This window comes from Arenimonas sp., assembly GCF_035721105.1.
Lineage (GTDB): Bacteria > Pseudomonadota > Gammaproteobacteria > Xanthomonadales > Xanthomonadaceae > Arenimonas.
Genome location: NZ_DASTNG010000062.1, coordinates 1 through 42,355, shown reverse-complemented (window position 1 = coordinate 42,355; position 42,355 = coordinate 1). Strand labels below are relative to the sequence as shown.

Sequence of the window (42,355 nt, the reverse complement as noted above, 5' to 3'; positions counted from 1 at the left end):
GACGACGGCGACGCCGCCAACGAGCCGGCCGCGGGATGAACCCCGCTTCCTTCCCTTCCACCCAGACCCTGCGGGATCCATGGACCAGGCGCTGATCAACCGGATCGTCGAGGCCGCCCTGCTGGCGGCCAACCAGCCGCTGCCGCTGGCGCAGCTGCACGGGCTGTTCCCCGAGGACGAGCCGGCCCCGCCCGGCAGCGTCGAGGCGGCGCTGGAGCAGCTGCGCGAGGCCTGCGCCGAGCGCGGGGTGGAGCTGGTCGAGGTCGCCTCCGGCTTCCGCTACCAGGTCAAGGCCGACGTCCACCCCTGGGTGGCGCGGCTGTGGACCGAGCGCAAGACCAAGTACACCCGCGCCACCCTGGAAACGCTGGCCCTGATCGCCTATCGCCAGCCGATCACCCGCGGCGAGATCGAGCAGATCCGAGGCGTCAGCGTCAACGCCAACATGATCAAGATGCTCGAGGAGCGCGAGTGGATCCGCTCGGTCGGCCATCGCGACGTGCCGGGCCGGCCCGAGCTGTTCGGCACCACCAAGGCCTTCCTCGACTACTTCGGCCTCAAGAGCCTGGACGAGCTGCCGCCGCTGGCCGAACTCAAGGACATCCCCGAACTCGAGCCGCAGCTGCCCTTCGACATGGCGCCCGCGGGCGTCGCCAGCGCGGCCCTGGCCGCCAGCCTCGACGACGAGGTCGAGGGCGGTGGCCACGCGCTGGGCGAAGACGAACACGACGACAACGACGACAGCGACGACGAGGCGGGCAACGGCCACTTCGTCGCCGATGAAGAAGACTTCGCCAACGACGGCGACGAGAACCACGACCACGACACCGGCGCCGACGCGGCGACCGGTGCCACCGACGCCGGCGACGGCGCGGATCCTTCCGACCAAGAGGCCGGCGACACCGCCGCGCCGGAGCAAAAGTAATGAGTGACAAGACCAAGAAGACCCTCTCCCTTCGCGCCAAGGGCAGCGCGCCCGCGGCCAAGGTCGAGGAGCGGCTGCACAAGGTGCTGGCGCAGGCCGGGCTGGGTTCGCGCCGGGCGCTGGAAGAGCGCATCGCCCAGGGCCTGGTGAAGGTCAACGGCGTGGTCGCGCAGACCGGGCAGTCGGTGAAGGGCGGTGACCGCATCGATCTCGACGGCAAGACCTTCGTCGCCACCGCACTGACCGAGCCGGCCAGCGTGCTGCTGTACAACAAGCCCGAAGGCGAAGTGACCACCCGCGAGGATCCCGAGGGCCGCCCGACCGTGTTCGAATCGCTGCCGCGCCTGAAGGGCGCGCGCTGGATCGCGGTCGGCCGCCTCGACATCAACACCACCGGCCTGCTGCTGCTCACCACCGACGGCGAGCTGGCCAATGCCCTGATGCACCCGTCCAGCGGCATCGCCCGCGAGTACGTCTGCCGCATCCACGGCGAAGTGCCGGATCCGGTGGTGCACCGCCTGGCCAAGGGCGTGGAGCTCGAGGACGGCCCGGCCAAGTTCGACGAAATCGAGCGCATCGGCAGCTCCGATTCGCACGCCTGGTTCAAGGTCGTGCTCACCGAGGGTCGCAACCGCGAGGTGCGCCGCCTGTGGGAGTCGCAGGGTTATAACGTCAGCCGCCTCAAGCGCGTGAAGTACGGCAGCGTGCACCTGCCGCGCCTGCTCAAGCGCGGCCACTGCGAGGAAATGCCCGCCGACCAGGTCGAGAAGCTGCGCGCGCAGTTCCAGCTCGAGAACAATCCGCCGGTGCTGACCCTGCAGCCGGTGATCGGCCAGCGCAAGTCGCGCCCGACCGAGATCCGCGTCGGCAAGGACCGCAAGCAGGCCTCCTACGTCAACGGTTCGGTGGACGACGAGGCGCGCGAGCTGCGCCGCTTCGACACCTTCCGCGAAGACAAGCCGGGCCGCGGCCGTGGCCGCGGGGCCCCCGGCGCCGGCCGGCCGTATGCCGCCAAGGGCGGCAAGCGCAATCCCAACACCCCCGGCGGCAAGCCGTTCTCCGGCCCGATGGGGGCCGATGCGCCGCGCGGTGCGCGCGCGGGCGGCAAGCCCTTCGGCGCCAAGCCCTTCGGCGGCAAGCCGGGTGGCGCCCCCGCAGGCAATCGCGGTCCGCGCGACGACAGCTTCGGCAACCGCGCCCCCGGTGCACCGGGCGGCGGCTTCAACAAGAAGCCGCGTGCGCCGCGCGGCGACGCCCAGCCGACCCACGCCAATGCCCACGACAACAACCCGGCCGCCTTCCGCAGCTGGTACGTGCCCGAGGGCGTGGAAACCGGCTCCAAGGTCGCGCCGCCGCGCGGCCAGCGTCCGGGCGGCAAGCCCAGCGGCCCGCGGCCCCAGGGCAACAGCCCCTACGGCCAGGCCCGGGGTCCGGGCGGCCCGCGCGGCCCGAAACCGGCCGGCGACGCCCCCTATGGCCACTCGCGCGGCCCGGCCGGCCCGCGCGGCAACAAGCCCGCCGGCGCCAGCCCCTACGCCGGCCCGAAGAAGGGCCCGCGCGGCCCGGTCGACGGCAACCGCGGCCCCCGCCCGGGCGGCAACGGCGGCCCGCCGCCGTTCCGCAAGAAGCGCCCGGAAGGGTTGCCCTCTGACGACTGAGTCGCGGGGTGGTGGCTTTAAAAGCTTTTTGACGCGGATAAGAGCGGATAAAAGCCGATAAACACGGATAGAGCCAAAGCAAAAAAGCTCGATCAAAGAGCAATAAAAAAAGGGGTCAGTGTCAGTTTCCATTTTGAATGGAAACTGACACTGACCCCTTTTTGCATCCGGGGAGATCCGCAAGATACGGAAAACGACGCTACCCCTTTTCCCGCGGCTCCCCTGCCCGCCCCTGCTCCAAATTCAGATTCTGCTCTATCCGCGTTTATCGGCTTTTATCCGCTCTTATCCGCGTTAAAAAGCTCTTCCCCCCACGCAGCCTAGAACACCTCGAACCGATCAGCATCCAGATGCGCCGGGAAGCGCTCGCGATGCGCCGCCAGGGCAGCGGCCGAGAACGTCGTCGTCCCCACGTGCACGCCCTCGCCGAACTCCAGCTGCGGCTGGCCCAGGAAATCCAGCGCCACGCTGTCGCCGGCGTAGGCGATGCCGTTGCCGTCGGTGCCGGCGCGGTTGACCGCCGCGACGTAGCTCAGGTTCTCGATGGCGCGCGCGCGCAGCAGGGTCTGCCAGGCGTGCCGGCGCGGCGCCGGCCAGTTGGCGACGAACAGCAGCAGGTCGTAGTCGAAGCGATCCGGTGCCTCCACGCCGAAGCGGTTGCGGATGAACACCGGGAAGCGCAGGTCGTAGCAGACCAGCGGGCACACCCGCCAGCCCTTCAGCGCCACCGTCAGGCGGTCGCGCCCCGCGGCGTAGCGCTCGTGCTCGCGCGCCATCCGGAACAGGTGGCGCTTGTCGTAGGTCTGCAGCTCGCCGTCGGGCGTCGCCCACAGCATCCGGTTGAAGACACGCTCGCCCACCCGCAGCTGCACGCTGCCGGTGACCACTGCGCCGAGGCGCGCGGCCTGGTCGCGCAGCCAGGCCACGGTCGGGCCGTCCATGCCTTCGGCATCGGCCAGCGCCTCGTTGCTGAAGCCGGAGGTGAAGGTCTCGGGCAGCAGCACCAGGTCGGTCCGGCCCGCCAGGGGCGCGACCAGGTCGGCGTACATCGCCCGGTTCGCCGCCGGGTCGTGCCAGACCGTGTCGCCCTGCACCAGCGAAACGCGCAGGTCCTGCATCAGAGCCTCGCCAGCCGCTCGATCGCGGCGTCCAGGGTGGCTTCGACCTTGGCGAAGCACAGCCGCGCCAGGCGCTGTCCCGCCGGCGGCGTCTCGTAGAACGGCGACAGCGGGATCGCCGCCACGCCCTTCTCGATCGTGAGCCAGCGGCAGAACTCGGCGTCGGGCAGGTCGCTGACCGCCGAATAGTCCACCAGCTGGAAGTAGCCGCCCGGCACCGGCAGCGGCTTGAGGCGGGTGCCCAGCAGCTGTTCGCGGAAACGGTCGCGCTTGGCCTGGTAGAAGGCGCCGAGCTCGTCGTAGTGCGCCGGTTCCTGCGTGATCATCTCGGCGAAGGCCCACTGCGCCGGGGCGAAGCTGCAGAAGGTGTTGTACTGGTGGACCTTGCGGAATTCCCGGCTCAGCGCCGGCGGCGCGATCGCATAGCCGATCTTCCAGCCGGTGCAGTGGTAGGTCTTGCCGAAGCTCGACACCACGACGGCGCGCGCGGCCAGTTCGGGATGGCGCAGCACCGACTCGTGCCGGCGGCCGTCGAAGATGATGTGCTCGTAGACCTCGTCCGAGAGCAGGATGATGTCGGTGCCGCGCAGCAGGTCGGCCAGCGCCGCCATGTCGTCGGCGCCGAACATCGCGCCGGACGGGTTGTGCGGCGAATTGACCATCAGCATGCGGGTGCGCGGCGTGATCGCATCGCGCACGCGCTGCCAGTCGACGCTGAAGTCCACGGGATCGAGCGGGACGTGCACCGGGATCGCGCCGGCGAGGTCGATCGCGGGCTCGTAGCAGTCGTAGCAGGGGTCGAGCACGATGACTTCCTCGCCCGGCGCGACCAGCGCGAGGATGGCGTCGAAGATCGCCTCGCTGGCGCCGCTGGTCACGGTGACCTCGGCCTCGGCGTCGACGCGGCGCCCGTAGCAGCGCTCGGTCTTGGCGGCGATCGCCTGGCGCAGCGCGGGGATGCCATGCGCCGGCGCGTACTGGTTCTTGCCTTCGGCCATCGCGCGCGCCAGCGCGTCCACGAGCCGCTGCGGCACCGGGAAGTCCGGGAAGCCCTGGCCCAGGTTCACGGCCTGGTGCTCCAGGGCCAGCTGGGACATCACGGTGAAGATGGTGGTGCCGACCTTCGGCAGTTTGTTGGGCACGTGCATGCTGGGAAGCCGCGGGGAGAATGACCTCATTATGCCGCGCGGCCTTGTGCAGGAGGCAAGAAAAAGGGGCCCCGGAGGGCCCCTTCTTCGTGCCGCAGGTGGCGCGCTTACTGGCAGTTCTTGCGCTGCGAGAGCTGGCTCACCGGGCGGTTCTCGACCCAGTTGCCCGACAGCGCACCGGTGAGGGTGGCGTTGACCGACATGTTGGTGACGTTGTTGGTCGCCAGCGTGCGGGTACCGGTGCCGGCCGGCGTGCCGCTGACCGCCACGGCCGGGGCCAGCGGCGAGAAGCCGGAGACCCAGAACAGGTCGAAGGAATTGTTCCCCGACGCGTAGCCGCGCTGGCCGTACAGCCAACGCGGGAAGCCCTGGCCGTCGTAGATGTACGGGATGAACACTTCCTGCGGATTGCCGCCGCCGGTGGCCATGTAGCTGTAGCCGAAGCCGGACAGGGCCGGCGAGTACCAGTGGCCCGAGACGTCGAGGTTCTGCGCATTGAACTGCGGGCAGCTGCCGCCGCCGATGCGGACCATCGGCTCGGAGCCGCTGCGGCCGTCGAGGTTGAAGTTCATGGTCATCGACTCGGGACCGGTCGGCGTGACGATCACTTCGCCGACGTCGACGCCATGGCCCGCGGTGCCGTTCCAGGACACGCGGAACAGGTCGGCGCGCCAGATACCGTCCGCGCCGGGCGTGGCGCCCTGCGAGTAGTACCAGGTCGGGGTGTTGTCCTCGAGGTAGGCGTACCAGACCGAGATCCACTGGTCCGGATTGCCGATCGGGCCGGCGAAGTCGACGAACAGGCCGTGGCCGCTGCGCGCCGGGTTGGCGTACTGGCCCGACAGGAAGGCCGGCTTGACGCCCTGGGCCGTGACGCGGGCGGTGACGGTGGCGCTGACCGTGCCGCCGGTGGTGTTGCCCGGCACCACGTAGTAGCGACCCGGCAGCAGGTTGCCGCCCGACAGGGTCAGGGTCTCATTGCCCGAGCCGGTGGCGGCGCGGAACGCGGCGTTGTTGTTCCAGGCCGGGGCCGACGCGATGGTCGGGCCGGTCGGCGAGGCCACGCGCGCCACGTACAGGTCGACGTTGCCGGTGGCGCCGGTGGTGGTGAACTCCACGCTGGTGGCGTGCGGCGGCACGTCGAAGTAGAGCTTGTCGTGGCTGCTGCCGGCCGGCAGGGTGACCGCGCGACCGACGTTGTTGGCCAGCGCGAACGGTTCGAAGCTGCTGCCGCTGCGGGTCAGGCGCACCGGGACCTCGATCGGCGTGGCATCCGGCGTGGGCTGGACGAACAGCACGCCCTCGCGGGACTGGCCGTTGACCAGGCCCGGCTCGTCGAAGGCGACGCGGATCTTGAAGGTCTCGTTGGCGGCGGTGCGACCCGGGCCGCTGGCGACCATGGTCGAGGCGCCCGAGACCGTGATCGGCAGCAGGGTGGAGTCGACGCGCACGCCGATGCCGGGGCCGCTGTAGTTCTGCACCAGGATCCAGTAGGTGGTCGGCGTCGGCTGCGAAGTGAGGTTGATCACGCAGCTTTCGTCCGAGCCACCCGACGCCGAGAAGCAGAGCTCTTCGGCCGCGTCGGGCTGGCCGTCGAAGTCGGTGTCGCGGCCAACGTACAAGTCGATGTCCGGGTTGGCGGCGGTGGTGGTGACCGTGAAGCGATAGTCGACCGGCGTGTTGCCGGCGCCGGTGGCGGGCACCACGACGGTGCGCACGTAGGTGTTGGAGTTCGCGTCGTACGGGTCGTTGTTGGTCGGGTCGGCGACGATGCTCTGCAGGGTCGAGACCGGGGCAACCAGGCTCGAGGTGCTGAAGCGCGCGTCCGGCATCGGCACCATGCCGCTCAGGGTGATGTCGAAGTAGTCACGCTCGCGGGTGACGTTGCGGACGATCGGGCCCAGGGCGGCCTCGGCGGCCTCGCTGGAGAACGGCGACACGTAGACCGACACCGGCAGGCGCAGGTTGGGACGGCCGTCGCCCGAGTTGTTCACCAGGGTGACGCTGCCGTAGACCCACTGGCCCACGAGGTTCGGGTCGTCGACGTTGATCGTGAAGTTGACCAGCTGGCCACCGGCGCTGCTGTTGAAGGACGCGACGCTCGGGGTGATCGTGGCGCCGGCGGCGTCGAGCGTGCCCTGCACGCTGTAGTTGCCGGCGGCGGCGCCCGGCATCAGCTTGAACGTGCGCGGCACGACGCAGCTGCGGAAGCAGGCGGCATGGCCGATGCTGGGCAGGTTGATGTTCTGCGCGCCGCCGGTGTACGGATTGGCGCGCGGCGTGTTGAAGCCACCCGCCGGCACGTCGAGGAAGATACCCGCGCGGGCGGCCAGGGCCACGTCCACCATGCCCGAACCCTGGTCATGCGGCGTGGTCGGCAGGCCGAACTCGGTGATGGAGGGACGCGCGGTGAGCATCAGCGCCGAGATCACTTCGTCCGGGGTGTGGGACGGGTGGATCGAGCGCAGCAGCGCGGCCGCGCCGGCAATGTGCGGGGCCGACATCGAGGTGCCGCTGAGGGTGGCGATGGAGGTCGGGCCGGTCAGGCCGGCGGCGCGGATGCTGACGCCCGGGCCGGTGATGTCGGGCTTGATGACGCCCAGCGGGACCACCGGACCACGGCCGCTGAAGCTGGCCAGGCGATCGCCGGCGCCGCTGCGGTCGTGGGTGGCGGCGGCGACGCCGAGCACCCAGGGCGAGTTCGCCGGGTTGCCGTGCGTACCCGGGCTCGGACCGTCGTTGCCGGCCGAGGCCGAGACCACGATGCCGGCCTCGCGGGCCGCCAGGAAGGACTCGGCGTCGTCGGCGCTGGCATTGCCGACCGTGGCCCAGGGATCGAAGGGACCGCTGCCGATGGAGTAGTTGATGACGTCGACGCCGTCGGCGATGGCCTGGTCGATCGACGACAGGATGGCGCTGCCGCTGCAGGAGCTGCCCGGGCAGGCCTTGTAGGCGATGATGTTGGCGCGCGGCGCGACGCCGCTGTAGGTGGTCCCGCCGTTGACGAACGGGCTGCCGACCGCGGTGGACGCGGTGTGGGTGCCGTGGCCGTCGTTGTCGACCGGGTCATTGGTGCCGTTGTTGCCCGAGGTGAAGTCCCAGAGGCCGATCAGCTTGCTGTTGCAGGCCGAGGCGTTGGTGGCGCAGTGGCCCAGGAAACCCGGCAGCGGATTGGTGATGCCCGCGCCCGAGAAGGACGAATGGGTGCGGTTGATGCCGCTGTCGATGACGCCGACGATCACGCCTTCGCCGCGGTTGGCGGCCACGCCCGGGACGGTGCCGGCCCAGATCTGGTCGGCCTTGATCCAGGCCGGGCCCCGGTCGGTCATCAGGTAACGCTCGAATTCCGGACGCACGGTGCGCACGCCGTCGACGCCGGCGATGCGCTTGGCCTCGTCGGCGGTGAGTTCGACGGTCATGCCGTTGAGGCCATGGCGGAACACGCGGGTGGCTTCCAGCGGACGCATCAGCGCGATCGCCATGTCGTTGAGGCGGGCGCGGCGCAGGTCGTCGAGGTAGCCGACGTAGGCGCGGGCCTCGAGGCTGTTGGCGTTGTACTTGGTGGCGCCGGTGGCGACCGGGCTGGTCGCGGCCAGCGACGGGCGCCCGGCCTCGGATTTGGCGAAGCCGCGGAAGCGGGCCGCGGGCGCTTCGTCGAAGACGACGATGTAGGTCTGCAGCGCGTCGGCGCTCAGCGCGTCGACCGGCTTGGGCGAAGCGGCATCGGAGGAGCCGACCGGCAGGCCGAGGCCCAGGGCGATCGCAAGCATCAAGGGGGTCGCACGCATGTTTTAGCTGTCCTGCAGATGAATGAACCTCTCGATTCTCACCCAGCCACGTTGCAATCACAATCACTCAGCGTTGCCGTTCTTCGTCCCCGGCTTAACAATTGTGAAGGACCACTGTGCAGACGGGTGTTTGGTTATCGGGGCTGCCCTGACGTGCGTCATGGACACCGCCTGCCCCGGCTCGTAGCATTCCCGCGCAATGACCGACTCCCCGCACGCCCCGCCCCCGCTGCTGCAGGCCCGCGGGCTGTGGTTCTCGCGCAATGACGAGCCGGTCTTCGGCCCCCTGGACTTCGAGCTGGGTCCCGGCGAGGCGCTGCTGGTGCTGGGCGGCAACGGCGCCGGCAAGACCACCCTGCTGCGGGTGCTGGCCGGCCTGCTGCCGGCCTCCGGCGGCGACGTGGCGCTGCAGGGCCGCCCGGTCGACCGCGACCACCTGGCGCGCGGCAGCGCCTACCTGGGCCACCTGCCCGGCCACAAGGCCGAACTCGGCGCGCTTGAGAACCTGGCCTACAGCCACGCCCTGCAGGGCGGCGATCCCGGCGCCGACCTCGGCGCGGCGCTGGCCGCGGTCGGCCTGGCCGGCCACGAGGACAGCCCGGCCCGCCGCCTGTCGGCCGGCCAGAACAAACGCCTCGCCCTGGCCCGCCTGCGCCTGCAGCCGGCGCCGCTGTGGCTGCTCGACGAGCCCTACGCCAACCTGGACCTGGACGGCATCGCGCTGGTGAACCGGCTGATCCAGGCCCACCTGGCCCAAGGCGGCGCCGCCCTGCTCACCACCCACGGCGCCTACGCCGCCCCGCCGGTGCCGGTGCGCACGCTTGAACTGGGCCCGGCCCGGGCGCCGGCATGACCGGCCCCTCGCTGCTGGCCGCCGGCCGCGCCCAGGCCGCGCGCGACCTGCGCCTGGTCTGGCGCCGGCGTGGCGATGCCGCCCAGCCGCTGCTGTTCGCCCTGATGGTGGTGGCGCTGTTCCCGCTGGCGCTGGGCGCCGACCCGCAGCAGCTGGCGCGGATCGCGCCAGGCGTGCTGTGGGTGGCGGTGCTGCTGGCGGGCCTGCTGACGCTGGACGCGCTTTACCGCAGCGACGTCGAGGACGGCAGCCTGGAGCAGATGCTGCTGGCGCCGGTCCCCTTGGCCTGGCTGATCGCCGTGCGCGTGGGCGTGCACTGGCTCACGACCGCCCTGCCCCTGGTGCTGGCCACGCCCCTGCTGGCGCAGCTGCTGTACCTGCCCGCGGAACTCCTGCCGGTGCTGATGGTCTCGCTGCTGCTGGGCACGCCGCTGCTGAGCCTGGTGGGCGCGGTGGTGGCGGCGCTGACGGTGGGAATACGCCGCTCTGGTATGCTTTTGGCCCTGCTGGCGCTGCCTTTGTTCCTGCCTGTCCTGGTGTTCGGGGCCGGCAGCGTGATGGCCGCTGCGCAGGGTCTTCCCTGGGCCGGCGCCCTGCTGTTGCTGGGGGCCGGGCTGGCCCTGGCCCTCGTGCTTGCCCCGCTCGCCGCCGCCGCGGCGGTCCGAATCGCCTTGAGCTAACGAAACCGCAGACCTCCCGTGAATCCCGTCCTGCTCTGGTTCCACCAACTCGGCTCGCCGCCGGTCTTCGATCGCTTCGCCGCGCGCTGGGCGCCGCCGGCGTTCTTGGTCGCGCTGGCGATGATGGCCGCCGGCCTCTACGGTGCGCTCTTCGTGGTGCCGCCCGACTACCAGCAGGGCGACAGCTTCCGCATCCTCTACATCCACGTGCCCGCCGCCTGGATGAGCCTGTTCGTGTACGCGCTGATGGCCTTCTACGCCGTCATCGCGCTGGTCTGGCACATCAAGCTGTGCGAGGTGCTGGCAATGGCCTGCGCCCCCATCGGCGCGCTGTTCACCGCCGTCACGCTGGCCACGGGCTCGATCTGGGGCAAGCCCATGTGGGGCACGTGGTGGGACTGGGACCCGCGCCTGACCTCCGAGCTGGTGCTGCTGTTCCTGTACCTGGGCGTGATCGGCCTGAACGCCGCCATCGAGGACCGCCGCGCCGCCGCGCGCGCCGCCGGCTTCCTGGCCATCGTCGGCGTGGTGCTGCTGCCGGTGATCCGCTATTCGGTGGAGTGGTGGAACTCGCTGCACCAGGGCGCCACGATCAAGCTCTTCGGCGAGTCGACCATGGATGCCTCCATGGCCTGGCCGCTGTGGGTGATGGTGTTCGCGACCAAGTTCTGGTTCATCGGCTCGCTGCTGCAGCGCGCCCGCGCCGACAACCTCGCGCGCGAGGCCGGCAAGGACTGGGCGCGCGCGGCGTCGGGGGTGGCGCGATGAGCTACCTCGAGTACGTCATCGGCGCCTACGCGGTGTTCGCCGCGTTCCTGGCCTGGGATTTCGCGGTGCCGCGCCTGAAGCTGGCCCGCACCCGCCGCGAGATCGCCCAGCGCGCCGCGCGCGAAGCCGCCCGCAAGTCCGGACCCTCCGCATGAACCCGATCCGCAAGCGCCGCCTGCTGCTCATCCTCGCCCTGCTGGCCGCCTCCGGCGTCGCCGCCGCCCTGGTCACGCTGGCCCTGCGCGAGAACATCACCTACCTGTACACGCCCAGCCAGGTCTACGCCGGCGAGGCGGCCGACCAGGCCGTGTTCCGGCTCGGCGGCATGGTCGCCAAGGACACGCTCAAGCGCGAGGACGGCACGCTGAAGGTGCAGTTCGGCGTCACCGACGGCGACGCCATCATGACCGCGCACTACGAGGGCATCCTTCCCGACCTGTTCCGCGAGAACCAGGCCGTGATCGCCACCGGCCGCCGCGAGGGCGACCACTTCATCGCCACCCAGGTGCTGGCCAAGCACGACGAGCAGTACATGCCCAAGGAAGTGGCGGACGCGATGGGCAAGGCCCACCAGAAACACCAGGTCGAGGCGGCGCCCGCGGGCGAGGCCAAGCCGGGAGGCTACTGAGTGCTGCCCGAACTGGGATTGATCAGCCTGCTGCTGGCGCTGGTGCTGTCGGTGGCGCTTTCCGCGCTGCCGCTGGCCGGCGCCCATCGCGGCCACGCCGCCTGGATGGCGACCGCGCGGCCGCTGGCCTATGGCCTGCTGGTGCTGGTGTCGGTGTCCTACGCGCTGCTGACCTGGGCCTTCCTGCAGCACGACTTCTCGGTCGCCTACGTCGCCCAGAACTCGAACTCGCTGCTGCCTCGCGCCTACCAGTTCACCGCGGTGTGGAGCGCGCACGAGGGCTCGCTGCTGCTGTGGATCTGGTTCCTGGCGCTGTGGACCGCGCTGGTGGCGCGCTACTCGAAGGCGCTGCCGGCGCCGGTGGTGGCGCGGGTGCTGGCGGTGATGGGCATGGTCGCGGTCGGCTTCCTGGCCTTCACCGTGTTCACCTCCAATCCGTTCGTGCGGCTGCTGCCCGGCGCCGCCGAAGGTCGGGACATGAACCCGCTGCTGCAGGACCCGGGCATGATCTTCCACCCGCCGCTGCTGTACATGGGCTACGTCGGCTTCGCGGTGGCGTTCGCGTTCGCGGTGGCGGCGCTGCTCGACGGCAAGGTCGACGCGCAGTGGGTGCGCTGGTCCCGGCCGTGGACCAACGTGGCCTGGGCCTTCCTGACCCTGGGCATCGCCCTGGGCAGCTTCTGGGCCTATTACGAACTGGGCTGGGGCGGCTGGTGGTTCTGGGACCCGGTCGAGAACGCCAGCTTCATGCCGTGGCTGGTGGGCGCGGCCCTGATCCATTCGCAGGCGGTCACCGAGAAGCGCGGCAGCTTCCGCGGCTGGACCCTGCTGCTGGCGATCGCGGCCTTCTCGCTGTCGCTGCTGGGCACTTTCCTGGTGCGCTCGGGCGTGCTGACCTCGGTGCACGCCTTCGCCTCGGACCCCGAGCGCGGCATGTTCATCCTCGCCTTCCTCGCCATCGTGATCGGCGGTTCGCTGCTGCTGTACGCGATCCGCGCGCCGAAGGTGGAGTCGGGCCAGCCGTTCGCGGCCAGCTCGCGCGAAACCTTCCTGCTGGCCAACAACCTGCTGCTGACGGCGTCGGCGGCGATGATCCTGCTGGGCACGCTGTATCCGCTGCTGGCCGACGCGCTGGACCTGGGCAAGATCTCGGTCGGCCCGCCCTACTTCGGCCTGCTGTTCATCCTGCTGATGGCGCCGCTGGTGGCGCTGGTGCCGTTCGGGCCGCTGGTGCGCTGGCAGCGCGAGGACCTGTCGCAGCCGGTGCGCTGGCTGGCGCCGTGGGCGGTCCTGGCCGCGGTCATCGCCACCATCGCCTTTTTCGCCTGGCCGCAGGGCACGGCCAAGACCGCATTCGGCCTGCTTGGCGCGGCCTGGATCCTGGGCGGCACGGCGCGCTTCGTCTGGCAGCGTGCGCGCGCCAAGGGCAGCCGCTTCACGGCCGAGATGGTCGGCATGGTGTTCGCGCACGCCGGCATCGCGGTGTTCGTGGCGGGCGTGTTCATCACCGAATCGACCAGCATCGAACGCGACGTCGCGGCGCGGCCGGGCCAGTCCTTCGAACTGCGCGGCTATGACTTCGCCTTCGAGGGCGTGGAAAAGGTGCCGGGCCCGAACTTCATGGCCGACCGCGGCACCGTGCGCGTGAGCCGCGAGGGCGTCGAGCGCGAGGTGCTGCACCCCGAGAAGCGCGCCTACCTCGCCGGCGGCCAGGTCATGACCGAGGCCGCGCTGGACGGCGGCCTCAGCCGCGATCTGTACGTGGCGCTGGGCGAACCCCTGGACGCCAACGGCACCTGGGCGCTGCGCCTGTACGTGAAGCCCTGGATCCGGCTGATCTGGCTGGGCGCGCTGTTCATGGCGCTGGGCGGCTTCATCGTCGCCTTCGACCAGCGCTTCCGGCGCAAGGTGGCGGCATGATCCGGCGGCTGCTGCCCTTCGTCGCGTTCCTGGGCCTGGCCGTGCTGCTGGGCGCGGGCGTGATGATGAATTCGGGCAAGGACACCAGCGCGATCCCGTCGCCGCTGGTGGGCCGGCCGGCGCCTGACTTCGCGCTGCCGGTGCTGGGCGAGCCCGGGCGCATCGTGCGCAAGGCCGACCTGCTGGGCGCGCCCTACCTGCTCAATGTCTGGGGCAGCTGGTGCCCGGCCTGCCGCGACGAGCACCCGGTGATCACGCGCCTGGCCGAGAGCGGCGTGGTCAGGGTGGTCGGCTACGACTACAAGGACACGACCGAGGACGCGCAGCGCTGGCTGCAGCAGTTCGGCAATCCCTTCGAGCTGGTCATCACCGACGAGGACGGCCGCGCCGCGCTCGACTGGGGCATCTACGGCGCGCCCGAGACGTTCCTGGTGGACGCGCAGGGCGTGATCCGCTGGAAGCACGTCGGTCCGGTGACCGACGAGGTCGTGCAGGCGCAACTGCTGCCGCTGCTGGAGTCGATGCGATGAAGCGCCTGCTGTTCGCCCTGCTGGTGCTGGTCTCGCTGGCGGCCTCGGCCGCCGCGCCGTTCGAATTCCGCGACGACGCCGAGGAAGCACGCTTCCGCGCGCTGGCGGCCGAACTGCGCTGCGTGATGTGCCAGAACCAGTCCCTGGCCGACTCCAACGCCCAGATCGCCCAGGACCTCCGCCGGCAGTTGCTGGACCTGATGCGCGAGGGCAAGTCCGACGACGAGATCAAGGATTACCTGGTCGCGCGCTACAGCGACTTCGTGCTCTACAACCCGCCGGTGAAGCCGACCACCTGGCTGCTGTGGTTCGGCCCGGCGCTGATCCTGCTCGGCGGCGCCGCCGTGCTGGTGGTGGTGGTGCGCCGTCGCGCCGCCGCCGCGCCCGCGCTGCCGCCCTCCAACGATTCCCAGGAGTGGTGATGACGTCCTTCCTGATCGGCGCCGCGCTGCTGGTCCTGCTGGCGCTGGCCTTCGTGCTGCCGCCGCTGTGGCGCCAGGCGCGCCTGACCGCGCTGGCGCTGCTGCTGGTCGTGCCGGTGATGACCCTCGGCCTGTACCACCTCATCGGCGAGCCGGAGGCACTCGACCCCGCCAACATCGAGGCGCCGACCACGCTCGAGGGCGCCATCGCCCAGCTCGAACGCCGCCTGGCCGACGAGCCCGGCAGCGTCGAGGGCTGGGTGCTGCTGGGCCGCAGCCGCATGGCGCAGCAGCGCTGGACCGACGCCCGCGACGCCTTCGCCAAGGCCTACGCCCTCCTGCCCAACGAACCCGACCTGATGGTCGAATACGCCGACGCGCAGATGCGCGCCGCGCCCGACGGCCGCTTCCCCGACAGCGCCACCCGCCTGCTCGAGCAGGTGGTGGCCGCGGTGCCCACGCACCAGCGCGGCCTGTTCTTCCTGGGCGCCCAGCGCCTGCAGGCCGGGCAACCGGCGGAAGCGGCCGAAACCTGGGGCCGGCTGCTGCCGCTGCTGGAGCCGCAGACGGCCCTGGCGTTGCGACCGCAGCTCGACCAGGCGCGCGAGCTGGCCGGCCTGCCGCCGCTCGATGACGCGGCCCTGGCCGCGGCTCCCGTCCCCGGCGGTCCGACGATCACCGTCACCGTGGCGCTGGACCCGGCCCTCGCGGCGGACGTCGGCGACGACGACGTGCTCTACGTCTTCGCCCGCACCACCGACGGCGCCGGGCTGCCGGTAGCGGTCAAGCGCCTGCCGGCCAGCGGCTTCCCGCTCACCGTGACGCTGTCGGACGCCGACGGCCTGATGCCGGCGCAGAAGCTGTCCATGCAGTCCGACGTGCGCGTGCTCGCCCGCATTTCGAAATCCGGTGACGCCGCCGCCGCCGCCGGCGACCTCGAGGCCACCGCGGTGACGCTGGCCGTCGCCGACGACGCCCGCGCAGAGCTGGTGATCGACAAGGTCAAGCCGTGACCGAAACGATCCCGCCCGGCACCCGCTTCGTCGCCCTGCCCTCGCCGTTCCCGTTCAAGCGCGGCGGCGAACTGCGCGATGCCCGCATGGCCTTCGAGACCTGGGGCGAACTGAACGCGGCACGCGACAACGCCGTGCTCATCCTCACCGGCCTCTCGCCCAACGCGCATGCCGCCAGCAGCGCCGCCAACCCCGAGCCGGGCTGGTGGGAGGCGATGCTGGGCCCGGGCAAGCCGATCGACACCGACCGCTGGTTCGTCGTGTGCGTCAACGCGCTGGGCAGCTGCAAGGGATCCACCGGCGCCGCGTCGCCGGATCCCGCGACCGGCCAGCCCTACCGGCTGGACTTCCCGGACCTGTCGATCGAGGACGGCGCCCGCGCCGCCCACGTCGTCGTGCAGTCGCTGGGCATCGAGCGCCTGGCCTGCGTGATCGGCAATTCGATGGGCGGCATGACCGCGCTGGCCTACCTGCTGCTGCATCCCGGCAGCGCCCGGACCCACATCAACGTCTCGGGCAGCGCCCAGGCGCTGCCGTTCTCGATCGCCATCCGCTCGCTGCAGCGCGAGGCGATCCGGCTGGATCCAAACTGGAACCAGGGCCACTACGACGAGCATGCGTATCCGGAAAACGGCATGCGCATCGCCCGCAAGCTGGGCGTGGTGACCTATCGCTCGGCGATGGAATGGGACGGTCGCTTCGGCCGCGTGCGCCTGGACAGCGAGTGCCGCGAGGACGATCCCTTCGGCCAGGAGTTCGAGGTCGAACGCTACCTCGAGGGCCACGCGCGCCGCTTCGTGCGCAGCTTCGACCCGAACTGCTATCTCTACCTGGGCCGCGCGATGGACTGGTTCGACGTGGCCGAGTACGGCGGGGGCGACGTGCTGCGCGGCCTGGCGACGATCCGGCTTGAACGCGCGCTGGCGATCGGCGTGCACACCGACATCCTGTTCCCACTGCAGCAGCAGGAACAGGTCGCCGACGGCCTGCGCGCCGGCGGCGCCGATTCCGAGTTCCTGCCCCTGCCCTCGCCCCAGGGCCACGACGCCTTCCTCGTCGACATCGAACGCTTCGGCCCCGCCATCAGCGGGTTCCTCGCTAGCTCTTGATGGGCTTTTTGCCACGGATGAACACGGATAAACACGGATGAAAGCGTTTGATGCAACGGCCTTGATCAGTTCCCTGCCGAATCGATAGGGGAGGCGAGAGCCCGATCAGCGTTTTGCCCTATCCGTGTTCATCTGTGTTCATCCGTGGCAAAAAAGAAAAGGCCCGCTTGCGCGGGCCTTTGCATTTGGTACCGGTGATAGGACTCGAACCTACACGACATCGCTGCCAAGGGATTTTGAGTCCCCCGCGTCTACCATTCCGCCACACCGGCCCTGATGGCCGGGCGATTATATCTCAGGCCGCTTCGTCCAGGCCGAGCTGGCGGTCGGCCTTGGTGTACCAGCCGTCGCCCACGGGATGGAAGTGCGCGCAGCAGGTCAGGGCCTGCTTGTAGATGTGCAGGGACACCGCGATGGCGCTGTCGCTGGGATTGCGGATGGTGTGGTACTCGTGCGGCGGGATCAGGCTGCCGGCCGAGCCCGCGCCGGCCAGCGTGGTGCCCACCGGCTCGAACTCGAAGCGGTCGCCGTCGCGGCCGCGCAGGTCGTACTGGGTGATCTCGAGCTGGCCTTCGACGATGCCTTCCACGCACCACACGCCCGAATGGTCATGGATGGCCGTGCCCTGCCCCGGGCCCCAGGTCATCGCCACCACGCTGAAGCCGGTGAGTTCACAGCGGTAGAGCTCGCGGCGGGCGTAATGGTCGGCGACGGGTTCGAGCACGCAGTCCGGCAGGGTCATCGCGCGGCGGCGGATCAGGTCGGACAGGCCGTTGCGGATGCAGTCGGTGGTCTGGCGCTGGCAGTCACCGGTGACCGCCGCGTTGATCATCGCGATGAGCTTGTCGCTGCCGGGGAATTCGAGGGCCAACATGGCATCACCAAGGGGTTCGGGATGGCGGGCAGTTTAGCACCGCGCCTTCACGCCGCCTTGAGCGCCGTCAAAGCCCGTCGGGCCGCGGCCAGGGCCACCAGCCGCGCCCGGTCAGGGCATAGCGGTCGGCGGCCTGCTCGAACCGGTTGCGGTGGCTGATGCCGCCGCAGGCGAAATACAGCGGCAGGAACAGCGGCCCCAGGGCCAGGTACTGCAGCACGTGCGCCCGCTCGTGGTCGCCCAGCCGCACCTGCTGGTCCCGGCCGCCGCGGGCGCGGCAGGCATAGGTCACCGCCGGCTCGTCCAGGCTGCCGCCGGTGTGCAGGATGACGTTGCCCAGGGTCAGCGCGCCGCCGGGTCCCCAGGGATAGCGGTGGAACACCAGGGCGGCGTCGGAGAACCGGGCCCGGGCGCCAAACGGCATCGCCGCCAGTCCGGCCAGCAGGCCGGCCACGGTCACCGGGCTGGCCCAGGCCAGGCCCAGCGCGGCCGCCGCGAAGGTCCCGAGGCGGCGCGCGCCGGTCATGGCCTCAGGGGCCGCCCCAGATCAGGCGCGACAGGGCCTCGGCGTGGTCGGGCGAGAGCTGGCTGGCGTTGTGGGTCAGCGCGTTGATCGCCCAGCAGGCATCGGCATCGGGGGCCGACACCGGGTTGCCCACCACCCGCTGCAGGCGCTGGACGTCGTTGCCGTTGAAGCGCGAGCCCAGCTCCATCAGTGCGCGTTCGCGCGCCGCCGGGTCCGCCCGGCGTTCCGGCAGGCCCTGCACCTCGGCCTTGAGCGCCGCCAGGTAGAAGCGCCAGAAATTGCGGTGGTGGCGCGGCGGCAGGCGCTCCAGCGCACCCTGGACATCAGCGGCCAGCACCCGGTCGAAGTCGTCGCGCGGCCGCATCAGCTTGGCGCAATTGGCCTGCTCCAGGCGCGGGATGACCGCGGCCATGGCCTGGGTCACCGCGACCAGCTGGCCGGCGTCCAGGGAGCGGGCGCCGCGGCGCAGGGCGCCATTCATCTCGGCATACAGGCCCTTGCTGGTGAAGCTGCCGACGAACCGGTCACGCAGCGCCGGGTCGGCGTTGAACTGGTCCACGAACTCCTGCTGCTGCGCATGCAGCGCCGAGCCCGGGGCGTACGGGTTCTCCAGCTTGCCGCTGCTGATGCGGATGATCGGCTCGCCGGACAGCATCGACTTGCCCAGCACCGCGGCGCCCACGACCAACACCAGGAACACCAGTAGCTTCTTCATGCCTTGCCTGCCCGCCCTTCACGCTGAAATAGGCCGGCGATCCTACCACCGCGGGCTTGTCCGTGAAGGCCGGCGTCTGCGAATCTGGCGATCCGTACAGGGGGACCCACATGCACCAGCCAGACCCGCCGGGCGCCGCCGACGCCCCGCCCGCCGCCGCCCACCACGTGCCGGGCCGCACCACCCCGACCTGGGAAATGGAGCTGCTGATCTCCGGCGCCACGGTATTCGGCCTGCTGCAGCTGCCGGCCCTCACCGACCGGGTCATGTTCAACATGAACAACGGCAGCGCGATGGAGATCTCCGGCCTGGTGCTGGCGCTGTGGATCTACGCCAAGTTCTCGCTGCTCACGCTGATCGGCACCTTCATCGTCCACCTGGCCCTGCGCGGCCACTGGGTCGCCCTGGTCGGGCTGCATTCGGTCTATCCGGGTGGCATCCGCTGGGACCGCCTGAACCGGCGCATGGGCCCGAACTACATCGAGGCCAGCCGCGAGCAGTGCGGCGACATGGCCGAGCTGATCGAACGCGCCGACAACCGGGCCAGCCGCGTGTTCGGCGTGGGCTTCGGCATGGCGGCGGTGATGCTGGTGCCGATCCTGCTGGTCGGCATCACCGTGGCCGTGCTCTGGACCTACCTGCGGCTGGGCGGTCCGGACGGCAACCTCACCCTCGTCGGCGTCTCGGTCGCCTTCCTGCTGGTCTTCCTGCCCTACGGCGTGCTGGTGGCCTGGGACCTGACGCGCGGCCGGCGCGTGCCGCGCGACTCGACCGAGGCGCACTGGCTGCGGCGCGGCTTCCGGCTCTATGGCGCGATCGGCTTCAGCCGCAGCAACAACCCGCTGCTCATGCTGTTCGCCAGCAACGAGGGCGGGCGGCGGACCGGCTGGCTGGTGGGCATCACCATGGCCCTGATGATGGGCGTGGTGAGCTTCCAGGCGGTGTCGGCGCGGATCGGCTGGGGCTTCGGCGACTATCGCGGCCTGCCCGACGATCGCGTCACCGGCAGCGACCTCCTGCTGCCCATGCATTACGCCAGCCGCCGCGGTGACGCCGTGATCCTGGTGCCGCCGCCGCACATCCCGGATCCGGTGGTGGACGGGCCCTACCTGCAGGTGTTCATTCCCTACCTGCCCTCGCGGCACAACCTGGCGATGCGGCGACGCTGCCCGGAGGCGCTGGCCGACACCGGACCGGACGCGCAGCGCGCGCGGCTGGACTGCCTGGCCACGCTGCACGACCTGCGCATCGATGGCCAGCCGGTGGCGGTGCCGCTGGACGCGGCCCAGGACCCGCAGACCGGCCAGCGCGGCCTGGTCGCCATGGTCCCGATGGCCGGGGTGGCGGCCGGTCGCCACGAACTGACCGTCATGCCGGCGACCGGCAAGGGCCAGAAGCCGGTGGGCCCGGACACCCTGCCCTATCGCATCCCGTTCTGGCGCTGATCAGGCTTCGCGCGCGGGATCGGCCAGCGCCAGCGCGCCCAGCAGCACGCCGGCCTGGGTGCGGTTGCGCACACCCAGCTTTTCGAAGATGGCGCTCATGTGCGCCTTCACCGTGCGCTCCTGGATGCCCAGTTCGTCGGCGATCTGTTTGTTGAGCCGGCCTTCGGCGACGCGCGCGAGCACCTTGAACTGCTGCGGGCTGAGGGTGGCGAGCTTGGCCGCGGTCTCGCGGTCGCCGGGCTCGGCCGGCGCACCCTGCACGGCGTCGCGCAGCGCCGGCGGCAGCCACTCTTCGCAGGCCAGCACGGCGCGCAGGCCGGCCTGCAGTTCCGCCAGGTCGGCGCGCTTGGTCAGGTAACCGGCGGCGCCGTAGGCCAGCGCACGGCGGATGGTCACCGGATCGTCGTGCGCGGAGATCATCGCCACCGCCACGCCCGGGTGTTCGGCGCGCAGCGAGGCCAGGCCGACCAGGCCGTGGCTGCCGGGCATGTGCAGGTCCAGCAGCACCAGGTCGGTGTCGGGCTGCGCGGCCAGGGCGGCCTGCACGGCGGGCAGGTCCTCGGCTTCGGTGATCGTCGCGTCGGGCAGCACGCCGCGCACGGCCTGCGTCAGCGCCAGGCGGTAGAGCGGATGGTCGTCGGCGATGAGGAGGCGCGTCATGGCTGCAGTTTAGCCCGCCGGCCGGTAGGAGGGCCTTCAGGCCCGAAGCTCTTCGCGAAAGGCTTCGGGCCTGAAGGCCCTCCTGCAGGGACGGTTATTGGGCGGTCCAGCCGCCGTCCACGGGGATGGCCGCGCCGGTGAGGTTGTGCGACTGCCGGCGGCAAAGCCACAGCACGGTGTCGGCGATCTCGGCCGGCAGCGACATGCGGCCGCTGGGCTGCTTCTCGCGCAGCAGCTCGCGCACGCCGGCGTCGCGGTCGCCGCCGACGGCTTCGGCGCGGGCGGCGATCTGCGGTTCGATCAGCGGCGTTTCGACCCAGCCGGGGCAGACGCAGTTCACGGTGACGCCGCCGCTGTCGCGCGAGCCGGCCGCCGCGTACTCCAGCCCCGCCACCTTGCTCATGCCGACCAGTCCGAACTTGCTGGCGACGTAGGGCGACTTGTTCACCGACGCCACCAGGCCGTGCACCGAGGCGATGTTCACGACCCGGCCGTAGCCGCGCGCGGCCATGCCCGGCAGCGACAGCCGCATCGTGTGGAAGGCGGCGCTGAGGTTGATGGCGATCAGCGTGTCCCAGGTCGCGGCCGGCATCTCGGCGATCGGCGCGGTGTGCTGCACGCCGGCGCAGTTGACCACGATGTCGGCCGGGCCCCAGGCCTCGAGCTCGGCCATCATGGCTTCGATGGCGCCGGCGTCGGCGAGGTCGGCGCCGAAATGGCGGGCCTCCGCGGCGCCGGCCAGGCGGACCGAATCGAGCGCGGCGGAAACCTGCCCGGCGCTGCCCAGGCCGTTCACCGCCACCCGCGCGCCGGCGGCACCCAGGCCCTGGGCGATGGCCAGCCCGATGCCGGAGGTAGAGCCGGTGACGAGGGCGACGCGGCCTTCGAGGAAGCGATCGGTCATGGTGAAATCCTGGTTCCTGCAGCGATTCCCCACCCTAGCAGGCGGTCGCCGCCGGCGCGTCGTACCAAGGTACGATGCCGGCCGCGCGGGCCATTGCTAAGGTCGTGCCATGGACAAGAAAAGCCCGCCGCCCCGCCCCCTGCCCGTGCGCACCGCGCCGGCCCGGGATCGTCGTTACCGCACGCCGGTCCTGGCGCTGTCGCTGCTGGCGCTTTCGCTGGCGGGCTGCCGCGGACCGGAGGTCCGCACGCCCTCGGTCGAGCTCGAGGCCGGGCTGTCGCTGGCCACCCATCGCGGCGACGACGACCTGCTTACCGCGGGCCTCGGCGAGGCCGGCCTGCGCAGCCCGACGCCGCCGGCCTTCGCCAACCCGGACCAGCCCACGGCGGCGGAGCTTCGCCGGCGCGCGGTGTGGGCCAACTGGCGCGGCATCGCCGACCTCTCGCCGGGCGGTGGCTACGGCAGCGTCTACGGGTCGCTGGCGCCGGTACCGGGGCGCGAGTACCACGCGCTGGTGCGGCTGCCGGGTCGCCGGCAGCCGCACCGGGTGATGGTGCAGGTGCCCGACGGCTTCGACCCGCAGGCACGCTGCGTCGTGGTCACGGCTTCGTCCGGCTCGCGCGGCATCTACGGCGCGATCGCGCTGGCCGGGGCCTGGGGCCTGCCGCGCGGCTGCGCGGTCGCCTACACCGACAAGGGTGCGGGCACCGGCTACGTCGACACCACCGACGGCCGCGGCTTCGCGCTCGATGGCCAGCTGGCGACCGGCGACGAAACCGAGGAGTTCCGGGTGCCGAAAGCGGCGTCGACGGATGTCGCCGCCGCGCCGATCGCGGTCAAGCATGCGCATTCGGGCGACAACCCCGAAGCCGACTGGGGCCGGCACGTGGCGCAGGCCGCCGAGGTGTCGCTGCAGGTGCTGGCGCTGGCGCATCCCGAGGCCGGCCCGTGGACCTTCGACAACACGCGCGTGATCGCGGTGGGCGTGTCCAACGGCGGCGGCGCCGTGCTGCGCGCCGGCGAACTGCCGGGCGGGCGCTTCGATGCGGTGGTGGCGGTGTCGCCCAACATCCTGCCGGGCGACGGCGGCCGCGCGCTGTACGACTACGCCAGCGACGCGGCGATCTGGATGCCGTGCGCGCTCAACGCCAGCGCCTTCGACGGCGTGCTGCTCGCGCGCCCGGGCGGCGCCGCGGCGCCCGCGGGCGTGGCGCGCTGCGCTTCGCTGCACGCCGCCGGCATCCTGGCCGACGACGCGCCGGCGGCGCAGGCGGAAGCCGCGCGCCGTCACCTGCTGGCGGGCGGCTGGACCGACGAGGCCATCGCCGCGGGCGTGATCAGCAGCAACTTCGACCTGTGGCGCGCGGTGGACGTGACCTACGCCTCGGCCTACGCGCGCACCGGTCCGGACGACATGCCCTGTGGCTTCTCCTTTGGCGCAGTCGATGCCGACGGCCAGCCGCGCGCACCGACCGCGGCCGAGCGCGCGGCCTGGTGGAGCGACGGCAGCGGCATTCCGCCGGGCCAGGGCATCGCCCTGCGCGATCCCCAGGCCGCGGGCACGGACCCGACGCTGGCGGGCAACCTTTGCCTGCGCAAGCACTGGGACGACGCCGACGGCCCGGTCCGCGCCGGCATCGAAGCCACGCGCGCACAGGTGCCGGCGCCGGGCCTGCCGGTGATCGTGGTGCATGGCGCCGACGACGGCCTGGTGCCGGAAGCCTTCAGCGGCGGCGCGTATGCGCGCTGGACCCGCGCCCAGGGCCGGCCGGTGAGCTACTGGCGCGTGCGCAACGCGCAGCACTTCGACGCCTTCCTGGGCCTGCCCGTGCTGGGCATGCGCTACCTGCCGATGCTGCCCTACGGCTACCGCGCACTGGATGCGGCCTGGGCGCACGTCGCCGACGGCACCCCGCTGCCCGGCGACGCCGACATCGCCACCACGCCGCGCACGTTCACCGACGGCGCGCTGGCCCCGCTGCAGCCCGGCAACCTCGGCACCCTGCCCTGACTTCGCAGGCGGGCCTCCCGGCCCGGTCAGCGCGCCAGCAGGCGCGCCATCACGGACTTCAGGGCCAGGGGCTTGAGCGGTTTGTGCAGGAGCACGCAGCCCGCCGCGGCCACCGCGTCGCGGACGTCGGCGGCATGGTCGGCGGTGATGACCACGCAGGGACGGGGCGGCATCACCGCGGCCAGGCGTTCGCGCAGCATCAGGCCGGTCTGGTGGTCGTCGAGGTGGAAGTCCAGCAGCACCAGGTCGGGCGGATCGGCCGCGACCAGGCGCAGGGCTTCCTCGCCGTCGCGCGCGGCCAGCACTTCGCACTGCCAGCCTTCGAGCAGCGCCTGCATGCCGCGCAGCACGTCGGCGTCGTTGTCCACCACCAGCACGCGGCTGCGCGGGGGCTCGGGCGGCGGGGGCGCCGGCGCGGCGGCCGCGACCGGCGCCGGCGCGGCGCGCGGCACCTCGATCGAAAACACCGTGCCCCGTCCCGGCCAGGAGCGCAGCTTCAGCGGCAGGCCCAGCAGGCGCGCCACGCGCTCTGCGATCGCCAGCCCCAGGCCCAGGCCCTGGCCGCCGCGGTCGAGCCGCCGGAACTCTTCGAAGATCACCGACTGGTCGGCCTCGGCGATGCCCGGCCCGGTGTCCCAGACTTCGATGGCGAGGCGGTCGCCGCGCCGGCGGCAGCCGATCAGGATGCGCCCGCGCGCGGTGTAGCGCACGGCGTTGCCCAGGAAGTTCTGCAGCACCCGCCGCAGCAGCTGCGGATCGGTGCGGACCCAGGCGCCGCAGGCCACGGTGTCCAGCGGCAGCGCCTTCTCCGCGGCCAGCACCCGGAATTCCGCGGCCAGCGGCAGCACCAGTTCATCGATGCGGAACACCTGCGGCTTGGGCGCCATGCCGCCGGCGTCGAGCCGCGAGATGTCGAGCAGCCCCGCCAACAGCGACTCGGCCGAGCCCAGCGCGCCGTCGATATTGGCCAGCGCCGCCTGGTGCCGCGGCTCGTCGAGCTGCGGCGACAAGGCATGCACGAACAGATGCGCCGCGTTCAGCGGTTGCGCCAGGTCGTGGCTGACCGCGGCCAGGAAGCGCGTCTTGGCGCGGTTGGCGCGCTCGGCCTCGGCCTTGGCGCCGGCGAGTTCGGCGGTGCGCTCGGCCACGCGCTGCTCCAGCGTCTCGGCCACCAACTTGAGCTCGGCCTCGCTGCGCCGGAAGGCGGTGACGTCGGTGAAGGTGGCCACGAAGCCGCCGCCCGGCATCGGCGTGCCGCGGATCTCGACCACGGTGTCGCCGAAGCGGCGTTCGGTGACGTAGGGCGTGCCCGCGCGCATGTGCTGCAGCCGGCGCTGCACCGGGTCGGCCGCGGCCCGCGACTGTACCCGGCCGCGGGCGACGTTGTGCGCCACCAGTTCCGCCACCGGCACGCCGACCTGCAGCAGCTCGGGCGGGTAGTCGAACAGCTCGGCATAGGGCCGGTTCCACGCCACCAGCCGCAGCTCGGCATCGACCACGCTGATGCCCTGGCTCATGTTCTCCAGCGCCGCCTCCAGCACCCGCTGGTTGAACCGCAGCGCCTGCGACGCCTCGCCGACGATGGTGGCCACGGTGTCGAGGTCGCGGCCCTGTTCGCGGCGCGCGGCGTCGAGCAGCAGCCGCGCCGAGGCCGCGCCCAGCACCGCGGCCAGCTCGCGCTCGACCCGCTGCTGCACCCCGGCCGCCACGGCGCCGTCGCCGGTGGCGCCGGCCAGCGCCGCCTCCACCCGCGGCAGCGGCAGGAAGCGCACGGCCACCGCGCGCAGGCCGTCGCGCGTGAGCGTCGCGCCCTGCCCGCGGTCGGGCAGGACGTCCAGCCGCGACGCCAGCGCCCAGGTCACCAGCGCACCGGCCACCAGGCTCAGCACGGTCGCGCGCGCGATGCGGCTCCATTCGCCCAGGCCGAACATCCCGTCCGGCGACAGCCACGCCAGCCCGAAGGGCCCGTCCACCAGCCAGGTCGCGCGCGCCGCCGCGGCGTCGGCCAGCGCCGGCACCAGCAGCACCCAGATCCACACCGCCACCGCCGCCAGCAGGCCCGCCAGCACCGCGCGCGGCGGCGTCTGCGGCCGCCACACGGCGAAGCCCACCGCCGGCGCCAGCGTCGCCAGCCCGGAGAACGACAGCGCGCCGATGTCGGCCAGCGCATCGCTGCCGGCGATCGCGCGGCTGTAGCCCCAGGCCAGCAGCACCACCACCAGGATGCCCACGCGCCGCTGCATCAGCACCGCGCCGCGCAGGTCGGCGCCCTTGCCGCCGCCCAGCCCCCAGGCGCCGCGCACCAGCAGCGGCGCCAGCCAGTGGTTGGAAATCATCACGCTCAGCGCCAGCGTCGACAGGATCACCATGCCGGTGGCCGCGCTCAGGCCGCCCAGGAAGGCCAGCAGCGCCAGCGCTTCCTGGCCCTGCGCCAGCGGCAGCGCCAGCACGTACAGGTCGGAGGGCACGCCGATCGGCGCCAGCAGCGCGTCGCCGGCGCGCGCCAGCGGCAGGATCGGCAGCGCGATCACCAGCATGTACAGCGGGAACAGCCAGCGCGCCGTGCGCAGCTGGCCTTCGTCGCGGCATTCGACCACGCCGACGTGGAACTGGTGCGGCAGCGTGAACATCGCCAGCGCGCCCAGCAGCACCAGCGCCGGGAAACCGCTGGCGCCGTCGGCCGGCGGCGGGACCGGCGGCACGTCGGGCAGTTCCAGCCCGAACCAGACGAAGGCCCCGAGCGCCAACATCGCGCCCAGCTTGAGCAGCGACTCGAGCGCCATCGCCAGCACCAGCCCGCGGTTGTGCTCGGCGGCCGAGGCGCGCCGCGTGCCGAACAGCATCGCGAACAGCGCCATCGCCAGCGCCACGTAGAGCGCGCTGTCCTGCCAGGGGGGCGGCGACAGGTCCGAGGCGCGCGTGAGCAGCCCGTAGCTCATCGCCACCGCCTTGAGCTGCAGGGCGATGTACGGAACGATGCCCAGCATGGCCACGAAGGTGACCACGGCGGCCAGCCAGGAGTTCTTGCCCAGCCGCGTCGCCACCAGGTCGGCCAGCGAGGTCGAATTGTGCTCGCGCGCCAGCCGCAGCAGCTTGAGCAGGAAGCCGAAGCCGAGCACGTACAGCAGGATGGTGCCGAGGAAGGTCGGCGGGATCGGCCAGCCCGAACGCTGGGCCTGGGTCACCGTGCCGAAGAAGGTCCAGGACGTGCAGTACACCGCCAGCGACAGGCTGTAGACCATCGGCCACTGCTTCGACAGCAGGCCCGGCCGGCGTTCGGCCCACAGCGCGGTGCCGAACAGCAGGCCCAGCCAGACCAGGCCGGCGCCGATGACGAGGGCATCGGTCAGCACGGCGCGGGCGTCCGGCTCACTCCAGCGGCGCGCCGAGCGCGGCCATGGCCGACGCCAGCCAGCGCAGCTGCAGGCCGCGCCGGGTGTCGTAGTCCGGCCCCGTGTAACCCCACCAGTCCCAGCATGCCTTCGGATTCAGCGGCAGATAGCTTGATCGCGCCTGAGGATACAGCACCACCAGCCGCATCACGTCCGCCCAGCGGTTGAAGCCGGACTCGCGCGCGAAGCGATCGCCCAGCCGCCCGATGTCCTGTTCGCAGCCGTGGAAGACCACCACCGCCCCGCAGGTCTCGCCCGCGGCGCAGGCGGCCGGCACGTACAGCCAGCCGCGGTCGGCCAGCAGCGGATCGCCCGCCGCCGGCACGTACGGCGTCTGGTCGAAGACGCGCAGCTCGCCGGTGGCGACGCCGGGCGCCGCGGACGGCCCGTACAGCCAGGCCAGGGCTTCGCCCGCGGCGTCGAAGCCGCAGGCGCCCAGGTGCGGCGCCCCGCCGGCGCGGCAGTCGACGCCGCTGGCGGCGGTCGGCATCACGTGGCCGAACTCGCGGGCGCCGTCCCAGCGCAGCGCGAGGTCGGGCACCTGCGGCACCAGCTGTTCGTACACGCCCAGCGAGGCGCGGCTGACGCCCTCGGCGACCGTGCCGTCGTCGCGGCCGTGCAGCGCCAGCACGCGGTCCCCCGCCAGGCCGGCCAAGGGCGCCAGGTCGCCCGCTTCGGCGCGCTCGCGCACCTTGCCGGCCAGCCGCGCCGGGTCCGGGGTGAAGGGCTCGGCCTTCATGCACGGCCCCAGCGCGGTATCCAGCTGCCCGCCCGCGCAGCCGTAGGGCCCGCCGGCGACCAGCACCGCGCCGCGGAGCCGGTCCGAGAACGCCAGGTGCACCTGCGTGGCCTGGTAGGCGCCGGACGACACGCCGGCCACGGCGATGCGGTCCGGATCGAGCGCGAGCGAGGGCAGCGGCGGCGCCGACGGTGCGGCGCAGGCCGCCAGCACCAGCGTCGACGCGACGCCGGCGAGCCGCGCGGCGGGAGTAAAAAGACGGGCCGCTTGCGCGGCCCGTTGGGACATTTCCCGGGGAAAGCTTGGCATCAGAAGTTGTAGCGCAGCGACGCGTAGTAGTTGCGCGGCATGCCGTAGTAGGCGGTCTGGATGTTGCCGACGCTGGAGAATTCCTGGCCTTCGGTCTTGTAGACCTCGTCGGACAGGTTGCGCACGCCGGCGCGCACTTCCCACTGGCCCTCGGCTGAGGTCCAGGCGCCGAACAGGCCGTACAGCGTGTACTCGCCCTGGCGCAGGTTCACGCGGTTGTCGACCGACAGCCAGGTCTCGTCGCGGTAGGAGGCATCGGCGCCCACGGCCAGGCGGCTGCCGCCGGCCAGGTCGAAGGTGTGCTGCACGGCCAGGCGCGCGGTGACCTTCGGGCTGAAGGGCACGTGGTCGTGGATGTTGGCGAACAGCGCCGGGTTGGTGGCGGTGCGCGGATCGACGAACTTGTCGTAGCGGGCGTCCTGGAAGCCCACCTGGGCGCTGACGACGGTGGCCTCGCCCAGCAGCGCGCTGCCCTCGAACTCGGCGCCGCGGATGCTGAGCTCGGCGGCGTTGAGCACCGGGAAGGCGAAGGTCGGGATCGGCGCACCCGGGTTCTGGATCTCGGACACGCGGGCCTGGAAATCGGTGTAGTCACTGCTGAACAGCGCGAAGTTGCCGCGCATGCGGCGGTCCTCGGACTGCAGCTTCATGCCCACTTCCCAGGTGGTGACGAACTCGGGATCGAACGAGCTGATCTCGGGCGCGGTGTTGGCGCGGCCGTTGAAGCCGCCGGCCTTGTAGCCGCGGTTGCCGGAGACGTAGGCCATCGCGTTCTCGCTGACCTGCTTCTGCAGGCTGAAGGACGGGGTCCAGGCGCTCCAGCTGTCCTCGATGGTGAACTCGTTCTGCGGATCGGCAGCCAGCAGGGCCAGGTTCGAGAAGGTCGAGGTGGTGCGGAAGTAGTTCTTCTTGTCCTTGCTGTAGCGCAGGCCGGTGGACAGCGTCCAGGTCGGCGCGAACTCCCAGCTGGCGTGCACGAAGCCGGCGTAGCTGGTGTTGGACAGGTCGTCGTCGATGGTGCGCAGGAAGGTCAGCGGCACGCCGCCGAAGGCCAGGAAGTCATCGGCATAGGCTTCCTGGTGCGACGGCACGTTCTCGTCGAGGTAGAACAGGCCCATCACGGCCTTGAAGTTGCCGCCGTTGTCGTACTGGAGCTGGAACTCCTGGCTGAACTGGTCCTGGTCGATCGCGACCAGCACGTCGCCGAGCTCGAACTCGGAGGCGTCGATGTCGATGTAGGACTCGGTCTCGAGCTCGCGGTAGGCCGTGATCGACTTGAACAGGAAACGATCGTTGAGGTTCCAGTTCATCGCCAGCGACACGCCGGCGTGGGTCAGCTCCTGGCCCTGGTCGGGGTCGAACGAGGTGCGGGTCTGGAAGTTGTACTCGCCCGGCACGTAGGGACGCAGCACCACGGTGCCCAGCGAGAAGTCGGTCTGGGTCAGCGGCGCGGTCGGCTCGCCCAGGGTCAGGGCGTTGTCCTGGCGGGTGTAGTCGAGCGCGAGGGTGGCGTTGAAGGCGTCGCTGGGGCGGAAGGCCAGCTTGGCGCGGATGGCGCGGGTGTCCTCGCCGTTGTAGTCCTTGCCGGTGGTCGGGTCGGTGACGTAGCCATCGGAATTGATCCAGGCGCCAGCGATGCTGGCCGCCATCGTCTCGCTGAGCTGGAAGCTGGCGTAGGCGCGGCCCTCGGCGCGGCCGAAGTTGCCGGCGGTCAGCTCGACCGCGCCGCGGTCGCCGTCGAACGGGTCCTTGGTGGTCAGCTTGATCGCGCCGCCGGTGGAGTTGCGGCCGTAGAGCGTGCCCTGCGGGCCGCGCAGCACTTCGACCTGGCCGACGTCGAACAGCGAGAACAGCGCGCCGTTGATGCGCGAGTAGTAGACGTCGTCGACGTACATGCCGACGCCCGGGTCGAAGGTCTGCAGCGCATCGGGCTGGCCGACGCCGCGGATGAAGACGTTCACCGAGTTCGACGAGCCGCGGCCCGGCACGATGTTGAGGTTGGGCACGGCGCCCTGCAGGCCGTCGATGTTGGACGCCTGCAGGTCCTTGAGGGCGGTCTCGCTGAAGGCGCTGACCGCGACCGGGACGTCCTGCAGCGACTCGGTGCGGCGGCGCGCGGTCACTTCCACCGCGTCCAGGGTGGTGACGTCGGAGCGCGCCTCGTCGGCCGCCGCGGGCGCGGTCTGGGCCACGGCCTGCATCGCGGCCAGGGACAGGGTGAGGCCGATGGCCAGGCTCAGGTGGGTGCGCTTCATTCGTTTCCCCTTGCAACGCGGTTGGCTGGCCGGGATGGCCGCATGGCGTGAAGACTATGCGGGGGCCGCGCCGGCGGCACCTGTACCTTGGTACAAGTGGCCGGCGCCGCGGCGGCTGGGGACACTCGGGGCCTTGCTTGGAACCCCGGGGACCGAAGGCATGTCCTTCCTGATCGTGTTGGCCGCGCTGTGCTTCCTGATGCTGGTCGCCTACCGCGGCTACAGCGTCATCCTGTTCGCGCCGGTGGCGGCCCTGGGCGCGGTGCTGCTGACCGACCCCAGCCTGGTGGCGCCGATGTTCACCGGGCTGTTCATGGACAAGATGGTGGGCTTCCTGAAGCTCTACTTCCCGGTGTTCCTGCTCGGCGCGATCTTCGGCAAGCTCATCGAGGTGTCGGGCTTCTCGAAGTCGATCGTGGCGGCGACCATCCGCCTGTTCGGGCCCGACCGGGCCATGCTGTCGATCGTGGCGGTGTGCGCCGTCCTCACCTACGGCGGCGTGTCGCTGTTCGTGGTGGTGTTCGCGGTCTATCCGTTCGCGGCCGAACTCTTCCGCCAGGCCGACATCCCCAAGCGCCTGATCCCCGGCACCATCGCGCTGGGCGCGTTCACCTTCACCATGGACGCCCTGCCCGGCACGCCGCAGATCCAGAACATCATCCCGACCGGCTTCTTCGGCACCGACACCTGGGCCGCGCCGGTGCTGGGCACGATCGGTGGCGTCTTCATCCTGGCGCTGGGCATGACCTACCTGGAGTCGCGCCGCCGCGCCGCCGCCCGCGCCGGCGAAGGCTATGGCACCGACCTCAGGAACGAGCCCACGCCCTTCGCCGGCGACCGGCTGGCCAACCCCTGGATCGCCCTGCTGCCGCTGGTGCTGGTGGGCGCCACCAACAAGCTCTACACGGTGCTGATCCCGCGCCTCTACGGCGAGAGCCACGAATTCGCGCCCTCGGTGATCGGCAACGCCGCGCCGGTGGTGCAGGAAGTCAGCCGCATCGCCGCCATCTGGGCGGTGGAAGGCGCCCTGCTGACCGGCATCGCCGCGGTGCTGGTGCTGGCCTGGAAGCCAGTGACCGCGCACTTCGCCGAAACCACCCAGCCCGCCATCGGCGGCGCCCTGCTGGCCTCGATGAACACCGCCTCCGAATATGGCTTCGGCGCCGTCATCGCCGCCCTGCCCGGCTTCCTGGTGGTCGCCAATGCGCTGGGTTCGATCCCCAACCCGCTGGTCAACGAAGCCATCACCGTCACGGCGCTGGCCGGCATCACCGGTTCGGCCTCGGGCGGCATGTCGATCGCACTGGCGGCGATGGCCGACACCTTCATCGCCAACGCCAACGCCGCCGGCATCCCGATGGAGGTGCTGCACCGCGTCGCCTCGATGGCCAGCGGCGGCATGGACACCCTGCCCCACAACGGCGCCGTGATCACCCTGCTGGCCGTGACCGGCCTGACCCATCGCCAGGCCTACAAGGACATCTTCGCCATCACGATCATCAAGACGATGGCGGTGTTCGTGATCATCGGCGTGTTCTACGCCACCGGCTGGGCCTGAGGCCCGGGGCCTTCGGGACGCTGTCCGGCCCCGGCCTGCAGGTCGGGCGCGGCCGCTACGGCGGAAACGCCGCCCGCATGAGCGCCGCCACGGCCAGGCTCACGCCGGCGGTCGCGCCACCGGCAATTTCCAGCCGCGGCGGATAGCGAACAGGCGCAGCCCGGTGCAGGCCGCCACGCCCGCCACGACCACCCCGGGCAGCGGCAGCGACAGCGCCGTGCCGAGCACCACCACGCCCGCGCCGACCAGCGCCGCGATCGCATAGAGTTCGGCCTTGAGCACGGTGGGCACCTGCGCCACCAGCACGTCGCGGATCATGCCGCCGCCGATGCCGGTGAGCATGCCCAGCAGCATCGCGCCGACCGGGCCCAGCCCGAAAGCCTGCGCCTTGAGCGCGCCGGCCACGGCGAACACGCCCAGGCCCAGCGCATCGATCGACTGCACCGGATTGCGCCAGCGCTCGATGGCGCCGGCGCGCCAGAAGGTGACCAGTCCGGCCGCGATCGAGATCGCCACGTAGCGCCAGTCCTGCAGCGCCGCCGGCGGCGTCGCCCCGATCATGGTGTCGCGCATCACGCCGCCGCCGTTCGCCGCCACGAAGGACAGCACCAGCACGCCGAACAGGTCGAGCCGGTGCCGCACCCCCACGAGTGCGCCGCTGAGGGCGAACACGAAGGTGCCGACCAGGTCGAGCGTGACGAGCAGATAGTCCATGCGGGGCTCCCTTGGCCGGGCACTTTACCAGCGCGGCGCGGGCCGGGCTCAGTCGGGCACGTGGATGCGCGCCTTGATGTGCTTGAGGTTGGCGACGATGGTGAAGGTCATCACCACCAGCAGCGCCCAGGAGCTCCACTTGCCCACGTGCACCGCGGCCCAGGCGCCGAGCTGGTCGGGGTAGCTCCAGACGCGGAAGAAGGTGGAGATGTTCTCGGCGATCCAGATGAAGAAGCCGATCAGCACGAAGGCCAGCAGCAGCGGCATCCGGCGGTCGCGGTCGAGCGGCCGGAACACCACGGTGGCGCGCGCGTAGAGACCGAGCGCCGCGGCCGCCAGGTACCAGCGATAGTCACCGATGAAATGGTGGGTGAAGAAGTTGGCATAGATCAGTACGGCCACCAGCGCCGCCATCCAGTGCGGCGGATGGTGCTGGACCCGAAGGTCGAACAGGCGCCAGGCCTGGATGATGTAGCTGCCCACCGCCGCGTACATGAAGCCGGCGAACAGCGGCACGCCCAGCACCTTGGTGTAGCCCGCGTCCGGGTAGCTCCAGGAGCCGATCGCCGGGGAGGTCTTGAACACCTCCAGCCCGAAGCCCACGGCATGGAACAGGCAGATCGCCTTGAGCTCGTCCCAGGTCTCGAGCCTGGCCAGCAGCATGAAGGCCTGGATCGCGAGCGCCGCCACCAGCAGCACGTCGTACCGCGGCAGCCCCAGCCAACCCTCGCGCGGCACCGTGAACACCGCCGCGAAGAACAGCACCACGAACAGGCAGGCGCGCGCTTCCTTGATGCCGAAGTACAGGAACTCGCGCAGGAAGCGCGGCAGGCGTTCGAGCCAGGGATGCGGGCGCTGGCCCGTCAGGTGGTCATCGATCGCCGCCAGCGTGGGGAGGTTCACGGCAGGGGCCGGCTCAGGGCTTGGGGATGCGGATGGTCTTGCTGATCATCAGCGAGCCCGACACGGCGTACAGCAGCACCAGCGGGTGCAGCTCCCAGCCCAGGTCCACGCTGCCGAACCAGATCGCCTCGCCGATGCGGCCCTGCCAGGTGGCCACGGCCAGCACGACCACCAGCGCCAGGCTGGTCGGGATCGGGGTGCCTTCGAAATAGCTCACCTTGCCCGCGTCGCCGGTGAGCGACTCGGCGGTGACGTTGTAGCGCGCCAGGCGGCTCACGCCGCAGCAGACGAAGTAGGACAGCACCGCCCAGTCCCAGCCGCCCTGCATGCCGCAGGCATAGGCGAGCGCCGCGGGCGCGACGCCGAAGGAGATCACGTCGGACAGCGAATCGAGCTCGCGTCCCAGCGTCGAGGCCGTGTGCCGGTGTCGCGCCACCCAGCCGTCCAGCGCATCGAAGATGAAGGCCAGCGGGATCAGGGCCATGCCCCAGAGCAAATCCGCCGTGCGTCCGTCCTGCAGGAAGCGCATGGCCGCGAAGACGGCGCCGGTGCCGCAGAAGGCGTTGCCCAGCGTCAGCCAGTCGGCCAGGTGGAAGCCGCGGATCATGGAGAAATGGCGCTTCATGCCGCGACTCTACCAGCGCCCGCTCATTTGTAGGAGCGCCTTCAGGCGCGAAGCCCTTCGCCGAAAAGATTCGCGCCTGAAGGCGCTCCTACAGGGCGGGGCTGAGGCGGGGCAAAGAAAAAGCGGGCCGAAGCCCGCTTTTTCGTGTGGTGCCGGGTGCGAGGGGCTTAGACGCCCTCGCCCTCTTCCACGGCCTTGATGGACAGGCGGATGCGGCCCTGCTTGTCCACCTCCAGCACCTTGACCTTGACCAGGTCGCCTTCCTTGAGCTTGTCGGAGACCTTCTCGACGCGCTCGTTGGAGATCTGCGACACGTGCACCAGGCCGTCCTTGCCCGGGGCGATGGTCACGAAGGCGCCGAAGTCCATGATCTTGGCGACCTTGCCCTCGTAGATGCGGCCCGGCTCGACGTCGGACGTGATCTGCTCGATGCGCGCCTTCGCGGCCTGGGCGGCGGCGGCGTTGACCGAGGCGATGACGATGGTGCCGTCGTCCTGGATGTCGATCTGGGTACCGGTTTCCTTGGTGATGCCCTGGATGGTCGCGCCACCCTTGCCGATCACTTCGCGGATCTTGTCCGGGTGGATCTTGATGGTCAGCAGGCGCGGCGCGAACTCGGACAGCTCCGAGCGCGGCGAGCTGATGGCCTTGGCCATCTCGCCGAGGATGTGCAGGCGACCGGCCTTGGCCTGGGCCAGGGCGACCTTCATGATCTCCTCGGTGATGCCGTCGATCTTGATGTCCATCTGCAGGGCGGAGATGCCGCCCTCGGTGCCGGCCACCTTGAAGTCCATGTCGCCCAGGTGGTCTTCGTCACCCAGGATGTCGGACAGCACGACGTAGTCGCTGCCTTCCTTCACCAGGCCCATGGCGATGCCGGCCACCGGCGCCTTGATCGGCACGCCCGCGTCCATCAGGGCCAGCGAGGAACCGCAGACCGAGGCCATCGACGACGAGCCGTTCGACTCGGTGATCTCCGAGACGACGCGGATGGTGTACGGGAACGACTCCATCGACGGCATCACGGCCTGGACGCCGCGGCGGGCGAGGCGGCCGTGGCCGATCTCGCGACGCTTCGGGCCCATCATGCGGCCGGCTTCACCGACCGAGTACGGCGGGAAGTTGTAGTGGAAAAGGAAGTGGTCCTTCGACTCGCCTTCGACGGCGTCGATGATCTGGCCGTCGCGCGCGGTGCCGAGGGTGGCGACCACGATGGCCTGGGTCTCGCCGCGGGTGAACAGCGAGGAGCCGTGGGTGCGCGGCAGCACGCCGGTCTTCACCGAGATCGGGCGCACGGTGTCGAGCGCGCGGCCGTCGATGCGGACCTTGGTCTTGAGCACGGAGTCACGCATGGTGCTGTACTCGAACTCGCCGAATTCCTTCGACAGGTCGGCCAGGTTCCAGCCATTGGCCTCGGCCTGCGGCTTGAGCGACTCGAGCACCGACTTCTTGACCGCCGAGATGGCTTCCTTGCGCTCGAGCTTGTCGCGCACCTGGAAGGCGGCCTCGAGCTGGTTGCCGATGGCGGCCTTGAGCGCGTCGATCGGGGCCTGGGCCTTTTCCGGCGCCTTCCAGTCCCAATGCTTGACGCCGACTTCGGCGACCAGCTCGTTGATGGCCTTGATGACGGCCTGCAGCTGCTGGTGGCCGAACATCACGGCGCCCAGCATCACGTCTTCGCTCAGCTCCTTGGCCTCGGACTCGACCATCAGCACCGCGTTGGCGGTACCGGCGACGACCAGCTCGAGGTCGGAGGTCTTGAGTTCGGTGGTGGACGGGTTGAGCAGGTACTTGCCGTTGGCGTAGCCGACCTTGGCGGCGCCGATCGGGCCCGCGAACGGGATGCCCGACAGGGCCAGCGCGGCGGACGCGCCGATCAGGGCCGGGATGTCGCCGTGGATCTCGGGGTTCATCGACATCACGGTGGCGATGACCTGCACTTCATTGCGGAAGTGCTCGGGGAACAGCGGACGGATCGGGCGATCGATCAGGCGCGACACCAGGGTCTCGCGCTCGGTCTGGCGGCCTTCGCGCTTGAAGAAGCCACCCGGGATGCGGCCACCGGCGTAGAACTTCTCGATGTAGTCGACGGTCAGCGGGAAGAAGTCCATGCCTTCCTTCGCGTTCTTGTTGCCGACGGCCGTCACCAGCACGACGGTGTCGTCGAACTTGACGATGACCGAGCCACTCGCCTGGCGGGCGACTTCGCCCGTCTCGAGGGTGACCTGGTGCTGGCCGTACTGGAAGGTCTTGGTTACTTTCGCCACGATGATGTTGTCCTCTTTTCGGATTCAATCCGCCGGGCACCCTGCCCGCCGGTTTCGCATTCGGGATTCCGTGCCCCCAAATGCAACGCGGCGCATCACTGCGCCGCGTCGGTTTACTTGTCTTAGCGGCGCAGGCCCAAGCGCTCGATCAGCGTCTGGTAGCGCGCCTGGTCCTTCTTCTTGAGGTAACCCAGCAGCGAACGACGCTGGTTGACCATCTTGAGCAGGCCGCGGCGGGAGTGGTGGTCCTGCTTGTGCGCCTTGAAGTGGTCGGTCAGGTGGTCGATGCGGGCCGAGAGCAGGGCAACCTGGACTTCCGGGGAGCCGGTGTCGTTGGGGACGCGCTTGAACTCTTCGATGATCTTGGCGGAATCAATGGACATGTTTTTTCTCTTGTGATGCGCAGCCTGCAGGAACGTCGCCAGGATTGACGTCGCACCGCGTGGCCCGCCGGTTGGGATGTGCTCGTGAAAGCCGCGAAAGTTTAACGGAAGCGGCCTTTACGGACAAGGCTTTAGCGCGGCCGGACCGCTGCCGCGGGCGCCGTCAGGAGGCGGAAGCCCAGCGGAACAGGCGTTTGGGCCAGAGTTGGCCGTCTTCACGCCACTCGCCGAGGCCGAGGGAGCGGCCGGCGGGATCGAGCAGGTTCACGGTCGCGGGGATCGGGCCCGGGGCCCCGCCCGGCGCGGATCCGAGGGTGGACACGGCCTGCCCCTGGCCGAGGCGGCGGGCCTCGCCGGCGTCGACCACGGCCGCCGGCCAGTGCGCCAGGCCGGCCTCCACGGGCAGCAGCAGGGCATCGAGGGCCGGCTCGCCGCCCGCGGCCGCAACGGCTTCGAGGGACGCGAAGGTGTGCATCCGCGGCGGATTGAAGGGCTCGACCCAGGTCCGGCGCAGGGCCGTGATGTGGGCGCCGCAGCCCAGGGCCTCGCCCAGGTCGCGGGCCAGGCTGCGGATATAGGTCCCGGAGCCGCAGGTGACGGCCAGCCGCAGCCGGTCGCCCTCCAGCGCCAGCAGCTCGATGGCGTCGATCTCGACCGCGCGCTCGGCGACCTCGATCACTTCGCCGCGGCGGGCCCGCGCATACAGCGGCTCCCCGCCCTGCTTGAGCGCCGAATAGATCGGCGGCCGCTGCATGATCCGGCCCAGGAACGGCGCCAGCGCCGCGGTGACGGTGGCGCGGTCGAGCGCCGGCACCGCGCGTTCGCGCAGCACCTGGCCATCGGCGTCGTCGGTGTCGGTGGTGGCGCCCAGGCGCAGGCCGGCCTCGTAGGCCTTGCGGCCGCCGAGCAGCAGCCCGGCGATCTTGGTGGCCTCGCCGAAGCACAGCGGCAGCAGGCCGGTGGCCAGCGGGTCCAGCGCGCCGGTGTGGCCGCCCTTCTCGGCGCGGTACAGGCGGCGCACGTGCTGCAGCGCCCCGTTCGAACTCAGGCCGGCGGGCTTGTCGAGCAGCAGGATGCCGTCGAGCGGCCGGAACACGGGGCGACCCACGCGCGGGCCTCAGTCCTCGGCGGGACCGGGCGGGTTGTCGCGCAGCAGCTGGTCGATGCGCTCGCCCTTGTCGACCGAATCGTCGTAGAAGAAGTGGATCTCGGGCACGTGGCGCATGCGCACGGCCTGGCCCAGGCGATAGCGCAGCTCGGGCGCGATCTCCTTGAGCCCCTTCACCGCCGCCGGGCCCTGCTCGCCGATCAGGGCGGTGACGAAGACCTTGGCGTGGGCCAGGTCGCGGGTGACCTCGACGTCGGACACGCTGACCGAGGGCAGCCCGTGCTCGCGCACCGCCTGGTGCACGATCTGGCCGATGTCGCGCCGCAGCTGGGCGGCGACGCGATCGGTGCGATGGAAGCTCTTCTTCGCCATGGCTTCGCGCGCGCCTTACAGCGTGCGCTGGACCTCGATGCGCTCGAAGCACTCGATCTGGTCGCCCGGCTGCACGTCGTTGTAGGCCTTCACCGCGATGCCGCACTCGACGCCGCTGCGGACTTCCTCGACGTTGTCCTTGAAGCGACGCAGCGACTCCAGCTCGCCCTCGAAGACCACGACCGAGTTGCGCAGCACGCGGATCGGCTTGGACTTGCGGACGGTGCCCTCGATGACCAGCGAACCCGCGACCGCGCCGAACTTGGAGCTGCGGAACACGTCGCGGACCTCGGCGATGCCCAGGATCTCTTCGCGGATCTCGACGCCCAGCAGGCCGGACGCCACCTGCTTCACCTGGTCGATCACGTCATAGATGATCGAGAAGTAGCGCAGGTCGAGGCCATTGGTCTCGATGATCTTGCGGGCGCTGGCGTCGGCGCGGACGTTGAAGCCGATGATGACGGCCTTCGAGGTCGCGGCGAGCGTGGCGTCGGATTCGGTGATGCCACCCACGCCGGAGCTGATGACGTTGATCTTGATCAGGTCGTTCGAGAGCGCGACCAGCGACTGGCGCAGCGCCTCGACCGAACCCTGCACGTCGGCCTTCACCAGCAGGTTGAGGTTGGCCTGGTCCTTGTCCTGGCCCATCGAGGCCATGATGTCTTCCATGCGCGAACCGGCGGTGGCGACCAGGCGCGACTCGCGGCGCTTGGCGTCGCGCTGCTGCGCGACTTCCTTGGCCAGGCGCTCGTCGGCCACGACCACGAAGTCGTCGCCGGCGTCGGGCACGCCCGACAGGCCCAGCACGACCACCGGGATCGACGGCTCGGCCTGGTCGGTCTGCTTGCCGTTCTCGTCGAACAGGGCGCGGACGCGGCCGTAGTGCACGCCGCAGACCAGGTAGTCACCCTTCTTCAGGGTGCCCTGCTGCACCAGCACGGTGGCGACCGGGCCACGGCCCTTGTCGAGCGCGGATTCGATGACCACGCCGGTGGCGCGGGCGTCGTAGACGGCGGTGAGTTCCATCACCTCGGCCTGCACCGCGATCGCGTCCAGCAGGGCGTCCACGCCCATGCCGGTCTTGGCCGAGATCGGCACGAACTGCACGTCGCCGCCCCACTCTTCCGGCACGACCTCGAGCTTGACCAGGCCCTGCTTGACGTTGTCCGGGTTGGCTTCCGGCTTGTCCATCTTGTTCACGGCGATCAGCAGCGGCACCTTGGCGGCGCGCGCGTGGTTCACCGCCTCGATCGTCTGCGGCATCACGCCGTCGTCGGCCGCGACCACCAGCACCACGATGTCGGTGAGCTTGGCGCCGCGGGCGCGCATGGCGGAGAACGCCGAGTGGCCCGGGGTGTCGAGGAAGCTGATGACGCCGCGCTCGGTCTCGACGTGGTACGCACCGATGTGCTGGGTGATGCCGCCGGCTTCGCCGGTGGCGACCTTGGTGCGGCGGATGTAGTCGAGCAGCGAGGTCTTGCCGTGGTCGACGTGGCCCATGATGGTGACGACCGGCGGACGCGTCTTGCGCTCGCCCTGCACGTCTTCCTGGTGCGCGACCAGCGCGATCTCGGCGTCGTCATCGTTGGCCTTGCTGGCGCGGTGGCCGAGTTCCTCGGTCACCAGCACGGCGGTGTCGTGGTCGATCACCTGGTTGATGGTCGCCATGACGCCCATCTTGAACAGCGCACGCACCACTTCGCCGCCCTTCATGGCCAGCTTCACGGCCAGGTCGGCCACGGTGATGGAGTCGCCGATGAAGACGTCGCGGACGATCGGCGCGGTCGGGCGCGAGAAGCCGTGGGCGCCGCCGCCGGTGCGCGAAGGCTCCGGACCGCGCAGCTTGGTCTTCTTGCGGTTGCCGGCGGCGCCGCGGCGGGCGCGCTCGGAATCGGTGAGGTGCAGCTGGCCGGCCGCGAAGCGGTTGGCCTGGCCCTCGTCACCCTCGTTGTCGACCATCGCGTGCGAACCGCGGACGGACTTGTTCTTGGGCGGCGCCTGCTTGGCGGCGCCCGGGCCGGGCTTGCCGGGACCGGCGGGCGCCGGGCGCGCGGCCGGCGCCGGCTTGGGCGCGACCGGACGCGACTTGCGCGGCTCGTGGATGATGATCTGGCCGACCGGGCCGGGCGCGGCGGGACGCGGCGCGGGCTTGGCCGGCGCTTCCTCGACCTCTTCCTCGAACACCGGCTCGGGCGGCGCGACCTCGGCCGGCGCATTGCGCGCGGCTTCCTCGGCCTTCAGGCGGGCTTCCTCGGCGTCACGCTCGAGCTTGCGCTGGCGGTCGGCCTCGCTGAGCGCGGCCAGCTCGGCGTCGTTGCGGGCCTTGGACTCCTCGAGCTTGCGCAGGGCTTCCTGGCGCTCGTCGGTGACCGGCGCGTCGGCTTCGTCGCGCTTGACGTAGGTGCGCTTCTGGCGCACTTCCACGGTGACGGTCGACTTGGTCTTGCCGGCGCTGACGGTCAGCTCTTCCTGCTTGCGTCGCTGCAGGGTGATCTTCTTGGGCACGGCGGCTTCGGCCGGCTTGTCGTCCTTGCCGTGGGTACGGCGCAGGAAGCCGAGCAGCTTCATCTTCTCGGTGCTGCTGACCACCTGGTCCGGCCCGCTGAAGGTCATGCCCGCACCCGCGAGCTGCTCGAGCAGCTTCTCGGTGGGCATACCCAGCACTTTGGCCAGCGAAGCAACGGTGACTTCAGACATTGGTTGGTGATTCCTTGGGACTGCGCGCCGGGGCGCGCGTGGTGAAGCAGGGAACGACTTGGAGCAACGGCGTCTTGGTGCTTATTCGAACCAGTGCGCGCGGGCGGCCATGATCAGCTTGGCGGCGCGGTCGGCGTCCATGTCCTCGATGTCGGTGAGGTCGTCGGTGGCCAGGTCGGCCAGGTCGTCGCGGGTGACGATGCCGCGGCCCGCCAGGGTGTAGGCCAGCGATTCGTCCATGCCGTCGAGCGACAGCAGGTCCTCGGCCGGCTTGTGCTCCTCGATCTCTTCCTCGACCGCCAGGGCCTCGGTGAGCAGCGCATCGCGGGCGCGGGCGCGCAGCTCCTCGACGATGTCGTCGTCGAAGCCTTCCACCGCCAGCAGCTCGGCGGCCGGCACGTAGGCGATTTCCTCGACCGTGCTGAAGCCCTCGGCGACCAGGATGCCGGCGATCTCTTCGTCCACTTCCAGCTTGTCCATGAACAGCTGGCGCGCGGTGGCCTGCTCGCCCTCGGACTTGGCGGTGACCTGGTCCTGGGTCATCACGTTGAGCTGCCAGCCGGTCAGGCGGCTGGCGAGGCGCACGTTCTGGCCGCCCTTGCCGATGGCCTGGGCCAGCTTGTCCTCGGCGACCGCGAGGTCCATCGAGTGCTTCTCTTCGTCGACGATGATCGACTGCACCTCGGCCGGGGCCATGGCGTTGATGACGAACTGCGCCGGGTTGTCCGACCACAGCACGATGTCGATGCGCTCGCCGTTGAGTTCGTTCGACACCGCCTGCACGCGCGAACCGCGCATGCCGATGCAGGCGCCGATCGGATCGGTGCGGTGGTCGTGGGCCAGCACGGCGATCTTGGCGCGGTCACCCGGGTCGCGGGCGGCGGCCTTGATTTCCACCAGGCCCTGGCCGACTTCCGGCACCTCGAGCTTGAACAGCTCGATCATGAACTCGGGCGCGGTGCGGCTGATGAACAGCTGCGGGCCGCGCTGCTCGGCGCGCACGTCCAGCAGGTAGCCGCGCACGCGGTCGCCCGGGCGCAGCACGTCGCGCGGGATCGCCTTGTCCTTGGGGATGAAGCCCTCGGCATTGCCGCCCAGGTCCACGTAGACGCTGCCGCGCTCGACGCGCTTGACCACGCCATTGATCAGCTCGCCGACGCGATCCTTCCAGGCGTCGACCACCTGCGCGCGCTCGGCTTCGCGGACGCGCTGCACGATGACCTGCTTCGCCGCCTGGGCGGAGATGCGGCCGAACTCGGGGTTCTCGATCTGCTCCTCGACGAAGTCGCCGACCTCGGCGCCTTCCTTCTCGTCCACGGCGTCCATCAGGCGCACCTG

34 protein-coding genes, 1 tRNA gene and 1 pseudogene are annotated in these 42,355 nt (G+C 70.9%); 15 read left to right on the top strand and 21 right to left on the bottom strand.

What is annotated here, in order from left to right:
• Window positions 1–79: 79 nt before the first annotated feature.
• A pseudogene (gene scpB, locus VFQ84_RS10125) lies at window positions 80–913 on the top strand (SMC-Scp complex subunit ScpB); the annotation flags it as partial.
• 11 nt (window positions 914–924) lie between these two features.
• Window positions 925–2,583: a pseudouridine synthase gene (locus tag VFQ84_RS10120; protein ID WP_325131513.1), complete on the top strand. Its 1,659-nt coding sequence runs from the start codon at window positions 925–927 to the stop codon at window positions 2,581–2,583.
• Between the two features lie 320 nt (window positions 2,584–2,903).
• Here VFQ84_RS10120 and VFQ84_RS10115 read toward each other — a convergent pair whose 3' ends face one another.
• The 3 genes from VFQ84_RS10115 to VFQ84_RS10105 form a co-directional block, all read right to left on the bottom strand.
• Window positions 2,904–3,701 carry an amidohydrolase gene (locus VFQ84_RS10115; protein ID WP_325131512.1) on the bottom strand — a complete coding sequence of 266 codons (798 nt, stop codon included), beginning with the start codon at window positions 3,699–3,701 and terminating at the stop codon, window positions 2,904–2,906.
• The gene (locus tag VFQ84_RS10110) at window positions 3,701–4,849 is read right to left on the bottom strand and encodes a pyridoxal phosphate-dependent aminotransferase (protein WP_325131511.1); all 1,149 of its coding nucleotides are present in this window, start codon (window positions 4,847–4,849) and stop codon (window positions 3,701–3,703) included. Before VFQ84_RS10110 ends, VFQ84_RS10115 begins: the two co-directional genes overlap by 1 nt.
• A 107-nt stretch (window positions 4,850–4,956) precedes the next feature.
• Window positions 4,957–8,637, bottom strand: coding sequence for a S8 family serine peptidase (locus VFQ84_RS10105; RefSeq protein ID WP_325131510.1), 3,681 nt, complete (start codon window positions 8,635–8,637; stop codon window positions 4,957–4,959).
• Between the two features lie 199 nt (window positions 8,638–8,836).
• Here VFQ84_RS10105 and ccmA point away from each other — a divergent pair, with 199 nt between their 5' ends.
• From ccmA to metX, 10 genes are read left to right on the top strand one after another with little or no spacing between them, the layout of a single operon-like run.
• Complete coding sequence (ccmA, locus tag VFQ84_RS10100) at window positions 8,837–9,490, top strand: heme ABC exporter ATP-binding protein CcmA (RefSeq protein WP_325131509.1); 654 nt, start codon at window positions 8,837–8,839, stop codon at window positions 9,488–9,490.
• On the top strand, window positions 9,487–10,170 hold the full coding sequence (gene ccmB, locus VFQ84_RS10095) for a heme exporter protein CcmB (RefSeq protein ID WP_325131508.1): 684 nt from the start codon (window positions 9,487–9,489) through the stop codon (window positions 10,168–10,170). Before ccmA ends, ccmB begins: the two co-directional genes overlap by 4 nt.
• Before the next feature lie 18 nt (window positions 10,171–10,188).
• Window positions 10,189–10,938 (top strand): heme ABC transporter permease CcmC, encoded by a 750-nt coding sequence (gene ccmC, locus VFQ84_RS10090; RefSeq protein ID WP_325131507.1) that lies wholly within the window; start codon window positions 10,189–10,191, stop codon window positions 10,936–10,938.
• A complete protein-coding gene (gene ccmD, locus VFQ84_RS10085; RefSeq protein ID WP_325131506.1) occupies window positions 10,935–11,093 on the top strand; it encodes a heme exporter protein CcmD in 159 nt (52 codons plus the stop codon). Before ccmC ends, ccmD begins: the two co-directional genes overlap by 4 nt.
• The gene (gene ccmE, locus VFQ84_RS10080; RefSeq protein ID WP_325131505.1) at window positions 11,090–11,566 is read left to right on the top strand and encodes a cytochrome c maturation protein CcmE; all 477 of its coding nucleotides are present in this window, start codon (window positions 11,090–11,092) and stop codon (window positions 11,564–11,566) included. The genes ccmD and ccmE overlap by 4 nt, the downstream gene beginning before the upstream one ends.
• On the top strand, window positions 11,567–13,486 hold the full coding sequence (locus tag VFQ84_RS10075) for a heme lyase CcmF/NrfE family subunit (RefSeq protein WP_325131504.1): 1,920 nt from the start codon (window positions 11,567–11,569) through the stop codon (window positions 13,484–13,486).
• Window positions 13,483–14,016 carry a DsbE family thiol:disulfide interchange protein gene (locus VFQ84_RS10070; protein ID WP_325131503.1) on the top strand — a complete coding sequence of 178 codons (534 nt, stop codon included), beginning with the start codon at window positions 13,483–13,485 and terminating at the stop codon, window positions 14,014–14,016. The genes VFQ84_RS10075 and VFQ84_RS10070 overlap by 4 nt, the downstream gene beginning before the upstream one ends.
• A complete protein-coding gene (locus VFQ84_RS10065) occupies window positions 14,013–14,438 on the top strand; it encodes a cytochrome c-type biogenesis protein (protein WP_325131502.1) in 426 nt (141 codons plus the stop codon). The genes VFQ84_RS10070 and VFQ84_RS10065 overlap by 4 nt, the downstream gene beginning before the upstream one ends.
• Window positions 14,438–15,451: a c-type cytochrome biogenesis protein CcmI/CycH gene (locus VFQ84_RS10060; protein WP_325131501.1), complete on the top strand. Its 1,014-nt coding sequence runs from the start codon at window positions 14,438–14,440 to the stop codon at window positions 15,449–15,451. Before VFQ84_RS10065 ends, VFQ84_RS10060 begins: the two co-directional genes overlap by 1 nt.
• Window positions 15,448–16,560, top strand: a complete 1,113-nt coding sequence (gene metX / locus VFQ84_RS10055) for a homoserine O-acetyltransferase MetX (protein ID WP_325131500.1) — start codon at window positions 15,448–15,450, stop codon at window positions 16,558–16,560. Before VFQ84_RS10060 ends, metX begins: the two co-directional genes overlap by 4 nt.
• Window positions 16,561–16,746: 186 nt before the next feature.
• On the opposite strand, the gene VFQ84_RS10050 is transcribed toward metX, so the two are convergent.
• The 4 genes from VFQ84_RS10050 to VFQ84_RS10035 all read right to left on the bottom strand — a co-directional run bounded on the left by VFQ84_RS10050 (window position 16,747) and on the right by VFQ84_RS10035 (window position 18,675).
• Window positions 16,747–16,832: transfer RNA gene (locus tag VFQ84_RS10050), tRNA-Leu, on the bottom strand.
• A 23-nt stretch (window positions 16,833–16,855) separates the two neighbouring features.
• On the bottom strand, window positions 16,856–17,434 hold the full coding sequence (locus VFQ84_RS10045) for a cysteine dioxygenase family protein (RefSeq protein WP_325131499.1): 579 nt from the start codon (window positions 17,432–17,434) through the stop codon (window positions 16,856–16,858).
• A 67-nt stretch (window positions 17,435–17,501) separates the two neighbouring features.
• On the bottom strand, window positions 17,502–17,960 hold the full coding sequence (locus tag VFQ84_RS10040) for a hypothetical protein (protein ID WP_325131498.1): 459 nt from the start codon (window positions 17,958–17,960) through the stop codon (window positions 17,502–17,504).
• Between the two features lie 4 nt (window positions 17,961–17,964).
• Entirely contained in the window at window positions 17,965–18,675 is a 711-nt protein-coding gene (locus VFQ84_RS10035; RefSeq protein WP_325131497.1) for a hypothetical protein, read from the bottom strand.
• Between the two features lie 110 nt (window positions 18,676–18,785).
• On the opposite strand from VFQ84_RS10035, the gene VFQ84_RS10030 reads away from it, so the two are divergent.
• Window positions 18,786–20,120, top strand: a complete 1,335-nt coding sequence (locus VFQ84_RS10030) for a hypothetical protein (protein ID WP_325131496.1) — start codon at window positions 18,786–18,788, stop codon at window positions 20,118–20,120.
• Here VFQ84_RS10030 and VFQ84_RS10025 read toward each other — a convergent pair whose 3' ends face one another.
• Window positions 20,121–20,780, bottom strand: coding sequence for a response regulator transcription factor (locus tag VFQ84_RS10025; RefSeq protein WP_325131495.1), 660 nt, complete (start codon window positions 20,778–20,780; stop codon window positions 20,121–20,123).
• 94 nt (window positions 20,781–20,874) lie between these two features.
• Entirely contained in the window at window positions 20,875–21,684 is an 810-nt protein-coding gene (locus tag VFQ84_RS10020) for a 3-hydroxybutyrate dehydrogenase (protein WP_325131494.1), read from the bottom strand.
• A 109-nt stretch (window positions 21,685–21,793) separates the two neighbouring features.
• Between VFQ84_RS10020 and VFQ84_RS10015 the strand changes: the two genes are divergently transcribed.
• Window positions 21,794–23,695, top strand: coding sequence for a 3-hydroxybutyrate oligomer hydrolase family protein (locus tag VFQ84_RS10015; RefSeq protein ID WP_325131493.1), 1,902 nt, complete (start codon window positions 21,794–21,796; stop codon window positions 23,693–23,695).
• Between the two features lie 26 nt (window positions 23,696–23,721).
• Here VFQ84_RS10015 and VFQ84_RS10010 read toward each other — a convergent pair whose 3' ends face one another.
• The 3 genes from VFQ84_RS10010 to VFQ84_RS10000 are packed head-to-tail and all read right to left on the bottom strand — an operon-like array spanning window position 23,722 to window position 30,390.
• Window positions 23,722–27,048 carry a NahK/ErcS family hybrid sensor histidine kinase/response regulator gene (locus VFQ84_RS10010; protein WP_325131492.1) on the bottom strand — a complete coding sequence of 1,109 codons (3,327 nt, stop codon included), beginning with the start codon at window positions 27,046–27,048 and terminating at the stop codon, window positions 23,722–23,724.
• Between the two features lie 16 nt (window positions 27,049–27,064).
• Window positions 27,065–28,114, bottom strand: coding sequence for a PHB depolymerase family esterase (locus VFQ84_RS10005; RefSeq protein ID WP_325131491.1), 1,050 nt, complete (start codon window positions 28,112–28,114; stop codon window positions 27,065–27,067).
• A gap of 20 nt (window positions 28,115–28,134) precedes the next feature.
• Window positions 28,135–30,390: a TonB-dependent receptor gene (locus VFQ84_RS10000; protein ID WP_325131490.1), complete on the bottom strand. Its 2,256-nt coding sequence runs from the start codon at window positions 30,388–30,390 to the stop codon at window positions 28,135–28,137.
• Between the two features lie 160 nt (window positions 30,391–30,550).
• On the opposite strand from VFQ84_RS10000, the gene VFQ84_RS09995 reads away from it, so the two are divergent.
• A complete protein-coding gene (locus VFQ84_RS09995) occupies window positions 30,551–31,948 on the top strand; it encodes a GntP family permease (protein ID WP_325131489.1) in 1,398 nt (465 codons plus the stop codon).
• 99 nt (window positions 31,949–32,047) lie between these two features.
• On the opposite strand, the gene VFQ84_RS09990 is transcribed toward VFQ84_RS09995, so the two are convergent.
• The 9 genes from VFQ84_RS09990 to nusA all read right to left on the bottom strand — a co-directional run.
• Window positions 32,048–32,662 (bottom strand): trimeric intracellular cation channel family protein, encoded by a 615-nt coding sequence (locus VFQ84_RS09990; RefSeq protein ID WP_325131488.1) that lies wholly within the window; start codon window positions 32,660–32,662, stop codon window positions 32,048–32,050.
• A 48-nt stretch (window positions 32,663–32,710) separates the two neighbouring features.
• On the bottom strand, window positions 32,711–33,565 hold the full coding sequence (locus VFQ84_RS09985) for a DUF817 domain-containing protein (RefSeq protein WP_325131487.1): 855 nt from the start codon (window positions 33,563–33,565) through the stop codon (window positions 32,711–32,713).
• Between the two features lie 13 nt (window positions 33,566–33,578).
• The gene (gene pssA / locus VFQ84_RS09980) at window positions 33,579–34,190 is read right to left on the bottom strand and encodes a CDP-diacylglycerol--serine O-phosphatidyltransferase (protein ID WP_325131486.1); all 612 of its coding nucleotides are present in this window, start codon (window positions 34,188–34,190) and stop codon (window positions 33,579–33,581) included.
• A gap of 167 nt (window positions 34,191–34,357) precedes the next feature.
• A complete protein-coding gene (gene pnp / locus VFQ84_RS09975) occupies window positions 34,358–36,457 on the bottom strand; it encodes a polyribonucleotide nucleotidyltransferase (RefSeq protein ID WP_325131485.1) in 2,100 nt (699 codons plus the stop codon).
• Between the two features lie 122 nt (window positions 36,458–36,579).
• The gene (gene rpsO, locus VFQ84_RS09970; protein ID WP_034209934.1) at window positions 36,580–36,840 is read right to left on the bottom strand and encodes a 30S ribosomal protein S15; all 261 of its coding nucleotides are present in this window, start codon (window positions 36,838–36,840) and stop codon (window positions 36,580–36,582) included.
• Between the two features lie 163 nt (window positions 36,841–37,003).
• Window positions 37,004–37,948 (bottom strand): tRNA pseudouridine(55) synthase TruB, encoded by a 945-nt coding sequence (truB, locus tag VFQ84_RS09965; protein ID WP_325131484.1) that lies wholly within the window; start codon window positions 37,946–37,948, stop codon window positions 37,004–37,006.
• A 9-nt stretch (window positions 37,949–37,957) separates the two neighbouring features.
• Window positions 37,958–38,320 carry a 30S ribosome-binding factor RbfA gene (rbfA, locus tag VFQ84_RS09960; protein WP_290890494.1) on the bottom strand — a complete coding sequence of 121 codons (363 nt, stop codon included), beginning with the start codon at window positions 38,318–38,320 and terminating at the stop codon, window positions 37,958–37,960.
• A 15-nt stretch (window positions 38,321–38,335) separates the two neighbouring features.
• Window positions 38,336–41,017 carry a translation initiation factor IF-2 gene (infB, locus tag VFQ84_RS09955; protein WP_325131483.1) on the bottom strand — a complete coding sequence of 894 codons (2,682 nt, stop codon included), beginning with the start codon at window positions 41,015–41,017 and terminating at the stop codon, window positions 38,336–38,338.
• An 81-nt stretch (window positions 41,018–41,098) separates the two neighbouring features.
• A partial coding sequence (gene nusA, locus VFQ84_RS09950) for a transcription termination factor NusA (RefSeq protein ID WP_325131482.1) occupies window positions 41,099–42,355 on the bottom strand: 1,257 nt, incomplete at its 5' end.

Bases quoted from the DNA above. Each gene is read 5' to 3' on its own strand.
- pssA (WP_325131486.1), bottom strand. From the start codon at position 34,190: ATGAAGCGCCATTTCTCCATGATCCGCGGCTTCCACCTGGCCGACTGG.
- ccmD (WP_325131506.1), top strand. From the start codon at position 10,935: ATGAGCTACCTCGAGTACGTCATCGGCGCCTACGCGGTGTTCGCCGCG.
- VFQ84_RS10060 (WP_325131501.1), top strand. From the start codon at position 14,438: ATGACGTCCTTCCTGATCGGCGCCGCGCTGCTGGTCCTGCTGGCGCTG.
- VFQ84_RS09995 (WP_325131489.1), top strand. From the start codon at position 30,551: ATGTCCTTCCTGATCGTGTTGGCCGCGCTGTGCTTCCTGATGCTGGTC.
- rbfA (WP_290890494.1), bottom strand. From the start codon at position 38,320: ATGGCGAAGAAGAGCTTCCATCGCACCGATCGCGTCGCCGCCCAGCTG.
- infB (WP_325131483.1), bottom strand. From the start codon at position 41,017: ATGTCTGAAGTCACCGTTGCTTCGCTGGCCAAAGTGCTGGGTATGCCC.
- VFQ84_RS10040 (WP_325131498.1), bottom strand. From the start codon at position 17,960: ATGACCGGCGCGCGCCGCCTCGGGACCTTCGCGGCGGCCGCGCTGGGC.
- VFQ84_RS10110 (WP_325131511.1), bottom strand. From the start codon at position 4,849: ATGCACGTGCCCAACAAACTGCCGAAGGTCGGCACCACCATCTTCACC.
- VFQ84_RS10065 (WP_325131502.1), top strand. From the start codon at position 14,013: ATGAAGCGCCTGCTGTTCGCCCTGCTGGTGCTGGTCTCGCTGGCGGCC.
- rpsO (WP_034209934.1), bottom strand. From the start codon at position 36,840: ATGTCCATTGATTCCGCCAAGATCATCGAAGAGTTCAAGCGCGTCCCC.
- ccmE (WP_325131505.1), top strand. From the start codon at position 11,090: ATGAACCCGATCCGCAAGCGCCGCCTGCTGCTCATCCTCGCCCTGCTG.
- VFQ84_RS09990 (WP_325131488.1), bottom strand. From the start codon at position 32,662: ATGGACTATCTGCTCGTCACGCTCGACCTGGTCGGCACCTTCGTGTTC.
- VFQ84_RS10030 (WP_325131496.1), top strand. From the start codon at position 18,786: ATGCACCAGCCAGACCCGCCGGGCGCCGCCGACGCCCCGCCCGCCGCC.
- VFQ84_RS10000 (WP_325131490.1), bottom strand. From the start codon at position 30,390: ATGAAGCGCACCCACCTGAGCCTGGCCATCGGCCTCACCCTGTCCCTG.
- VFQ84_RS10105 (WP_325131510.1), bottom strand. From the start codon at position 8,637: ATGCGTGCGACCCCCTTGATGCTTGCGATCGCCCTGGGCCTCGGCCTG.
- ccmA (WP_325131509.1), top strand. From the start codon at position 8,837: ATGACCGACTCCCCGCACGCCCCGCCCCCGCTGCTGCAGGCCCGCGGG.
- VFQ84_RS10115 (WP_325131512.1), bottom strand. From the start codon at position 3,701: ATGCAGGACCTGCGCGTTTCGCTGGTGCAGGGCGACACGGTCTGGCAC.
- VFQ84_RS10025 (WP_325131495.1), bottom strand. From the start codon at position 20,780: ATGACGCGCCTCCTCATCGCCGACGACCATCCGCTCTACCGCCTGGCG.
- VFQ84_RS10015 (WP_325131493.1), top strand. From the start codon at position 21,794: ATGGACAAGAAAAGCCCGCCGCCCCGCCCCCTGCCCGTGCGCACCGCG.
- ccmB (WP_325131508.1), top strand. From the start codon at position 9,487: ATGACCGGCCCCTCGCTGCTGGCCGCCGGCCGCGCCCAGGCCGCGCGC.
- VFQ84_RS10005 (WP_325131491.1), bottom strand. From the start codon at position 28,114: ATGTCCCAACGGGCCGCGCAAGCGGCCCGTCTTTTTACTCCCGCCGCG.
- VFQ84_RS10045 (WP_325131499.1), bottom strand. From the start codon at position 17,434: ATGTTGGCCCTCGAATTCCCCGGCAGCGACAAGCTCATCGCGATGATC.
- VFQ84_RS10020 (WP_325131494.1), bottom strand. From the start codon at position 21,684: ATGACCGATCGCTTCCTCGAAGGCCGCGTCGCCCTCGTCACCGGCTCT.
- VFQ84_RS10035 (WP_325131497.1), bottom strand. From the start codon at position 18,675: ATGAAGAAGCTACTGGTGTTCCTGGTGTTGGTCGTGGGCGCCGCGGTG.
- VFQ84_RS10120 (WP_325131513.1), top strand. From the start codon at position 925: ATGAGTGACAAGACCAAGAAGACCCTCTCCCTTCGCGCCAAGGGCAGC.
- VFQ84_RS10070 (WP_325131503.1), top strand. From the start codon at position 13,483: ATGATCCGGCGGCTGCTGCCCTTCGTCGCGTTCCTGGGCCTGGCCGTG.